The following is a 50,113-nucleotide window of genomic DNA, read 5'->3' as shown; positions in this document are numbered from 1 at the left end:
TTATCCATTATATGGATCCTCCTTTTGTCTATTAAATTGGGCTGCGAACCTTTTTTAATTATTGACAAAAGGAGTTTTTTTATATACTCACCGCTTAAGCTACTCTGAACATACCTGCAAAGCAGGTAGTATTCATTTATAAAATAAATAATAGGATGCCCTAAAAGGCACCCTATTATTTATTTTATAAACTATATATAATGTATCTCTACTCCTGAAAGCTTAATATCTCCAGTCAATATTAAAGTATTAGTATATACTTTATCTCCATATTTTTTATTTTCAACTCCACCTAAAAATGCATTTGTTCTATTTTCAACATTCCAGCTTCTTGGAATATATAACTCTAATCCAGAAAAGGATACATCCAATCTAAGAACTGCTTTATCTTCCGCCATTACTGCATTATCAAAATATATTTCAAGCCCTGAATACTTACAGCTAATATCAGCACTTACAAATTTATCAGTATTTATATACTTTGTTCCACCAGAAAAAGCCGAAGAAATTTTTATATTGCCTTCATCTTCTACTCTTATATTTTCACCTTCCTCTAAACTCCAATATGATTTCTTTTCAAAAAACTTATTTTTTTTAGGAAAGATCATTGATAACCCAATACTCCCAAAAAGAGCTGAAATTAAAACAGTCCATGGTGTAAGTGTTGTTATTCCAAGCTGTTTATCATATATTATGCAAAGAAAAGCTATTGGAAATAATATTCCTGCATAATTTAATCTAAATAAGCTATCTATAATAATAGCACCTAAAATTACTGAGAATCCTAAACTAAATGGATTAATATCAGATAAAAAACCCATCTTACCTATTACTAAACCAATTGCCCCTAAAACAAATAATATACCCCAAAATATATTTCTTTCTCTCATCTTATCTCCTCTTTTCTGATAATTTTAATTTTAACACCTTATAATAATACCTAGATACATATACCTTCTTATGTGTGTTTTTAAACTCTACTAAGCTGGAAGATGTTATATTACGAGTTATTGAATAAATATGATTAATATTTAAAATTGTAGATTTAGATACTCTAACAAAATTCTTTGGTAAAATCTCCTCTAATTCATAAAGCTTATACTTAACTTGATATAATTCGCTTAATGTATGTGCATAAATTGAACTTTCTTCAGTTTCAAAAAACAATACATCATCTATACATATATAATATTCAGTATTCTCTTTATAAAATATCATTTCCCTTTTTTCAGCAATTAGTTCCGAAATAACCTTTTGAATTCTTGTTACTTCTTCGCTTAATTCACTACATTTAATAATAACTTCACTTTCTTTAATTTGACTATCTAACTCTATCCGTATTCTCATCTTCACTCTGCCCTCCATACTCAAATTATATTCTAACCATTTTTTAATGTAAACGAACTTTAAGTAAGTGGTAAATTATTTGTCCTAAGAGGTTAACTATCATAACTTAATTAACAAAAAAGAGATAGAACTTTATTTAAAATAAATTTCTACCTCTTTTTAATTAAATAAAATAAATTACTTTGAAACTCTATAATTACTTATAACTAATTGAACCTTTTTATTTCCATTAAATTCATTAATTTCAGGCATACAAATTATATCCAAATAAAGATTATTAGATAGCCCATTAAATACTTTATTATATTCAATTTCACCTAGCTCATCTTTTATTGAATTTTCAAAACTATCTATATCACCAAAATATATTCCTTCTATATATAATCTGCCATCGCTTAACTTAAGCTTTAGCACATTTCTATTTTTACCTAGTATTTTGGCCTCTACAACTTTTAACTTTTTCATTCCAAAAGTAGGCTTAGGATTTGCTTTTCCATAAGGCTCTAATAATGATATTTGATCTATTAACTCATAATTTATTTCACTTAATAATAAGCCCATATCAATTGAAACCTTTGGAATTATATCCTCATCAGTTAATGTTGTAACATTATTTAATCTACTTCTAAATTCATCTATATTCTCATTTGGTATAGACATACCAGCTGCCATTGGATGTCCTCCAAACTTACCTAATAAATCCTTGCACTTTAATAGTTCTTCAAACATATTATACTCTTCAATAGATCTTCCTGAACCCTTAGCTCCATCATGAGCCTTTGTTAAAATAATTGTAGGAAGATTATATTTTTCTCTTACCCTACCTGCTATTATTCCAGCAATACTTTCATGAACATCTTCTAAATATACAACTAATACTTTATCCTTAGTCATATTATTTTTTTCTATTATTTCAATAGCTTGTTCTAAACCTTCTTTTGTTAGATCTTGCCTTTCTTTATTTAAATCATTTAACTTTTCTGCTAACTCTTTAGCTTCTATTTCATTATCACTTAGAAGCATTTTCAATGCCCATTCTGCTTGTTCAAGCCTACCTGAGGCATTAATACTTGGACCTATAACAAATCCTAGTGTATAAACTGTTATAGCCCTTTCTTCTAATCCTGTTTCCTTAAATAAAGCCTTTAATCCAATATTATTAGTTGAATTAATTCTTTTTAAGCCTTCTTTAACTATTATTCTGTTTTCAGAAGACAAGTCAACAACATCACAAACAGTAGCTATTGCAACATATTGAAGTAAATCATAAAGTTCTTCTTTACTTACATTGAACTCTTCATAAAGACATTCAACAAACTTATACGCTACAGTAGCTCCACAAATTTTATCAAACTTATATTCACATTCCTCCTGCTTAGGATTTAAAACAAAATCGGCATTAGGAACAATATATTTTCTCTCACCATTTTTATCAATAAAAGGAACATCGTGATGATCTGTAATTATTACCTTTAATCCTAACTCCTTAGCAAGTTTAACTTGATCTATTGCAGCTATACCATTATCACAAGTAATTATAATATCAACATTATCCTCACTAGCTTTTCTAATTATACTTTCATTTATTCCATAACCTTCTTTGATTCTATCAGGAATATGGAAACTAACATTTCCACCACATTTTTTTATAGCAGTATACAGTACATATGTGCTAATAACCCCATCTACATCGTAATCTCCTACTATAAGTATCTTTTCCCCAGCAATTATACTGCTTTTCATTAATTCAACAGCACCGGTCATTCCTAACATTTCTTTAGGATTATTAAAATCACTTATATTACCATCTAAAAATTCTTTTGCAATATCTAAATTATATATACCTCTATTAACTAATAGCTTTGCTACTACTTCGCTAACACATAAATCCTGCGCTAATTTTGCAGTATTAAACTTAACATTCCTAACCATCCATTTTTCCAAAAAATCACCTCGCCTGTTTAGTGACAAGTGATAAATGATAAGTTTTAAGTTAATGAATAAAGTCAGCTATCGCTGACTTTAATAAAAATTATATTAAAGAAACTCCCAAAGGAAGTTTCCTACTTAACTTGTCACTTATCACTTGAAACTTGTCACTTAATAATCTTCTAAATTATTAAAAAGCATTGCCTTTTTAATTTGTTCTACCTTATTAGGTGCTACATGCTTTAAAATTTCAAATGCAAATGGTATTGCAGCTGCAGGCCCTCTTCCTGTAATAATATTTCCATCAACAACTACAAGTTCCTCTTTATAATTGCATTCTACTAATTGATCCTCAAACCCTGGATAGCAAGTTACATTTTTGCCATTTACTATTCCAAGTTTACCAAAAGTTATTGGACCTGCACATATAGCAGCTACAATCTTACCTTCATCATAAAATCTCTTTACAAGCTCATTAACTTTTTCATCATCCCTTAAGTTTACTGCACCTGGCATTCCACCTGGTAATACAACAACATCATAATCATAAATTTCTTCATTTAAAACTTTATCAGCTTTTATTGTTATTGAATGAGATGTAGTTACTTCTAAACTCTTTGTTCCAATAGTGTTGCAAGTAACACCTGCTCTTCTTAAAATATCAACTGTTGTTAATGCTTCAATAGTTTCAAAACCCTCTGCTAATAAAACTGCAACCTTCACTTTTATACACTCCTTAAAATTAATTTATAGTTAAGAGTTAATAATTACAATTTATAAATTAAACTCCTTAATAAATCTATTAATTTACTAATTACTAACTCAAAAATCCTAACTATATTGTGTTTCTATTATTTCATCATCTAAATTAATAACCATAATATTAGTTCCTCGTCCAGCTCTATTTTGAACTCTAATATTACTTACTTCTATTACTTTTTTCTCTTTATTCTTTGTTACTAATGTAATATCTTTACTTATATTATCATCTACAGCTATTTCATCTACATTATTATTTACTGTATAAATTATACTTCCTGAAATTGTTTCATCATCTTCCTTCAGGCTTATTCCAGTAACTCCCGATGCAATTCTTCCCATAGCATTTACGCTTTCGCTCAGGAATCTAATTGCCATCCCTTTCTTACTTACAATAATTACTTCTCCACTATTTTCTTCTATACATACAGAAATTACTTCATCATTTTCATATTTAAATTTATATGCCTGACAAACTGAGTAACTTGTATCATACTCTTTAAGAGAGGTCTTCTTTATCATACCCTTTTTAGTAAAGAAGTACACCATCTTCTTTTCATCAAAACTCTTAACTGAATATATATCTATTATCTTTTCTTTTTTAGAATATCCATCAACTATGTTTTCTAATGCAATTTCTTCTTTTACAACATTTGAAATTAAAAATGCTGGCACTTTATACATATTTCCTTTGTCTGTAAATAATAATAATGTACTCAAAGAGTCTGTATTAACTTTTAGTCTATCATTAGATTTAGCTCTTGCAAATCCTTTCAGTTTACCTTTGGCTGTTACTCCAACAGTAAATGTAATAAATTCAAACTCATTTATATATTCTACAGTTGTAATTTCATCACTTTCAATTAGATTAAATAACTGAGTTCCCAAAATATTTCTTGGTGTATCTTCTATCTTAGGTAGTTCTAAACTAAATTTTAAACCTAATTTAGTTTTTACTTGTAAGAATTGTTTTTCTTCTTCACTATCTATTAAAATTATGTTTAATACATATTCATTTTCTTTTAATTTTAATGCTTGAATTTTGCTATAACTAGTTTGGAATTTATCTAAAGTGCTCTTCTTTATTATACCCCTATTAGTTATAAATTGAATACTTTTACTTCCATCTAATACTCCAACAGAGAATACTTCTACAATATTTTCATCATCTAAATTTAAAGTCTTAATTATAGAATCTAGTCTTTCTCCTTTTTCTTTCCATTTACCTTCTGGAATATTTATACCTTTAACTTGATACATATTACCTTTATCAGTAAATAAAAGAATATTTTCTGTAGTATTAGATTTAAATAAGAATTTAAGCTCGTCACCTTCTCTATATTCTATATCCTCAGCTTTTGCATTTGATCTTTGATAAGTTTTAACTGGAATTCTCTTTATAAAACCATCTTTAGATAAAGTAACCATAACATCTTCAACTACTATAAGTTCCTCTAAGTCAATCTTAGCCTCACTGTCATCTTCTACTATCATAGTTCTTCTTGGATTTCTAAACCTATCAGTTATTTCTTTTAATTCAGCTTTTATAACTTTTAAAAGTTCTTTTTCATTTTCTAATATTTTTCTTAATCTCTTTATAGTTTTTTCAAGTTCTGCATATTCTTTTTGGAATACCTTTATTTCAAGTCCTGTTAATCTATAAAGCATAAGTTCCAATATTGCCTCTGCTTGAATTTCTGTAAACCCAAACTTTTCAATTAAATTTATACCTGCATCCTTTTTAGATTTTGACTCCCTAATAGTTTTAATAATTTCATCTAAAACATCAATTGCTTTAATAAAACCTTCAACTATATGGAATCTTTTTTCTGCCATAGCAAGCTCTTTTATAGTTCTCTTTGTAACTATATCCTTTTGATGATTAACATAATGCATGATTATAGTCTTTAATCCCATAGTTTGTGGCTTACCACTTGCAAGTGCTACCATATTAAAACTTATATTGCATTGTAAATCTGTTTTCTTAAATAAATACTTTAATATCTTATCTGCATTATCATAATCTGCAGCTTTTTTAAGTTCAACAACAGCTCTAATACCACTTCTATCTGATTCATCTCTAATATCAGTAATTGCTTCTAAAGCTTTTTGATGTCTCTTATCACCAGTCATTTCTGATATTGTTTGAAGTATTTTTGATTTATTTCTTCTATAAGGGAATTCTGTAATTACTATTCCATATCTTCCATTTTCAAGCTTTTCTATATTAGTTTTTGCTCTTAAAGTAACCTTCCCTTCTCCTGTTTCATAAGCAGACAATAAAGAATTTTTACCTATAAGAACACCACCTGTAGGTAAATCTGGAGCCTTAATATACTCCATAAGTTCTTTAGTTGTTATTTCTGGATTATCTATATAAGCAAGTACTCCATCAGTAACTTCCTCTAAATTATGTGGTGGTATATTAGTTGCAAGCCCAACAGCAATACCAAATGTTCCATTCACTAAAAGATTTGGATATCTTGATGGCAATACCTTAGGTTCCATTTCACTATCTGAATAGTTTGGAACCATATCAACAGTATCTTTATCTATATCTCTAAGCATTTCCATAGCTATTTTTGATAATCTAGCCTCAGTATAACGCATAGCAGCTGCTCCATCACCATCCATAGAGCCAAAATTTCCATGCCCATCAAATAAAGGCTCTCTGGTTGAGAAATCTTGTGCCATAAGTACCATTGCATCATAAACTGATGAATCACCATGCGGATGGAATTTACCAAGTACATCCCCAACTATTCTTGCACTTTTATAATAAGGTCTATCAGGAAAAGCCTTTAAAAGATAAGCTCCGTAAAGTATTCTTCTATGAACTGGTTTTAAACCATCTCTTACATCTGGAAGAGCTCTATCCTTTGCAACCTCAACCGCATATGGAAGATAATTATCAGGCATAGCCTCTTCAAGAGGTATTCTTAATATATTATTATCTCTTGGAATGTCATGTCCCTTCTTAGCCATAATTTAACTCCTTTCTTTTCCTAAAACTCTGCATACTTATACATATAATTTTTTCTTGGCTCAACAACATCACCCATTAAAAGTGATACCATTTTTTCTGCCTTAGCTGCATCTTCAATAGTAACTTGGAAAAGAGTTCTAGTTTCTGGATTTAAAGTTGTATCCCAAAGTTGATCTGGATTCATTTCTCCAAGACCTTTATATCTTTGAATTAATGCTCCTTTTCCTATTTCTTTCTTTACTTTTTCTAACTCTTCATCACTATAGGCATATTTTGATACTTCTTTACCCTTTACAAGTTTATAAACTTTATATAAAGGCGGTTGTGCTAAGTAAAGATGACCATTTGCAATTAACGGTCTCATATATCTATAAATATAAGTCATCCATAAAGTTCTAATATGGAATCCATCAACATCAGCATCACTCATTATTATAATTTTATTGTATTTTAAGTCTTCTTCTTTATAATTATCTAAAGTTCCTGTTCCTATTGCTGTATTAAATATTTTAAGTTCTTCAGATGCTAGTACATTTTCAAGCTTTTGCTTTTCTGTATTCATTATTTTACCCTTTGAAGGCATTATAGTTTGGAATCTTCTATCTCTAGCTTGTTTTGCAGAACCACCGGCAGAATCTCCCTCAACTACAATAAATTCATTTACAGTATTATCTTTTAATGTACATACTGCAACTTTACCAGCAAGTGGAGCAGTTCCTTTACCTATCTTCTTCTTTTCAGCTTCATTTATTTTTTTAATTTTCTCTCTTCTTTGAGCTGCGGCAAGAGCATTATTTATAAGACTTGTAGCAACTTCTTTATTATCTTCTATCCATTCACAAAGCTTAGTATATGCTAAATCATTCATCATAGTATAAGCTTCTGAGCTTCCTAATTTCGTCTTAGTCTGACCTTCAAATACAGCATTAGTAATTTTAATTCTAACTATAGCTGTCATTCCTTCTCTTAAGTCATCGCCTTCAAACTCTTTATCTTTTTCTTTAACAAGTCCTAATTTTTTTGCCCATTCTTTAAAGGCTCTTGTCATACCAGTTTTAAATCCTGATTCATGAGTACCTGCTTCCGTAGTAGGAATATTATTAACATAACTTGCAATATATTCAGTTGTAGAGTCTGTAAATTGCATACAAACCTCTCCATACATTGAAATATTATTTATTGATCTTTCCCCTTCAAAAAAAATTGGCGTTGGATGAATAGTAGTTTTACTTTCATTTAAATAATCTATAAAATCAAGTAAACCTCTTTCAGAATAGTATTCTTTTCTAATCTCTTCATCTTTTCTTTGGTCTATAAGTTCAAGATGTATCCCTTTATTTTGGAATGCAAGCTCTTGCAATCTTTCATCTATAATATCGAATTTAAAATCTGTTGTTGAAAAAATTTCTCCATCTGGTTTAAAGGTAACTCTAGTACCAGTATCTTTTGCCTTTCCTACAATTTCTAATGCTGTAACAGCAGTTCCTGGCATATCTTTTTTTATATCTTTATCGTAAGCATATTCAAATCTTTGCTTATATATATTTCCATTTTGATGAACTTCTACTTCAAGCCATTTAGAAAGTGCATTAACTACTGCTGCTCCAACTCCATGAAGCCCTCCTGATGTTTTGTAGTTTTTATTATCGAACTTACCACCAGTGTGTAATTCAGTAAATACCATCTCTACCCCAGACTTTTTCTTAACTGGATGAATTCCTGTTGGTATTCCTCTACCATTATCTATAACAGTAACACTTTTATCTTTATTTATAATAATTGTGGCTTTATCTCCAAATCCATTAGATATTTCGTCTATTGAGTTGTCTAATATCTCCCATATACAATGATGTAATCCCTTTGTTCCTGTAGACCCTATATACATACCAGGTCTAATTCTAACTGGTTCAAGTTTTTCTAAAGATGTTAAATCAGTTACATCATATTTACTATTAACTTCATTATTCATATAAACCTCCAAAATTACAACCTATTAACATTTAAGCAATAATTTAGATATAATTATACAATTTCATAATATCAAAATCAAACTAATGTTCTTTATTAACGTTTCTTATTCTATCATACTTCTATGTTTATTTAAAATTTTATTGAAAAATCCTCTTAAAATCCTATCTTTTACGGTATTTAATTATAATATATTTTATATTAAATTAGTAACTACTTTAAAAGTTTTTCTTTTTTGCTTTATAAATATTTAATATGTATTCTCTACTTTTTAATATTAACTTATGTATATCTTATTCTCATTATTTAAATTTACAATTGATTTTATTTACAATACTTAATATTTTAATATCTATTAACAAATTAACATGGCAATTTTTTATAAAAATAAAAAATCAAATCACTTTATAATTATATAAACTATAAAGTAATTTGATTTTTATAATAAAATATCCTTATTATTTTTTAAGTCGTAACTATACTATGCCTTGAGCCATCATAGCATCAGCAACCTTCTTAAATCCAGCTATATTAGCTCCCATTAATATATTTCCTTCTTGTCCATATTCTTTTGCAGCAGCTGCTGAATTGTTATAAATATTAACCATAATATTTTTAAGCTTATTATCTACTTCTTCAAAACTCCAAGACATTCTCATACTATTTTGAGACATTTCTAAAGCTGAACAAGCAACTCCACCTGCATTTGCTGCCTTAGCTGGTCCAAATAATACTCCATTACTTTGGAAAACTTCAATAGCCTCTAATGTACTTGGCATATTTGCTCCTTCAGCAACTACCTTTGTTCCATTTTCAACTAAAATTTTTGCTGAATTTTCATCTATTTCACCTTGAGTTGCGCATGGAAGTGCTACATCACATTTTATAGTCCAAATACCTCTACAACCTTCAAAATATTTAGCAGAAGGAACATAATCTAAATATTCTTTTATTCTTCCTCTCTTAACTTCCTTAATTTCTTTTACTACTTCAAGATTAATTCCATTTTCATCATATATATATCCATTTGAATCACTTAATGCAACAACCTTAGCACCTAATTGTGTTGCTTTTTGAGTTGCATATATAGCAACATTTCCTGAACCAGAAATTACAACAGTTTTTCCTTCTAACGAAAGTCCATTATCTTTCATCATTTCGTCAGTAAAGTAAACTAATCCATACCCTGTTGCTTCAGTTCTTGTTAAGCTTCCACCATAAGCTAATCCTTTTCCAGTTAAAACACCTTGATCATTAGCATTTCTAATTTTCTTGTAATATCCATACATATATCCAATTTCTCTAGCACCAACACCAATATCCCCTGCTGGTACATCTGTATCTAAACCTATATGTTTACATAATTCAGCCATGAAACTTTGACAAAATCTCATTACTTCTCTATCAGATTTTCCCTTAGGATCAAAATCTGAACCACCTTTTCCCCCACCAATAGGTAGTCCTGTTAATGAGTTTTTAAAGATTTGTTCAAATCCTAAAAATTTAATTATGCTAGCATTTACTGTTGGATGAAATCTTAATCCTCCCTTATAAGGCCCTATAGCACTATTAAATTGCATTCTATATCCCCTATTAACTTGAACTTTTCCTTCATCATCTACCCAAGGAACTCTAAACATAATTTGTCTCTCTGGCTCTACAATTCTTTCTAATACTCCTTCTTCCATATACTCTGGATGTTTCTCAAATACCGGAATTAAAGAAATCGCAACTTCTTTTACTGCATCTAAAAATTCTTTTTCATTTCCATTTCTTTTTTCAACTTGTTCTAAAACACTTAAAACATATTCTTTTCCTGTCATAAGCTTTCCCCCTTAATCTTTATTCCTATATCTTATATTTAATTTTAGGATATGTTTTACACATAAGCATATTATTCAAATACTTTTTTATATTAACAATTTTTTATCAAGTTATTTGTTAATATACTAATCCTACTTAATATTTTAATACCATTTTGGTAAATTTTAAAGATATTTTTAAAAAATAAGAAAAAAAAGTTATGCTAAATAAATTTAACATAACCTTTCTAAAACTATTGTTTATTTATAATATTGTTTTTTTCTATTAATTCATTAATTAATAAAAATATATTTTTAGTAGAATCATTTTTATCAAAGGATTTGCAGGCTTTCTTCATGCCTTCTAACTTTTCACTATCTTTTAACAGTTCTACTATAGCTGCTCTGCAACTATTTCCATCACTAATTCTTACAGCCATATTATGTTTTAATAAGAATTCTGCATTTTCCTCCTCTTGACCTGGAATTGCATCGAAAACAGCCATTGGAATATTACATGCTAATGCTTCTGTAACAGTTAGTCCACCTGGCTTAGTAATTATTATGTCTGATGCTTGCATAAAGTTATTAATTTCATCTGTAAAGTATATAAGTTTTGTCTTTTTAGGACTACTTCCTATTACTTCTTCAAACTGATTATATAACTTTTGATTTCTTCCTGTTACTAATATTATTTGGAAGTTCAAATCTATATCTATTATATTCTCATAAACATCAAAAACATTTGATACTCCAAAGCTTCCCGCCATCATCAATACTGTTGGCAAGTTTTTATCAAGACCTAATTCTTCAATTACTAATTGCTTTTCCTTTTCTTCAAAGAACACTTCGTCCACAGGTATTCCATATGGATAAATACATCTTGAATCTACTCCTTCAGAAATCATTTTAGCAACCATATCATCATTAGCAACTATATATGCATCTACCTTATCATTTATCCAAGCCTTATGTGGAGCATAATCAGTCATTATACAAATTAATGGTATATTTATTTCTTTCTTTGACTTTAACCTTGATACCATCTCAGTGGGAAATGGATGAGTTGTTATAATAATATCTGGTTTAAACTCATCAATCAAAGGTAATAACTTATTTGCAAATATATTGTTAAGTCTAGTTACAAAATTAGCCAATTTATGTTCCTTATTAGTTAAATCATATAACTTTCCATATAATTTAGGCGTTTTGGTTGCTAAATAAACATATCCACCTGTAACTGTTTTATTTAATATTGGACTTATATACAATAAACTATCTACTATTTTAACATTTATATCTTTATTCTTTTGGGTCATATAACCCTCTATTGCTTTAGATGCCCTCATATGTCCGCCACCAGTTGATGCTGACAAAATAAGAATATTCATTTAAGCTCCCCCTAACAATATAATTTCTCTCAATAATCAATTTACTATTATATCACATAATTTTGAATATTAAATAGCAATTCTCCCTAAAAAAGAAACTACACTTACTCCACAAGTAATACCTAGAACTATTCCAAATATAACATCTGTTGGATAATGTACCTTTAAATAAATTCTTGAAAATGCAATTAATGTAGCAATAGGACTCATTATTAATCCTAACTTTCCATTCATTTGTAAAAAAACTGCCAAGGCTGCAAATGAAGATGCTGTATGCCCTGATGGAAATGAATATGTTATAGGTTTATTTATTAATAATTCATCTTCATGATTTTGAAATGGTCTATTTCTTTTAACTATGTGTTTTATTATCCCCTCACCAATTATGGTTGTTAATATTAATGCTAAAATAACACTAATGCCAATAATTCTATCTTCAACTTTTAATAACATTAAAATTGATATAATTAACCATATTACCCCTAAATTCCCCATCATTGTTATAATAGGCATTATTCTATCAAATGTTCTATTTTTACATTTTTCACTTATGTACTTTAATCCTTTATTATCTATTATTTTAAAAAATTTAATCATCCTCTCTCTCCTTTCTTATATTTTGCCCCATTTAATATTTCAAATACTTTAATATTCCCCTTCATTATACTCTTATTATATACCAAAATTCTTATATAAAGTTAACTCTTTTTTAACATTTCGCTACTATTTTTCTTAATGTTTTCTTAAGAATCTAAAAAAGAAGGAGAAATAATACGAATATTACTTCCCCTTCTTTTATTCACTTTCATTTATTTGTTTATTTATATTTTCAATAAATTTTATTTTTTTGCCTTTTATATGATAAAAATAAATAGGAACATTAGAAACAATCCCCATCAAAGTACCACATATTATATCCCACATTGTATCATGCAGGCTATTATTCTGAGATACAAATCCAAATAATTGATCTGTTGAAAATTCCCATATTTCCCATACTCCTGCGGCTGCAATAGAAAATATTATAGAAAATAACATAGGCATATATCTTTTAAATGAGTCTTCTACATTACCATTACTTACATGTAAAAAAAAGATATATCCTATAAGTCCAATAATAAGCCCTGATAATAAATGTAATATTTTATCATACATAGGGATAATTATATAAAAATCAAATACATTTCCTAAATACATTGCTCCAATAATAAAAGAATAAATCAAATAAAAACTTATTCTTGCTTTTCTTAAAAAAGTTTTTTTATAAACAAAATACATTATCCATAAAGTAACTGCCATTAAGCCTATTCTAAAAAGCTTTTCTCCACCTCTAAACATAAAATCATATATTGCTGTAATAACTAATATTACCATTGTTATTAAATTTACTCTCAATGCTTTATCCTCTAATAAACTCATTAGCATGCTCCTTTATAAATTAATATATTTTTTTATCTCTCATTACTAAAGCTGAGATAACCCCAAATACTAGTCCACCAATATGTGCCCCATTATCTATATTACTTATTGTAACTCCTATAAATATATTTATGAGTAAAACTTTAAATAAATTCACTATATAGGCTTTTCCAATTCTATTTTTATGCCTTATTCCAAAAATAATCATAGCTCCTAGAAGCCCAAATATTGCTCCTGATGCTCCTACACTTATTGAATTTGCATTAAATAAATAACTAAATACACTGCCTCCCAAAGCTGATAGTAAGTATATCGCTATATATTTAACTTTTCCATATAAGCACTCTACTTCTGATCCAATAATTTTAAGAGCATACATATTAAATGCTATATGTGATAATCCGCCATGTAAAAATGCACATGTTATTAATCTCCAAGGCTGTCCATTATTAATCAGAACATTTACTTTAGCTCCTAATTCTATAAGCGTATATGAATCAATATCGTATATATTTTTAGATAAAAAAACTGTAATTATAAAAATCAAAATATTTATACATATTAATATATATGTAACCAAGTTTTCTTTATATTTTACCTTTGGTTTATTTAATTTTTCCTTTTCAATACTATAATTTAATATAGAAACAAGTGGCTTACAGCTATCATCGCTGTAAACTACTTGTTTTTCTTTTTCTGAATAAATTAACTTATTATAATGTTGATGAATTAGTGATTCATAATTATCTCCAGTACATATAACTATATTTAAAGATATTTTTTTAGCATATGTCTTTTTTAGAAAGCTCATTGCTTCGTAATATACAAAATCACTTTCATTATTTTTACATACTATAGCAACATAAATAAAATCTTCATTCTCCATTATAGCTATCCATTTATTTTCTTTTAAAAACTCACTATAATAGTCTTTTATATAAAACCCAGCCTGCTTTGTTAGTTCACTAAATAAAATATTTTCTAATTTATTCATTTTTAAATTTCTTTCTCTAACATATCTAATAATTCATTAAATCTATCAATAGTTGCTTCTAATGGCTTAGGCGTAGTCATATCTACTCCCGCTTTCTTTAAAATCTCTATTGGATAATCACTTCCACCACTCTTTAAGAATCCAACATATTTTTCAACTGCATTAGGTTCCTTATCTAATATACTCTTAGCAAAAGCAGATGCTGCTGCATATCCAGTTGCATATTGATATACATAGAAATCACTATAGAAGTGTGGTATTCTTGACCATTCAACATCAATTTCAGGATCAACTACCATTTCTGGTCCAAAATATTTAATATTTAGCTCATGCCATTTTGCATTATAATCTTCTGCAGTTAATGGAATACCCTTTTCAAAGCTTTCATGTGTATAAAGTTCAAACTCTGCAAACATTAATTGTCTAAATACAGTAGTTCTTATTTGTTCTAATTCTTGATTTATTAAATATAATTTTTTCTTTTTATCAGTTTCTTTATTTATTAAATGATGAATTAATAGTGCTTCATTAGTAGTTGAAGCAACTTCTGCACAGAATAATGTATAACCTGCATAATAGTAACTTTGTTCTTTTCTTGAATAATAAGAATGAATTGAGTGACCCATTTCATGAACTAAAGTTGATACATCATTAAGCTCATAATTATAATTTAATAAAACATAAGGCTTAGTATCATATCCACCCCATGAATACGCTCCACCACGTTTTCCTTTATTAATATATTTATCTATCCATCCACCGTTAATTCCTTCTTGGAATATATCTAAATATTCTTTTCCTAAAGGTTGTAACCCTTCAATTGCCATTTTAACTGCATCATCAAATTCTACACTTTCTTTAGGAATTTCAATTACTGGAACATATAAATCATACATATGCATTTCATCAAGACCTAATAGTTTTTTCTTTAAGCCTACATATCTATGAAGTGATGAAAGATTATCATCTATAGTTTTTATAGCATTAGTATAAACTTCTAAAGGAATATCATTTGGTTTTAATGATGCTTCTAATGCACTATTATAATTTCTTACTCTAGCTCCAAAATTAAATACTTTTATTGAACTAGAAAGAGTTGTTGCTAATGTGTTTTCAAAGGCTTTATATTCTTTAAATAATCCTTTAAATGCTTCTTTTCTAACTTCTCTATCCTTTGATTTTATAAATGAAGAATAATTTCCTTCTGTTAATTCAACTTCTTCTCCATCTTCATCTTTAATATTTCCAAATTTCATATCAGCATTTGTCATAATATTATGTATAGATGATGGTGCATCTAAACAATCTGAAGCTGCTGCAAGTAACTCTTCCTCTTTTTTATCTAATACATGCGGTTTTTCTTTTAAGATATTTTCTAATAAGAATTTATAAGGTTCAAGACCTTTTAATTCTTCCATTTGTTTTTCTATTGTTCCATCTGGAAGAGATAAAATTTCTGGTACCACATAAGCTGTATAAGTAGCATATTCAGCCATATAAGCATCAATTTTATTCATCATTGCTTGATACTTTGTATTACTTGTATCTTCATCACATCTTAAATGTGCATAAACATAAATTTTTTCTGCTTTTCTTGATACCTTTTCATTTACTTCAAAATATTTTATTAAAGTTTCTCCATCTCCAAGCTTTCCTTCAAATTCTTTAAGTTTTGGTGCTTCTTCTTGTAATTCTTTATATTCCTTTTCCCAAACCTCATCATTAGAGTATATTTCATTAATACTCCATTTATCTTGTTCTTGTATTTCCTCTCTTTTCTTTAAAACCTTACTTTCCATAGCCCACCTTCAGCCTATCCCTATAGGCATCTCCTTTCTATTTTTATTGATATTCTTCCTCTTTACCTTCAATATCATTAAAGGCTTTTTCCATAGCTTCTTCTATTAACTCTATAGAAAGAGATAATTTTTCTTCAATGTATTCATGATCATCCTTATATTTAAAATTAATTAAAAATGTTGGGTTATATTCATCATCAACTTCTTCAATTTCAAACCCTTCATTTTCAAATAACTCCATATTAAATACATCATATATTGCAGAGTATTCCCATTCTTCAACATCTTTATTTGTATCAAATTTTATATAAACACTATCTCCTTTAACATAAAAACCTTTTATATGTTCTGCTCCTTCTGAAACTTTATAGCTTCCAAGTTCCTTTGTTACAAATCCTGTTTCATTATCTCTTTCCATTAATATTAAGCTTGAATAATCCATAGTAATATTCTCCTTTTCGTCTCATCTTTATCTGTGTTTTTTTATCCATAATCTAAAACTTATTTTATGAATTTAATTTTAGTAAACATAATTATAAAATCTTTATTATTTTGTTTAAAAATATTTATTTAAAGTTACTAAAATACAAATCCTAAAACAAAGAATGTTTTATCTTAATTATATTGTTAGTATTCCAAATATACAATATTTTCTTTACTTATTTACATAATATGGTAACATATAATTATAACTTAGATTATCTAAATTTTGATTTATATAATCTAACTTGCCTAAAACTCCAAATTTCAATTTGGTAAGTTGAAGGTATACTTTAGAGTACTCCTACAACAAAAATAATAGGAGTTTCCTTAAAGATTTCTTTGTGGAGGTTAGCATATGAGCACTGTTTCTGCTGTAAAAAAACAAAATTTAATTAAAATAAATCATAAAAAAAAGAAAATACAAAGAAATAGAAAAATTATTGTAATAGCTATTCTATTGTTAACATTATTTATTATAGGAACCTCCATAAAAAATATGTATATATCTTATAGATGTTCTAATTTTATTTATTCAGTTGATTATTATTTTACTCATTGGAAAGATAAATCTCTTAGATTAATAGAGGTAGAATCTATGTCTGTAATATCAAAAGTTGATGATACAATAGAAATTGAAGCATATGGTTTTGCCTATGAGAAACCATATAAAAAAACATATTTAATAGGAACTTTTGCAGAAGACGATAAAGGACGTTGGCATATGAAATCAGTTAAACTTAAAGATACTGATTCTACTACCGAATAATATTGTTCGTCACGTGGAAGCGAAAAAAGTTAATGTTTTCTGCTACAACTTTTCCTGATATTATAGTTAATTTGTATATTTATAATTTTAGCTATAAAAAATATATATTTAAAAATTAACAATTTGGTATATAAAATATAGCAGAAGTCGTTAACTTTTAAGGTGATAACACGGTAAATTGTATCTTTTAGCTTTAAAGCCAGTGATAAAGAAAAAAATTATATTCCTTTCTGGAGATTATATAATCATTTTTTTCGTCATCACGGCAATTCAAGCCTTAACGAACAATTTAGATATATTATGACTCTAATAAATTATCAAATTGTCTGCTTACATTCCAGGTATGATAATTATTTCCTTCCTTTGAGTGATTTTCTATAAAATCTTGTAGATCAACTTCAACTTCTGTACATTCATCTAATTCTAATTTCACAGTATCATCTTCAGTAAATTCAATTTTAGTAATTTCTCCTTGTTCTATATCTTCACTACCATAATGAAAAACTACTCCTAACTCCACTAATGTATCAAAACTTTCTATTAAACCTTCAATTTTATCTTTTATCATATCTTTCTCCTTATATTATTACCTTCAAAAATATTATATTAAAACTTGTTCCTTTTCCAATATCACTTTCTACAGTTATACTGCCACCATGTGCCTCTATTATCTTTTTACTTAATGATAATCCAATTCCTATGCTCTTAGGATTTATAGAATTTTTCCCCTTATAAAATCTTTTAAATATATTTTTAAGCTCAGATTTTTCAATTCCTTCACCATTATCACTTATTGTAATGCTAATAGACATAGGTGTTTCTTCAAGTGTAATTTTTATTTTACCATTAATATCAGTATGTTCTATAGCATTTTTTATTATATTACTTAAACTTTCAGCAATCCATTTTTTATCATGCAAATAATATCCTTCACTACTAAGGTCTAGCTCTATATCTTGCTTCTTGTCATTTGCACTTAACTTTAATGGGTCTATAGCATACCTTATACTTTTACTCAGTGGTATCATTTCTTTATTATAACTTACTGCATTACTTTCTATTCTTGCATATTTAAGTAATGTTGTTATAAGCCAATCCATTCTATCTAATTGCTCTGAAGTCATATCTATAAATTTGCTTTTTGTTTCCATATCAATACTTTCATGATTTTTTAATATATCATTATAAGCTATTAATGCTGAAAGTGGTGTTTTTAACTGATGTGATATATCATTTATTATATCTTTCAAATTAATCTTTTCAGCTTGTAGAGCTTTTAATGCATTTTCAAGTCTCTCTCCCATATGATTAAATTTATTATAAAACACATAAAAGTCTCCTTCTTCAAACTTAAGTTCCTTAGAACTAAAACGTCCCTCAACCATTTCATCTGCTCTTTCACCTAACTTTTTTATATTATTAAATATTGGTGAAATAATCTTCAAAATTAGTAATATCACTGCTATAAAAAACACTCCCCATAATAATATTATAGTTAACTTGAAATTACTATAACTATCTTTAAGAATTGGATTTTTTATTGAACTTAAATTTTCATTATAATAATATTTATCTAAAATATTATTTCCTATTGAATAATATTCATCTATATTACCTTTTGTTATTATTGGAACTATTTCATCTTCAAGCTCAGGATTATTTTCAATTATTGCACCAACTAAAGCCGTATTTTGATTAATATATTTTTTATTTATATCATTAAACCAATTATATGTTATAAAAATGAAAGCTGCTAAAAATACTAAAAAAGTTATAAAGCTAGTTATTACAATAAGTTTTACTTCCTTATTTTTAAATAACCTCATAGATTATACCTCCTTAATCTCTTTAGCCCATCTATAGCCTATTCCTCTTACTGTTTCTATGTATATAGGTTTTTTTATATCATCTTCAACCTTTTCTCTTAACCTTTTTATATAAACTGTTAATGCATTTCCATCAACAAAATTCCCATCAGTATCCCATAGTTTTTCTAATAGTAAATTTCTTTCTAATACATTTCCTTTGTTCTTTATTAAAAGTAATAATAGCTTATATTCAATAGTTGTAAGATCAATAATTTCTCCCTTTTTATAAACTTTATATTTTAGTAATTCAACAATTATATCTCCACTTATAATCTTATTACTATTTTCTTCTTTTTTAGATGCTACTCCTCTTCTCCTTAAAACTGCATTTATTCTAGAAACTAATTCTTTAACTCTTATAGGCTTAGTTATATAATCATCTCCACCCATATCTAATCCCATAACTACATTTCCCTCTTCATCACATGCAGTCATAAATATTATAGGTATTTCACTATTTTCTCTTATTTCTTTGCAACGTTCATATCCTGTTCCATCTGGTAACATTACATCTAATAGTATTATGTTAAATTCATTATTTTTATATTTTTCCCTAGCTTCACTTAAACTCTTAGCATGAACTACATCAAATCCCTCTTGTTTTAATGTATATTCCATACCTAAAGCTAATGGTAAATCATCTTCTACAAACAATATCTTTATCACTTTAAATGTCCCCCTTTTATCCTAAAATAGGAGCAGAAATTTTTTCTGCTCCTATTTTTTATTATTTTCTTTTTAAATGTACTTCAGTATCAGTAACCTCTAAAAATATTTCTAAATACATCATTTCAGAAAAACAGCACTTAAATATATCTTCTTCTACCCCTTCTCTTTTATAATAATCATGTGTATATCTATTTCTTAACCTTACAATCTTAGTTAAAAATTGAAGTAAATCATCATCAAAGAAACCGTTAATTCTTGCTTTTCTTAAAAGTTCAGTTCCTGAATATCCATCAATATAATTATCAGTCATTACTAAATAAGTTTCTGACATATCAACAACATATTCCGATAAATCTTGAAAATATCCAATTATACTTCTTCTTAAATATATTGAATTCGTATTACTATACTCTTTAATAGCACCTTGTAATAAAAGAAGTGTTTCCATGGCTACATCAAACTTTTTTTCTAATCGCTCTTTCTTATACTTATAATATGGAGTCATTTATATCACTCCTTTCCTTAATATCTCTTTTAATTAAATCTTCAAGCCACTTATTATTCCTTCTATATTTATTTACATATAATCTAAAATCAACTTCCCTTTCTTTGTCAAATACTAACTTATCATTGCTTTTTATATACTCTAAAGCTAATGGATGCTCAAAATCTTTCATGTATAAAAAGGTCAAATGTATGTTATTATAATTAAAATATTTTTGTAACCTTGGAATCAACTCATCTTCTAAGTCAAATTCAATAGAAACATCAATCTTTTTATCTAATAAAATTAATATATCTATATCACTCCTATTAACTCTCCAATATTCAGTATTATAGCTCCCTATAATAGCCATTGATATAATATTTTTATTAAATATTTTTAAATCTTTTAATAACATAATTCACCACCTTAATTTATTTATTTTATTAATATTATAAACTACTCTTAATATTTTATAAACATGTTATTACTCAATATTTCTTATAGTTTCTACTAAACTCATTTTCTTAAGCTTATTTAACGGTATTAATGAAGCTATAAGAACAACTAATAAATTAATTGTAAATCCTATTACAAATGGCTGCCAGTATATTTTTGATGAAACCGAAAAACCAAAATCTATTATTTTAATTGCGTATAATACTAGACCTACAGATAATCCTCCTCCGATTATAGATGAAAATACTCCATGAAGAATCCCCTCTAGTAATACCATATTTGTTAACTGCATTCTAGTCATTCCTATAGTTCCTAACGTTCCAAACTCCTTTTTCTTTAGAAGTATATTAAGTGAAATAGTGTTTATAACATTAACTATTCCTATTAAGCTTACCATAACAATAAAACCATAAACAAATACATTTATAACTGTCCACATTTGTTGTTGCATCTTATTATCTTCATTTAAATCATTAAAAGCTTCCCCATACTCATCTGCAATTTCATGAACTGCTTTTGATGCTTCTTCTGTTAATTCTTCATTACTCATATCACTATACCTAAACTTTATCCATTTATTTAAATACAATTCACTTGTAACTTTCTCGTAATCTGTATATCCCATTATTATTGTAAAATTATAATTATATCCTTCTTCAAATGGATTTTTATCAATAACCTTCTTAACTTTAAATTCTATACATCTATCTTCTGCTTTATCCTTTAATAAACTTTCAGTATAATTTTCATTAAGAAATTCATTAAAATTACTTACTGGTACTTTAAAGGTATCTCCTTCTTTTAAGTTAGTTATATTAATATTTTTTAATTTACCATTTTCATCATACCGACTTCTACTATTAACTAATATTACTTCATTTTCCTTTAAACCATCAGTGATACCTATTTCTTTTAATGAATTATCATCGAATCCATAAATTTCAACATTACTTAAAAATTCATCCGCATCGTAAGAAAATATCTCTTTAAACTCATCTGAAATTAAATTTAAATCCAAAGCTAAAAGTGATATTCCTGTTCTTGCTTGAATAAACTTTTCTCCTATTCCCTCAATTTTATTTAATTTCTCTTCTATTTCACTGCCATATTCACTACTTGCATAAATTTCACCATGAGTTATACTGCTTTTATTTATATAATTAAGTTCCTCTATTCTCTTGATATTTAATGTTGTAAATAATATAAACATTATTAAAGATATGCTTAGCGAAAGAATTGTAACTATAAATCTCTTAGAATTTTTTCTTATATTTTTATAGGCAATCCAACCTTCAATACCAAATATTTTTCTAATAATTTTACCATTATAATATTTTATTTTCTCATTACTTTTATTACCCTTTATTATGTTTATAGGAGATATCTTTCCAGCTTTTTTTGCTGGCCCAAAAGATGCCATAAATATTGTTATTATTCCTATTATTGTAGTAAATAATATTATACTTGGATAAAACTTAACTGATAATATTCCTTCTCCATCCCCAATCATCATTACTATCTTACTTTCTAATAATTTAACAGTAGTCCATACCCCTATAAATCCTGATGCTACTCCAAAAGGTATTGACATCAAGCATAAAACTAATGATTCTCTAATAACTAATCTCCTTACTTGACTTGGAGTTGCTCCTATACTTCTTAATATTCCAAATTCAGTCATTCTCTCTGTCACAGAAATATTTATTGCATTATAAATTAAAAATATAGTGACAACTACAATTATTCCTATCACAAATATAACTGCTCCATTAATTGCAGTATTAATTCCTGTATACCCTGTTTGTCCACGCAATGATAATAGTTCATTATGGATATAAATTTTCTCTTGATTTACCTTTAAGTTATTTGCTTTACTTATAGCTATATCTATTTTATTTTTTCTATCTTTAACTGTAAATCTAATATCATAACTTTTATTATTTTTTATTTCATCTAAACAAGTTACTGCATAAAAATATTTCCCATTTGTGCTAACGCTCTCTTTTGAAAATCCAACAATAGTATACTCTTTAAAGTTATTAGTCTTTACCTCTTTACCATCTTTATAAGTTATTTCTTCAACCTTAATCTTATCGTTTATACTTAATCCTAAATATTCTTTAGCATGACTATCTATAATTAACTCCGAACTTTCCGTAGGCAATCTTCCTTCTGTTAATTCATGATTAAATATTTCATTTAAAGCAGTCTCATCATCACTCTCAATATGAACTTCAATATCCTCATATCCATCTATCTTATAAGATCCACTACCTTCAATTGTACTAACTCCAACTTTATCTAAATCAACATCATTTCTTAATATAGAAATTACCCTCTCATCAACATCAAAGAAAAGAAATTCATAATCTCCATTTCCTTTAATAGCTCTATCATACATAAAATCCCTAAAACTTAAACCTAAAAATCCAACTCCACTAATAAGAGATAATGAAAGTATAATTCCTATAATAGTAAATAAACTTCTCTTCTTATTTTTCTTTAAATATTTTAAAGTAATATCACTATAACTTCTCATTATTTAATCACCTCATCAGTAGTGATTTGACCATCTTCAATAGTAATAACTCTATCTGCAGATTTTGCTATATTAATATCATGTGTAATTAAAATTAATGTTTGATTATACTTTTTAGCACAGTATTTCAAAAGTTCTAATACTTCCTTTGAATTTTTAGAATCAAGATTTCCTGTTGGTTCATCTGCTAAAATAATTGATGGCTTATTAGCTAAGGCTCTTCCTATAGAAACTCTTTGCTGTTGTCCTCCTGATAACTCTGATGGATGATGATTTCTTCTTTCTTCTAATCCTAATAATTTTAAAAGCTCATTCATATAATTTTTATCTATCTTTCCATTATCTAAAAGTACAGGCATTTCAATATTTTCTTCTGCAGTTAAAACAGGTATTAAGTTAAAAAATTGAAATACAAATCCCAACTTTCTTCTTCTCAAAATTGCTAATTCTTTTTCCTTTAATTTATAAATACTTTCCCCTTTTATTATTACTTCTCCAGAAGTTGGTTTATCTACCCCACCAAGTAAATGCAATAATGTACTTTTCCCAGATCCAGATGGTCCAACTATTGCTACAAATTCACCTTGTTCTATATTTAAATCTATATTTTTTAAAGCCGTAACTTCAGCTTCTCCACTACCATATACTTTGCTTAAATTCTTTACTTCTATAAGTGACATAATTGTAATCTCCCCTTCATTTTCTATTATAACTATAGTATAAAATTTGAATATTACATTACTATAAATTCAATTATTACAATTTATTAATATTAGGCATAATAAAAGTGAAGTAAACCTACCTTATCTACCTCACTCATATAACTTATGCTAATTTATACTTACCATCATTTTCATTATCCCATTCTAATTCACATATAGACTTTCCTTCAACATATATTTGATGCCATAAACAAAACATAAATACTGTCCAAACCTTTCGTGAATTATCTTTTTCACCTTGAATATGCTCATCTAATAAATTAATCACATATTTTTTATTTATTAATTCATCTACATCTGCATTATTAATAATTTCTCTAACATATTTCCCTAAATCACTCTTTAGCCATACTCTTATAGGTGTTGGAAATCCAAGCTTTTTCTTTTCTTTCATATAAGGTGGAACTATATCTTTAAATGATTCTCTTAATAAAACTTTTGTATTGCTTTTATTTACCTTTTGGGATAATGTTAAACCTTCAGCACACTTTAAAACTTCTTTATCTAAAAATGGTACTCTTACCTCCAAAGAATGTGACATAGACATTTTATCAGCTTTTAATAAAATATCTCCTTCTAACCAAGTATTCATATCTATGTATTGCATAGTTGTAACATTATCGTAATTATTCTTATCACATTCTTCATATAAACTAGATAAAATATTGCTACAAGTATTATTTTCATCATAATCATGTATTATGTTTTTTACCTCTTCATCGCTAAATATTTTAGCATTCCCTATGTATCTATCCTTTAACTTAGTAGTACCTCTTAATAAATAGCTTTTTCCCTTTATATCTGGAAGTAATTTAGCTATCTTATTAACCTTACCTTTTACCCCTTCCGGTAAATATGAAAATGGTTTAAGACTATAATATTCCTTATAAATGTTATATCCCCCAAATAATTCATCTGCTCCTTCTCCAGATAAGACTACTTTTACATGTTTTCTAGCTTCCTCTGATAATAAATAAATACCAACACAAGATGGATCTGCCAATGGATCATCCATATAATAAGCTACACTTGGAAGAGCTTTTATATACTCCTGTTCAGATACATTTACTGATATATTTTCTATTCCTAAATATTCTGCTGTTTTCTTTGCAAAGTTTAATTCATTATAACCTTCAACATCAAACCCAATAGAAAAAGACTTAATTTTAGGATTAATTTTTGCCGCTAATGCTGTAGTAATAGTAGAATCTATTCCTCCAGAAAGAAAAGTTCCAACTTCAACATTTGCTATCATATGATGTTTTACAGAATCATTTATAATATCATAAACATTTTTTTCTCTTACATCTTTATTACTAAATTTATATTTATGATATCTCTTAAATTCTATGTTACCATTTTTTATTGTAAAATATGTTCCATTTGGAACCTCTTTAATTTCATTAACAATGGTATTATAGTTAGGTGTATATTGAAATGATAAATAATTTTGTAATGCACTCTTATCCACACTTACTTTACCAACTAACTTTACCAAAGACTTATATTCAGATGAAAAAGCTATAAATTCATCATTATTTATATAATATAAAGGCTTTATTCCAAAATGATCTCTAGCACCAAATACTATATCTTTTACTTCATCATATATAATAAATGCAAACATACCTCTTAACTTATCTAAACATTTTTCTTCATAATTAATATAAGATGTTAAAAGAACTTCAGTATCTGAATTAGTAGTAAATTCATTACTTTTATTTAACTCTGCTCTTAACTCATTATGATTATATATCTCACCATTAAATATAATAGTTCTATTTTCTTTTTTAAATGGCTGATTTCCACATTCTAAATCTATTATACTTAGTCTATTAAATCCAAATGCGATATTATCTTTTATAAAGTATCCTGTATCATCTGGTCCTCTATGAATTATCTTTTCTGTTAATTGTCTTATAAGTAGTTCATCAGCTTTTTTATTTTTATAATATATAGATATATGACCACACATCTTATAACCCCCTAAATCTTTTAAAATTTTGAATTGTTTTTTTAGTAATTAAAATATATTTCTTTATTTATTCTTTACATATTTTTTACTTATTTTTCACATTCTCCATTATATCATAAAAAAAATTTATTTATCTAACCTTAGTTATTTTTAATGTTATTTTAAGAAAACATTAAAATAAAACCTTTAATATAAAAAAGTGAAGCAATTTTAAATTACTTCACCTTTTTATTATTTAAATTTTACTGATTTATAAATATAAATAACCATACTTCCAATTAATATACTTAAAGCTATATATAAAAATATTATTGATATGCTTTTACCGTTATTCATTGATGTAGCTATACTAATTTGAATAAATAAAACTAAAGTCAATATTTCAACATTCATAATTTTAATAAATGTTGATGCCATTGAATATTGTATATCTTTATTTTTATCATTTATTTCAATACAATAATTACAAACTTCAGGATACTTAGATAATATAGCAAGTCCTATATAAATTATTATTGCTATAGGTAATAATATAAATAGTGTATTTTTAGAACCATAGGAATCAATTTCACCCTTAAAATTAAAATGAGTTGGTACTATATCAGGCGCCTTTATCCAATATATACAAGTAATAACAATTAAAGCTACAACTAAAACTACACCTATTATATCTAAGTATTTGTTTATTTTTACATATTTCCCTTCATTCCCCCACTTATCCATTATTACTCACCCCTTAAATATTATAATTACTATTATACTCCTTATTTTTAAATAAAAATCTAATATTACATTAAATTACAAATGATATTTTTCTTAACCTGCTTACTTTAATAATAATAATAATAATAATAAAACTATAAAACACTTCCTTCTTGCAACATCATTTTAAAATCCTCCCAAGCTACAAACTTTCCTCCCATACTTTCTAAATGATTAGTATGCATTTGACAATCTAAAAATAAATCTCCTTCCTCTTCAAGTCTTTTGCAAATACTTATTAAAGCTACCTTAGATGCATTTGGTTCTGTAGAAAACATACTTTCACCAAAAAAACATCTTCCTATATTAACTCCATAAAGTCCACCTACAAGCTTATTATCTTTATACACTTCAACACTTGACGCAAAGCCTTTATTAAATAAATTTATATAAGCTTGCTTCATATCATCAGTAATCCATGTACCTTCTTTATTTTCCCTAAGCTCTTTGCACTTACTTATTACACCTTCAAAATCATTATTAAAAGTAACTTTAAATTCACCTTTATTAAAAACTCTTTTCATTGACTTTGATATTTTTACTTCTTTCGGCTTTATAATAAATCTAAGCTTTGGGCACCACCATAATATTGGCTCATCATCACTATACCAAGGAAATATTCCATTACAATAAGCCAACAAAAGTCTTTCCCATCTTAAATCTCCCCCTATAGCCAACAAGCCATCCTCTTCTGATAACTCTGGCTTTGGAAACATTATTTCATCTGTTAGTTGATATATAGGCATAATTTCATCCCTTTCATCAAATATTTAATACTCTTAAATTATCACAATACTAAAATCTATGGAAGATTAAATTAAAATGAAGTCACACCTAATTTACTAATAGTAATTAGAAGCGACTTCATTTTGGTTTTAATTTCTATAAAAAATATTTATTCATAAGTAAATGCGAGTTCACCTTTTCCTAAAATAGCTGTAGTATGTTCTGATATTGGTTTTGTTAACATTATTTCAACCTTAGGTGAATCTTTAGTAAACTCTACATAATACTTTAAAGATCTACTATCATTTTCTATAATCATCAAAATCATAGGCTCGTTAGGAGTTTCTAATTTTAAAGTCATCTTGCTCCCAGAACTTTGAGAAAAGTGGTATATACCCTCTTTATAAATATCAGCCTTTGGTGGTTGATTTTTATAGCTTATAACACTAGCATCTACTCTTGTTGTTGATGTTATTAAAAACATAATAACTATAATTGCAACACTTAATTTTTTTATCATTAGTTTTCAAATCCCTTCTATAAAAAATTTAACTATATACTTAAAGCTATTTATATTCTTCCTTTCTGACCTTAAATATATTCTTTATTATAAAAAGGAGTAATAAGTACATTCATTACTTTGACCTATACTTATCACTTAAATTTATTTTAAACTGCCTTTAATTTACTCTTTTCATCATTTTTATTGTTTCTTTTATTTATAATATAATCCACAATAATCGCTATGGCTCCATCTCCAGTAACATTAGTTGCAGTTCCAAAACTATCTTGTGCTGCATGTAATGCAATCATAATCGACTTTTCCATTGCTCCAAATCCAAGCATTGATTCAAGTAGCCCCAAAGCAGCCATAATACCTCCTCCTGGTACTCCTGGTGCTGCAATCATTGTAACTCCTAACATAAATATAAATGGCATTATCATTCCAAAAGTAGGAGTTTGTCCATTCATATACATGACCGCCATAGAAGTAAGAACTAAAGTAATAGTGTCACCTGCTAAATGTATAGTTGCTCCTAGGGGTACAACGAAATCTAAAACTTCCTCATTAACTTGATTCTTTTTAACACATTGAAGTGTTACTGGAATTGTTGCTGCTGAAGATTGAGTTCCTAAGGCAGTCATGTATGCTGGAAGCATATTTTTTATTAACTTAAAAGGATTTTCTCCTTTAATAGCACCTGCAATACAATATTGCAGAGCTATATATAATAATTGTAGTGAAAATAATATTATATATACTATTCCAAAAGACTTTAATGTATTAAATATTTCACCACTATAGCTTAACTTTGAAAAAATACATCCAATATAAATTGGAACTAATGGTATCAATACCTTAGTAACAATCATTAAAACAATTGAACTAAATTCATCTACTACTTTTAACATTGCACTATTTTTAATTTTTGATAAACCTATACCAAGTATAAATGCTAATACTAATGCAGACATTACTCCCATTATTGCTGGTATTTCTATATTAAAATATGGCTCTATAGATTTTCCTGCTTCACTCAATGAAAGTTTACTCTTTATTAAGTTAGGTAATATCCCAACACCAACTAAATATGCTGCAAATCCAGACACTAATGTAGAAATATATGCTATTATCGTAGTTATTATAAGACCTTTTCCTGATTTACTTCCTAATGATGCTATTCCAGGAACTATAAACCCAATGATAATTAAAGGAATTACAAATGATAAGAAGTTCCCAAATAAGTCACTAAAGGTCACTAGTATTTTTATTGGAAATTGAATATTATTTGCCCCACACAATAATCCAATTCCAATTCCTAATACTAAACATAATAATATTCTTGTAATTAAAGATAGTTTTTTCATTAAATCCCCCCTTGTTGTCCTTTGTTGAAAAACATCTGTACCTCTATTAAATTCACTATAACTAATTTTTTTATGATTGTCAAATTAATTTGAAAAAAAATTTATATTAATGATAATTTACCACTACTATAAATTTATTAATTTTCGTTACTATATATTAGTAACTAACTTTTTTAAAAGAAAATCATTTTTATTGAAAAAACAATTAATGTTATGCCACCAAAAAAACTGGCATATTTTGATATAAATCCTATCTTTCTTATATATCTACATAAATAAAATGTAGCTGTACATAATATCAAAGTTATAAATCCAACAATAGAACAATCCCCTATCATAATTAAAGCATTACTTATGTAATTAAATCCTGTAAAGCCTACAACAAAAGCATCAATACTAACGGATATTCCAAGTATTAATACCATTCCTTTCTTCAATAATAAGGTTTCATCCTCTTCACTACCTTCAAATCCCTCCTTTATCATTAATATACCTACTATAGATATAGCAACACCTCCAACTATATTAGGAATAGCTGTTACATATTTTTCAAATAAATGTCCTCCTATTCCCCCTAAAAGAAAGAACAAAAACTGAAATATTGCAAAAGAAATTATAAAAGCTATTTTATTCTTACGTATAACCTTAGGATTTACTCCAATACTTACAGTTACTCCAACAGCATCCATGGCTAAAGCAATTCCAACTATAATTAAATCTTTTAAATTCATAACTCCCCCCACATTTACATTATTTATATAATTTTATTATTAATTTTATCAACCTATGATTCATATTGTAAATTTTATTTTTTACATCTTTTATTTAATACTATTTTGTTGTATAGTATATATTGTATTTGAAAATAAAAGAAATAGTATATCACATTAATATCTATCTTCTAGGAATTAATGTATATTTTAAACTTATAAATTTTAATTAATTTGAACTTTAAAGGAGAGTATTTTAATGGCAAATTGTATCATAGCACAATCTGGAGGTCCTACAGCAGTTATAAATTCAAGCGTTGTTGGATTAGTTGAAGCAAATAACACTTTAGGAGCTTTTGACAAAGTTTATGCAGGTTTAAATGGAATTGAAGGAATTTTAAATGGTAATATAATAGAACTTTCATCATTTTCTCAAGATGACATAAACAGATTTAGATATACACCTTCATCAGGTTTAGGTTCTTGTAGATATAAAATGAAAAAACTTGAAGAATCAACCGAAGAATATGATAAGCTACTTGAAATCTTAAAAGCTAATGATATTAAAGCTTTCTTTTATGTTGGTGGTAATGACTCTATGGACACTACAGCTAAACTAAGTTCTTATGCAAAAGAAACTGGAATAGATGTTAAGTTTATTGGTATACCTAAAACTATCGATAATGATTTAATGTACACTGATCATACACCTGGTTTTGGTAGTGCCGCTAAATTCATTGCAACAAGTGTACTTGAAACTTACCTTGATTCGTCTGTATACATAAACAATGGAATATTCATTTTAGAAACTATGGGGCGTGATACTGGATGGTTAGCTGCATCTGCTGCATTAGCGAAATTAAATGGAAAACAAGTAGCAGATTTTATTTATTTACCTGAAGCCGCCTTTGATGTAGATAAATTTTTATGTGATGTAAAAAATAAATTTGAAGAACAAAATCAAGTTTACATAGTTGTTTCTGAAGGAATAAGAACTGCTGAAGGAAAATTTGTTGCAGAAGCCCATGCTCAAGCTCACGATAAATTTGGTCATGCTCAATTAGGCGGTGTTGGTGCTTACTTAAAGAATTTAATAATCTCTTCTGGTATAACTAGTAGAGTTAAATCTTTAGAACTTGGAGTTCTTCAAAGATGTGCTATGCATTGTGCTTCTAATATAGATTTAGAAGAAGCTTATGAAGTTGGATATGAAGCTTTAAAGCAAGCTAACCTTGGTAAATCTGGTTATATGATTGCAATAAAAAGAGAAAATAATGTACCTTATAAATCTTCTTATTTCTTAATCGAAGCTGATAAGATTGCTAATAACGTTAAATACTTCCCAACTGAATGGATAAATGAATCTGGAAATAACTTAAAAGAAGAAGCCTTAGAATATTTAGCTCCTTTAGTTTCTGAAATTCCAGATATAATTTCAGCTACACCAATGCCATCATTTAAAGTTTTCAATAAATAGAATGATATTGCGCACCACATGGAATCGAAAAAATGAAATATTTATTTTCCGGTAATCGTGAAATTTTCACCTAGAATTTATATGATTTGTGCTATAAATTATTTCTTAATGTGATACGCATAAAATTGTATCTTTTAGCTTAGAAGCAAGTGATAAAGAAAAATTAATGATATTATTGGAAGGAATATTGTAATTAAGTTTTAGAATTTAATTATTTTTGTAGGAAAAGGAGCGTTAAGAAGCTGAGGGAACAAAGTGACTTTCGAAGCTTTAGCCCTTTTTCCGGAGAAAATAATATAAATTCTTAACGCAAATTACACAATTCCTGGAGATAATATCATTAATTTTCGTCATCACGGCATTCAAGCTATAACCAACAATTTAGTATTTAGCGTAGCGTCTACAAATATATTCGATTGTATCTAAAAATATATTTGCTTCTTTTTTGCTATTATATGCTCCTAAGCTTATTCTAACTAATCCTGGAGTTCCAACTTCACTCATATATCTTTGTAAATCACTATCTGATATTCCAAGAACTCTCCTTGTATATGGGTGCGCACAAAATCCTCCTTCTCTAACCCCTATTCCTCTTATATTGGCAAGTGCTTCTCCAACCTCTTCATAAGTCATTCCATCAATATTAAATACTAAAATTCCTAATCTATCTTTTATATTATCATTATCACCATACAAAATTATTTTTTCAAATTGCTTTAACTCTTTAATTAAATATGAAAGTAATTCTTTCTCATTACTTTCAATAGTTTCAAATCCTATTTTATCCATTTCTCTAAGAGCTTCAGCTATTGCTACAGCTCCAAAAAGATTAGGTGTTCCTGCTTCATTTCTCTCTGGTGTATCTAACCATAGTTGACGATCATCAAGTACAATTTGAACAGTTCCCCCTCCCTTTGAAGCTGGTTCTTTTTCATTAAATATTTCTCTTAAACCAATAATAACTCCACTTCCAAAAGGTGCATATACTTTATGACCAGAGAACACCAAAAAATCTATATTTTCATTAATATCTTCTTGTGTCATAGATATTTTTTTATGTGGAATTAATTGAGCACCATCAACAATTATTTTAGCTCCATATTTATGAGCAGCTCTTGCTATTCTTCTTATATCATTTACATAACCAGTAACATTTGATGCTCCTGTTATAGTAACATATTTAACTCTTTCTTGGTACTTCTCTAATAACAACTCTATTTCTTCTACTATAACTCTTCCATCCTTATCTACCTCAACATGTTTTAAATTACACTTATTTCTCCAAGGTAAATCATTTGAATGATGTTCCATTCTAGTAGTAATAACTATATCATCCTTATCTTCAATTAAAATATTAGATAATTTATTTAATCCATCAGTAGTATTACCAACAAAAATTGCTGTATATATATCTTCAGGTGCATTAAAATACTCTAATATATATTTTCTAGAATTTTCATATAAATCACTACAATATTGAGATTTTTTACCATCACCTCTTGCAATTGATCCATAATACTCACTAGTTTCTAATATGATTTTCATAACTTTTTTAAAAGGCGGAGTGGTAGCTGCATTATCAAAATTTATAGGAATTAATCTTCCTTTTCCATCTACATTAACCTTTTTATCCAACCCTATAAATAGTTTTCTTAAATTATCTATATTTTCCTTATGCATAATAATCCCCTCCACTATAATATATTCCTTGCTTTATCTATTGTGATTATTTAATCATAATAGATTATTCAACTTGTAATATACCTCTCATTATAGTCATATTCTATAAAGTAACATATGTGTTTAAAATACATATATTATTAATAAATTATTACTTGGAGGGTATTAATGAGTTCAGAAAAAAGTAATATTGAAAAATATAATAATACCGATGATGATTTAAATTTTATTCCTTTAAAAATTGACTCATCTTTAGCACCTAATAGTACAAAGTTCCCATTGCAATTTAATGTAGATGCAGTTTCTGTAACTAAAACTTCGGGAACTATATCGTTAGGTTTTCCAAATTTAAATATTAACCCAACACCATTGCCATTGACTACAAACCCAATAACTGAATTAGCTCCACTTACACCTTATCCTAAGAATATACCAACTTTGGATTCAAATACATCTTTAAATGGGAATATTAATAGTACAACTAATAGTAATGATTACAACAATAACTACAATAATAATGAAAACTATATGAATTCTAATAATTATAATAATATTAATTTAGAATATCCAAGTGAACAAGATGACAACTTTCTTCATTCATATAACGAAACAAAAGTTAATGAAAGATATTCAGATGATTCTGTTAATATACTTGATATTTTAAGAAATTTTGATATATCAGTAGACTTTTCTTCAGATGAATTTAGAAAAAATAATTGTACTGAAGATGAAGTTGATGAATTATTTGCATTAATAGAAAAAGATAGCCCAGGAATATTAGCTACTATGAAAACCTATAGAATTCCCTATCCTATTGCTAAGTTATTAATAAAAAAAATAATACAAATTTCTCTTGATAACTGTAAAAGGTAGGTGATTTATATGGAACAATTTTCAAAATCACTTCCTCGAGTTGAGACTAGTGTGAGAATTCTTCATGCTGTTCCTAATGCCCCAAATGTTGATGTTTATCTAAACGGCTCTCTTTTAACAAGTAATTTGGCCTTTGGAAAAATATCTAAATATAGTGTTTTTTCACCTGGTGAATACGAGTTTCAACTATTTCCAACTGGAACTTATGATAAACCACTATTAAGTCAAACTATTCAATTAATAGCCAATGCTAATTATACAGTTTCAATAGTTACACTATCTAATGATTTATATCTATTTAGATTAAAAGATGCTAATATTACTGCAAGTAAATCTCAAGCATCTTTAAGATTTATTAATTTAACTTCAAATGCCCCTTTGCTTAGTTTAGCCTTGCCTAATGGAGTTACTCTATTTAACCAAGCAGAATATTTAGAAACTACAGGATATTATCCATTATCAGCTGGAATTTATAATTTTGAGGTTCTTTTGGGTTCTTCTCAGGTTACTACAAAATTTATAAAAAATATTACATTAGATGGTGGTAGATTCTATACTATTTATATTATAGGACTATTTAACGATAAACCACCTCTTGGATATCTCTTTGTTGATGATGCAATCTAAAAAAAGGAGTTGTTGAAAAACATCTCCTTTTTAATTTGATATAGATTTACTATAATAGTATAATTATAAGGAAAACTTCGTCTAACTGGAGGAAATTATGATAATACTAAGTTGTAAAGATATATGTAAAAGTTACGGAATTCGCGATGTCCTTAAAGATATTACATTTTCAATAAATGATGGTGATAAGGTTGGAATTATTGGTGCTAATGGTGAAGGTAAATCAACCCTTTTTAAAATAATAACTAAAGAAATATCTCAAGACTCAGGTGAAATATTTATAGATAAAAATAAAACTTTAGGATATTTATCACAAAATTTAGCATTAGGCTCTGATAAAAATATTTATGAAGAAGCTCTTTCTGTATTTCATGAGCTCCTAAATATTGAAGAAAGGCTTTCATCTTTAGAAATAAAAATGAGTGAACCTTACGATGAAAATAATGCTTCATATCATGACAAGCTCATAAAAGATTATACTACTCTTCAAGATATATATTCACATAAAGGTGGTTATGTATATAAAGGTGAGATATCAAGAGTATTAAAGGGGCTTGGCTTTACTGAGGATGATTTTTATAAATCTATAAATACTTTAAGTGGTGGACAAAAAACAAGAGTTGCATTATGTAAATTATTACTACGTAAGCCGGATATTATTTTACTTGATGAACCTACTAACCACTTAGATTTAGAAGCAATTAGTTGGTTAGAAGATTATATGAAAAACTATAAAGGAACTGTTTTAGTAATATCTCATGATAGATTCTTCTTAGATTCAGTAACAACTAGTACTTTTGAAGTTATTGGCGGAAAAGTTGAATGCTATAATGTTCCTTATTCTAAATTTATAGACCTTAGAAAAAAGAATTATGAAGCAAAGCTTAAAGCTTATAATCTTCAACAAGCTGAAATTAAAAGACAGGAAGCAATTATTGAAAGATTCCGTTCTTTTAATCGAGAAAAAAGTATAAGAGCTGCTGAAAGTAGAGAAAAAGCCTTAGATAAAATGGAAAGAATTGAAGCTCCAACCCATGAAAAGGAAGGTTCTAAGATAAAGTTTGAAGCTTCCATAAAAAGTGGATATGATGTTTTACATATAGAAGATATGAATAAATCTTATGGTGAAAAAACATTATTCACAAATTTAAATATTGATTTAAAACGTGGTGAGAAAGTTGCTTTAATTGGTGAAAATGGTAGAGGAAAAACTACGCTTTTCAAAATAATAATGGATAAAGTAGAAGCTGATAAAGGTGTTAAAGTATTAGGTACTAACGTAAATGTTGGATATTATGATCAGGAACAATCAGATTTAAATTTAGATAAAACAATATTAGATGAAGTTTGGGATGAGTTTCCTAATTTAACAACCTCTAAGCTTAGAAGTTATCTAGCTTCTTTCTTATTTACTGGTGATGATGTATTTAAAGTTATAAATACTCTAAGTGGTGGTGAGAAATGTAGAATAAATTTATTGAAGCTTATGCTTTCTAAATCTAATTTACTTCTACTAGATGAACCTACTAATCACCTTGATATTATCTCTAGAGAAGCTTTAGAAGATGCTATATTAGAATATGATGGAACCTTAATGGTTATATCTCATGATAGATACTTCTTAAATAAAGTAATTGGACGTATACTTGAACTTAAAGAAGAAGGTGTTTCTGAGTACCTTGGTAATTATAGTTACTATCAAGAAAAGAAACTTAATCCTACACGTTTTGAAGATTATGAAGAATTAGCTAATGGAAAAACTAAAACTCAGCTTAAAGATGAAAAGAAGAAAAAGCGTGAGGCAGAAAAAGAGGCTAAAACTCTTCAAACTAAAATTAAAAACCTTGAAAAAACAATTGCTGAAAAAGAAGATGAATTAACAAACTTACAAGAACAACTTTGTTTAGAATCTGTTTACTCTAATCCTTCTGAAAGTCAAAGAGTTAATGGTGAAATTAAAAAACTAGAAGATACTATTTCTCAACTTTATGAAGAATGGGAAAGCTTAGTTTAATTAATGACTAAATAAAAAGTCAGTCCTAGACTGACTTTTTCATATTAACATTTTCCTATACAGTTTCTGCTACATTTTGATTAACTGTATCTTTACTAAAGGTATTTACTACAGCTTTTCTTAACATGTCAACTGGAATAATTGTAATTGCCATAAGAATTACAACTAACCAATGATTAATAGAGATTGGTGTACAACTAAACATTTCTCCACCAATAATTGTTAATATTACTTGAACCACTATTATTATTCCCATTACTTTTAAGAAACTCATATTTTCATTTATATGTTCAAATATATTAGCATTTTCACTTCTTACATTAAATCCATTAAACACTGCACAAAGTACAAACATTGAGAAATATGCTGTCATATGCTCTTCTGTATTATTAAACATTTCTACAAAATATGGAGCTTTCAAGAATATAAAGCTTAATATAGTTACCCATGCCCCTGCAAAAACAATTTGATTCATCATCTTACCAGAAACTATACTTTGAGTTCTTGATTTAGGCTTTTCAAGCATATATTTCTTAAGTGCTGGTTCAGAACCTAAAGCTAATGCTCCAAGACCATCCATAACTAAGTTAATCCAAAGTATATGAGTAATTTTTAACGGCTCTTCAATTCCAAAGAATGGTGCAATAGCACATACAGCAACGGCTCCAACATTTATAGTTAATTGGAATTTTATAAACTTTAAAATATTATTATAAATTGTTCTACCATATAAAATAGCATTTTCAATTGATTTAAAGTTATCATCTAATATTACTATTGAACCTGCCTCTTTAGCTACATCTGTACCACTACCCATTGCAAAACCAACATCAGCTCTCTTTAATGCAGGAGCATCATTAACACCATCACCAGTCATACCACATACAAGATTTAACTCTTGAGCAAGTCTTACCATTCTTGATTTATCTGTTGGTAATGCTCTAGCTATTACCCTTAAATTAGGTATAATAGCCTTTACTTCTTCATCAGACATTTTGTTTAATTCTTCTGAAGTTAATGCAACATCTTTATCTGATTTTAATAACCCAGCTTCTTTTGCAATTGCAACTGCTGTTTCTTTTCTATCACCAGTTATCATTACAACTTGAACACCTGCATTTTGAACTTCCTCAATAGCTTGTTTAGCTTCCATTCTTACATCATCACGAATTCCAACAAATCCAACAATAACCAAATCATCTGGAAGAGTATCCTCTACTAGTCCACTTTCACTGTAAGCAAATGATAAAACTCTCATAGCTCTTACAGCTAATTCATCTATCTTATTGTTAATTTTATTTTTATTTATCTCAACTACATTTCCGTTTTCATCTAACATTTTTGTAGCTTTTGCAAGTAATCTTTCTGGAGCACCCTTATATACTGTTTTTCCACCTAATTGACTTGCTGAATATTTATTAGCTGAATTAAATCCTTGTGATTTTTCAACAACTATACCTGTTAATTTTGACATCTCTTGTTGTGTTAAGAAATTAAGTAATGCCTTATCAGTAGCATTTCCTCCAACAACTTTACCATTTGCATCAAACATTGCTCCTGTATTTTTACCAATACAAAGATTCATCATTTCTTTTACTTTAGAACCATCTTTATAAGTATCTTTTAAATTACCATCAAAAAATTCTACAACTTCTAATTCACCTTTAGTAATTGTACCTGTTTTATCTGAGAATAATATATTTAATGAACCTGCTGTTTCAATACCAATTGGCTTTCTAACAAGTACATTATTTTGTAACATCTTAGAAGTATTTCTCATAAGAACAATCGCAATCATAAGAGGTAACCCCTCCGGAACTGCCATAACAACAATAACAACAGCTAACATAACTGCTTCTAATACATCTTTAAATATTAATACACCACCATTTGAAAAGTAGTCAGCAAAACCACCAGCTACTATTACCTTATGTCCTAATAATGCTAATGCAATAACAACTGAACCAATATATCCAAACATAGAAATTTGCTCTGCAAGCTTAGTAAGTTTAACCTTTAACGGACTTGCTACTTCATCATCAGCCATATCTGCAGCCATAGCACCCATCATAGTTTTCATACCAACTTTAGTAACTTCCATAACCCCTTCACCATTGAATACTACTGCACCTCTAAATAAAGAGTGAGCATCAACAAAGGTATCTCCAGTCACATCTGCTGTCATAGCACTTTCTTTATATGCTTTAGAATCTTCTACTGCAAATTTTTTACACTCTTCTGCTTCACCATTAAGAGCTGAATTATCTACTCTTAAATCCCCTTGATACAAATATCCATCAGCTGGAATTTTATCTCCACTTTGAAGTATTACCATATCTCCAACAACAAGTTCATTTACTTCAATTTCAATAACCTTACCATCTCTATATACTTTGCATACTTCCTTTTTAGTTGAGTCTTTTAACTTTCTATACTCATTATCACTTGCAATTTCTGTCTTAGCTGAAATCCCTGTTACTAATAATACAGATATTGCTATACCAATTAACTCTCCAAATTCAGCATATCCCATAAATGCCATTATTGCCATAATTGCTGCAATTGCTAACAATAATTTAATCATTGGATCATCAAATGCACCCTTAAATTTGTCCCAAAACGTTTCCGGCTCTGCTTCATGGATTACATTATCCCCATAGAGCTTTCTACTTTCATCTACTTGCTTTTTATTAAGCCCTTTAATCATTCCACTCTCTCCTTAAATAAAATTTACATATTTTAATATAATAATCAATATATATTATATTATCATTTATTTTAACATTTTGAAAATATTACAATGTTAAATTTTTTAAAAAATATACATGCAAAAGTAACTTTATCTTTTGCATGTACCTCTTTTAACTATTGATATAAAGCTAATACTCCATTTAAATCAGCAATTTTTCCTTCTCCAATAGCTTTAAATTGCCATTCTGATCCACTCCTATTAAGTTCTGCAAATATTACAGATGTAGCAGTTGATCCATTTTCCTTTAAATTAAATCTACATAACTCTTTTCCATTTTGATCTAAGTCAACTAATCTAACATATGAATTGTTTATCATTCCAAAAGTTTGTCTCTTAGCCATTGCTTCGTGAATTGTAACAACAAAGACTATTTTTGCTATGCTTGAATCAATTTTATCTAGTTCTATGTTTATAGTTTCATCATCGCCTGCTCCAGCTCCAGTTCTATTATCACCAGCTAAAGCAATTCCTTGACCTGATCTATTATTAAAGAATATTACATTTGAAACAGTATTAAACTTATTATTAGCATCTAATAAAAATGCTGCTATGTCTAAATCAAAATCTGAACCATTATTTGAAATATCCCATCCTGCACCAAGCATTACTCTTTTTAATCCTGGATTTCTCTTTGTTAAATCTAAAATATCATTTTTATTTAAGTTTAAAATCCCACCAGCTGGTGTGCTATTATTTGTATTCCCTGTTAAATTTCCAAATCCTGAACCTAAATTAATTCCCATAATTAATTCCTCCTCTATTTATACATATCTGCTAAAGATTTAACTGTAGCTTTTAATAATTCTCCCTTAGCTTTAAATTGCCAATTTCCATTTGCTCTTTGTAATTCAGCAAAAAGTAATGCTGTATTATCTCCTCCATCTTCTGATAGATTATATCTACAAATTTCCTTATTACCTTTATCTTCATTTAATATTCTAATATAAGCATTCTTTATCTTAGAAAAAGTTTGTTTTCTTGATACTGCATCATAAATATTAAGAGCGAATATAACTTTTTCACATTGAACTGGTAATTTATCTAAATCTACTGATATTTTTTCATCATCTCCATCACCAGCACCTGTTCTATTATCGCCATGTAAGTATATTCCATCACCTTTTAAATTTCCGAAGTATATTACACCTCTATTTATTAATTTATCATTACTATCTAATAATAATGCTATTAAATCTAAATCACAATCTGGTCCTATATTAAAGAAACCTTTCTTAGCAACATCCCAGCCAGCACCTAACATAACATGCCTTAATCCTGGTTCTGCCTTTGTTAAATCTAAAATATCATTTTTTTTCAAGTTTAAAACTCCAACCATATTTTTTACCCTCCAAATCTCATATTCCTTACATATATAATCCTAAAATTCCATTTAAATCAGCAATCTTTCCTTCTCCAATTGCTTTAAATTGCCATTCTCCACTTACTTTATATAATTCTGCAAAAATTACTGAAGTAACTGTTGAACCATTTTCTTTTAAATTGAATCTACAAATTTCTTTTTCATTATGCTCTTCATCTAAAATTCTAACATAAGAATTTTCTACCATTCCAAAGGTTTGTCTTTTTGCTTGAGCTTCATGTATAGTAACAACAAAAACTATTTTTTGAACATGTGATGAAATTGATTCTAAATCTAATCTTATTCTTTCGTCATCACCATCTCCAACCCCAGTTCTATTATCACCTTCTAGATAAATCCCTTGTCCTTGCATATTGTTAAAGAATATCACGTCATCAGGTATATTTTGAACCTTTCCATTTATATTTAATAAAAATGCTGCTATGTCTAAATCAAAATCTTGCCCTATACTCGCTACATCCCATCCAGCTCCTAAGATAACTTTCTTTAATCCTGGATTCTTCTTTGTTAGATTTAAAACATCATTCTTTTTTAAATTTAATGCATTTACTCCATTATCATTTGCATTAGAACGCATATTGTTCATCATTGAACCTAAGTTAATTCCCATTTTTATACCTCCTAATTCTAAACACCGCTTTAAAACGCTATTGAAAATTATTTTATGTGATAAATTATACCACTTAATAAATTTATTTTCAACTCTTTTCGAAGTATATTTTATTAGTTTTTCTATTTATTTTAATTGTTCCCATTTTTATTCACTATCCTTAATTATTTTAAAAATGAGCTATATTCTTTTTCATAGAGTGTTTAATTTGTTCGAGTTTAGCTGAATTCTCTACTCTTTGTGCTCTATTTGCTTCTTGAATTGCTTTAGTATCCTCAATTCCTTTCATTATTGTTTCAAAAGATTTCTCTAATGTAGAAATCGCTACTGAACTTCCTGATGCCATTCTTGCAATCTCTACTGACTGTCTAGCTGTATTTTGGGCATTTCTCATAATAAGCTCATTAGTCTTATCATCTAACTGCTTAATTGATTTAGCTTGAATTTCTTGTCTTTTTAATATAACAGCTTGTGCTAAGCACTGCTTAAATATTGGCAATGTAACTATAAATGATGAATTTATTTTTCTCATTAGATTAAAATTAGACATTTGTATAGTTTGAATCATAGGTGCTGCTTGAATTGCAACATTTTCTGCAATTTGAAGATCATATACACGTTGTGATAACATTTCCTTACTTATTTCAAGTTTTTGAGTTAACATATGCTTTTCTTCTTCATTCATTGCAGTATTCATTGATATTTGCTGTATATATAAATCTATTTCTTCTAATGCTAATTCTCCTGCAACAATATACTTTTCTAATAATTGATAATAATGAAGATTGGCATCATATAATTTCTTTAAATTAGCATTTGATTCTCTAATATCATTTTCATATTTCTTTAATAATACATATACCTTCTCTACTTCATAACCCATAGTATCGTATTTTTGAAATAATTTAGCTACACTATTACCTACACCTTTTATAATTTTGGAGAACATAGATTGCTTTTCTACGCCTTCAAGTTCTTTAACATCAAATTTATCCATTATTTTAGTTAAGTTTACTAGCATTTCACTAGCTTCTTCTGACTTTACAGCCTTCATTGATTTTAATAATTCATCAGAAACCTTAGATATATTTTCACTTGCTTTTTGTCCAAACATAACTATAGAGTTAGGATTTTGAATTTCTACTTCATTAGTAAGATCTTGAACTTCTTTCATTCCTCTTAATCTTTGTTTATATTCTGATATAGTTGCCATATCAAAGTTATCATTTGGAATTTGTGCATTGTTATCTTGATACATCCCCATTTGACCTTGGTAATTCATTTGTTGGTTTGGATACATTCCTGCTTGCCCCTGATATCCCATTTGTTGATTTTGATATCCCATTTGCTGATTTTCATATATATCTTCATTAAATGTTTGTCCAAACATATTATTATCATTATTATTCATATGTAATTCTCCCCTCTCACCTTCTTAAAAATCTTGAAAAAACACCTTGTTTTAAATTCATTAAATTATTATATTTTGAATCATACTTCATAACATCTAACCTAAAATCATTTAATGCAGTAGCCTTTATTACATTATTAATATTAAATAAACCTGATGGATTAAATATAACTATATCAATACCTATAGTATGAAGATATCCTAAAAGGATTTGCATAGATTCAGGCATGGTATTTTCATCTTCAAGATAAATTACTATTTTAGGAATAGCTGCTGTAAAGTCAAAATTATCTATTAACCTAACAATACTTTCATTTAATCCTAAAACTAATACTAATAATCTTAATATTTCTTCTTTATTAAATGTTCTATTAAATAATTCAGTACTACTTATTGTTTCATTAAACTTTTTTAATAAAAAATTTTGCACATCTTCACTATATTTTGAAAATCTATATATAGGTAACTTTTTAACTTCATCTATATCAAAAGAACCATCACTTAGTTGACAAAACATAAGCTGATACATATCATCTGTAAATTGCACATCTTCAGAAAAATATCTTCCATTGAAAACTAATGTATTTGGTGATGATGTACAATATTTAACTAGTTTTTGATACTCAAATTCATCATTATATATTCCATCTATCTTTTTAAAGAAACATGGAACTTGAACAGTACTTCCTTCAACTTTAAATCCACTTCTCAATTTACATGGCTCATTCCAATAAATATAAATATCTTCTAATATTGTGTCTAATAAAACACTTTTGGTATATCCTTTTCTAAACTGCCAAGGCTTAAACATTCCAGTATTTGAAAAAAGTTGTTCTTCTATATCTCTTTGAATTTGCTTAGTAACAGTTTCAAAATTATCAATTATTTTTCCACTATTAGCTCTTTCCTTAAAAGACTCAACACTTAAAATTTCCATACTTTTTATACATTCACTTAAACCTGCATCTTCAATTTCATTCCATAACTCTTCTTTTAATGGATTAATATAAATAACATCAAATCCCATTTTATAGAGCATAATTAGAAAATATATTTCATGTCTTTGAATATTACCATAATAAACACACTTTGGATTAATACTATCATCATATTTTATATCTTTAGCATAGGTATAAGTCCAAACAATTAATTTAGTTATAAAATTATTTCTCACATTATCATTAAAAAAATTTTCCTTACTACAAGCAATTGGTATAACATATTCTAACGCACTTAAAAACTTAAAATTCACTTCAAAATCATCAAATATAGTTATATCTTGTGCAGTCATTTTATAAACATCCATTGAAGAAAGTTCATTAAAAATATACTGAATTAACTCCATTTCACCGCTTAATGGAATAGAATTATCAAATATAATACATTTATCTTTTTCTTCTACAAACTTACTTTCAATTGTCTTAATGCAATCATTATATTTAGAACTATCATCTACACCTATAAATCTATAAAAATATGGCTTAAACTTATTATATGTATCTTCTCTTTCGTAGATAGCCCTAAACATATAATTTGTTATATTTTTTAAACCTACAGCCATTTTACAAATAAACCCCTTACTTTTTTAAAATAGACCTTACATCTAAATTTTAACCTATTTAATACTTTCCTTTCAACATTTTCCTTGCTTTAGCACATTAATTTTACCTTTTATCCAATAATTTCTTCTATATAATCTAAAATCTCTTCTGTAGCATGTATTTTGCTTTTTTCTGTTATTATAGCTTTTTCATATTTGAAAGAACTATGCTTAGGTAAAATTGTTATTCCTCTACTAGTGAATTCTCTATCAACCTCTGTATCACCAGATGTAATTAATTTCTTTATATTAAATCTTTCAATAATATAATCCACTGCATATACCTTATTTATTCTATTATGAATAATAAATATTTTAGCTTCTATTTTTAAAACATTAATACTTTTATCAAAGCTATTACTTATTATATTGTAAAATTTATCTGCTTCATTTGAATCTACGCACTTTACAGTAATATAAAAATCTTCAATATTTCTTACTTCTATAATCCCTATAAGTTCCTTATATTCTTCTTTTAAATTTTCAAGATATTTAATATTTTTATCTAATTCATTTTTATCACATAGAGATTTCATTTGCTTGTCCCAAACTTCATCAAGTTTTCCATTAATATAAATTTGAGCTCCATTTGTACATATTATAATTTTCGGATTATAACTTCTTATAAAATCAACTCTTAATGTTTGATTGATATTTCTCATAGTACATGGTATAAAAATAAACTCTTCTCTTTTTAATAACTCCTGTAACTTCTCATAAGCATAATCAGTCATATATGTTATTTCCTTATAACCAAGCTTTTCAACGCATCTATAACCGCTATGTTTAGAATGTATTATTGTTCTATCTAAATCAGTAATAAAAAATATCTTCTCCATTTATCTTTCATTAATTATTGAAATACAATTATAGTCACTATCTTTATATTCAATAACTTTTACTCCTTTTTCCTCTGCTAACTTAAGTATATGCTCTACATTTTTATCATTTTTATTTTTAACTAATACGATTCTAGGATCTCTTCTTAATAAAACTCTAGCTGACTCTCCTACACTTAACTTAATATTATTTATATTATTAACATCATATAATTCTCTTATCTTATTAACAACCTTAATTGAATACTCTTTATCTTCAATTTCTAAAGTCAAATCCTCATAACCAATACTTATATTCTTAAATTCATTACTTATTTCATCAATAAAATATTGTGAATAATCTTCATTACTTAAATAATATAGAGTCTTGGCTCCATGAAAATCATCCTTACCAATGTACCTTTCATTATGAATTGTTCTACTTATCAATCCACTTACTGTTGAATTTAAACAACATGTAGCTATTCCAAAGTCCTCTCTTGTACCACATACTTTACATAACTTTGCCGGATCTGAAATAACAGCTAATGAACTATCTATATTAGCTTTATTTTCATTATTAAAAATATCTACAGATTTATTTAATTCTTTTGTTATAGAGCCTTTCCCAGTCCATCCATCAACAAACTGTATATTTGCCTCCTTATGTTCACTTAAAATATATTTTAATGCATTAGAATCTATTCCCTTACCTCTTATAATAGATATACTATAGTGTGGTATATCTACTTTATATTTAAACTTCAAATATCTTTTAATTAGTATTCCATAAGGGGTTCCTGCTCTAGCTAAAGAAACAATTACTAGCTCATTACCTTTTTTCCTATATATTATTTCCGCTATCTTTGCAACATAATATGCAATTACCTTCTTATCCCTATTTAAAATATTAAGAAATATATTTTTAATATCTTCACTTGGTATACTTTCTTTTGAAATAATCTCCGAATAATTTACTCCACTTCTTATCAACTCTTCTTTTTCTTCTATTGTAATTTCCTTTATTTTATCAGTTAAATCCTTAAGTAAAAATATACAATCTTCTTTATAACTATGTTTGACTAAATTTATATTCTCCACAATCTCTAAACCCTTACTATAATAATATTGTTTGTTAATTTAATATTTAAATCATCTTCTGTTATCAAAATTACCTTATCATACTTTTTTTCAATTTCACTTTTATTATAAAAATAATACTTTACTCCTTTATGATAAAATACATGTTTTTCTTTTATAGGGTAACCATCAACATCTTCACAATAAATTGGACTTCTTGTAGTACTCTTAAAATAAACATCTCCCTTTATATAAGATGCTATTCTACAAGGAATATATATATTTTCTCCATGTCCTAATACTAGTATTTTTTCATTACATCCAATTAAACCTTGAAGTCTATTAGCTATATATTTACACTTACTTTCTAATGCTTCTATTTCACTAAATTCAACTCCAAACCTTCCTGTATGTAACAAATAACTTTCAACTTCTTTTTCATAGCTTGTCTTTAAGTCAACTCTATCTAAAACATTATAATTTAAAACATCAGCAGTATCATTTATTACTTCATCATTAGTATCTATATAGGTAGTTATATCCCTTACTTTTATATCTCCTGATATTAAGGATAAAACTTCTACATTAATATTTTCTTCATTAACTAAATAATCATATGCCTTTCTATGCTCTTCATTTCTCCAATCTAAAATGCTTAATATAATGAATTTTTTTGCATTAGTAACCTTTTTTAATTCTTTTATTATATTTATCATGGATTTACCAGTTGTTATCTCATCATCTACTAAAATTATTTTTTCTGAATTAACAAGCTTGTCCTTATCTAATGGAAAACATTTATGTGTTGTTGCATGGGAATGCTCTTCCTCAAATTTAAAAATAGATTTTAACTCTGTTATACATTCCCTAGTAGTAGTGATATAATAACAATTTTTAATATATGATGCTACAGCCATTCCTAACCCTGTTGCTGTTTCAGCAAATCCTATTACACATATTTTTTCATTATTTTTATAGCTTTTTTCTTCTTTATCAAAAATTAATCTAGCTAACTTCAAGCCTATTTCTTTACATACCTTCGGCTTAGCTTCAATATGTTTTCCTAATACCTTACTTATAAATAAAAAATTTCTTTTATTATTGTTAATTCTTTTTCCCATTATTATTAAGTCATTTAAATTTAAATTATATTTATTTTCTCTTATATTAATATCTACACTCATAGTCCAATCCTCTTTAATATCCTTTTTATAATACTTCTATAGATTTACTACTAAAATTATCTTCCTTATATAAATCCTCATTTGATACTCCTTCTTTTAACACCCCAAAGATTTCAGCTCTACTCATAACTTTCTTAGCCCAATTAAAGTGTGGTTTTACCTCATTCATCTTATTTCCACCGTAACCCTTAAATACTCCTCCATCTTTATGAGAATCAATTATAACCTTAGCATCTATATATTCCTCATAAGTAACTGTATATAATGAATTTACATATTTAATTTGACTTGGATGAATTATTGTTTTACCACAAAACCCATTTTCTTTATCACTTTTTATTTCATTTATCAATCCACAAACTTCTCTAGATTTTATATCTTCAGAAAAATATTCCCAAACTGGTGCTGAAATAACATAGTCCTGTCCATCTCTTAAAAACATATTTATAATATCAATTAAACAATCACAGACTACTCTTATATTGTAAATACTTGAATCAATACTTCTCCTCAATCCAAATTTAGAAGAAAAATCAGTACCCCCAACTCTAATATTTAAAATAATATCTGAATAATCATCTATTACTTCTTTTATATTAATTAATTCTTGGATCCTAGTTTCTTTATAAATAATCCCCTCACTTTCTAAAATAGGCATAGCATATAGAACTTCATTATACTTTTCTGAAAGCTCCTTTGTGTATTCAAGATAAGCTATTGAATTTTCAGTTGCAAACTTCGGAAAAATAAATCCAGTAATATATTTAAAATGATCAGCTTTTAATTTTGAAGTGAATCTAAGAAATTGATTATAATTTCTCACTCTAAAAAAAATAAGGGGAATATTATTTATAACATCTATATTCTCAATATAATTTGCTAAATCATCCAGCATTTTAACTACATTGTTCTCAGCATCCTCAACCTCACTATTCCTAGTTGCATCCTCAAAACAAATAGAAATTGTACCTAACTCATTAAAATCTCCATTAATTATCTTTTCATAAAAATTTTTTTCTCCATTCATATATAAATTAGCGCCTACTGCATATTTTAATATATCCTTATTAGAATTCTTATTAAACTCTATTGGTTCTTTATAGAATAGATCTTTTTTATATTCATTTAAATATCTCAATTGTTAATACTCCTTTATAATACCTATTAATTACTTTTGTGATAGTTAATTCCTATATAATTATAACAAAATAATTATATAAATATTAAACTACATAAAAATTAACTATCTCAAAATTAAAAAATATAATTTTGAGATAGTTATAATCCTATATTTTCACTAAAATTTCATTTATATCTTGGCTAACTCTAAGTCTTTCTGAGTATACCCAATCCACATCAAACTTTAAGTTAAATATCTTAGAGAAAGAATAATACATATTAATTTTTTGATAATAAATTTCTAAATCATCAAGGTTTCCTGTAAAACATGTAGGCTTTGTTATTTCATCTAACTTAGCAACAAAAATTTCATCTACATACTCTAAAAATTTGTTCATAAGCTCATCACTTGCAACATCAAAAGGAACTTTTAATAGATCCCATTGATATTCTTCTTTAAGCTTATATCTCTTTATTTTCTCCAATATTAATAGATATTCACTTATATCCATCTTTGTATAGTAGTCTATCTTTGATTCTCTAGTTTTCCATAGCACTAATTTTTCATTCAGCGGTAAACTTTTTATAGTTAAAATTGCTTCTGATGGACCTATTACTGCCTGCTTTATAATCTCATCCTTTACTTCTAACTTTCTACTAATAAAATTGTGAGTATCTGAAACTCCAGCAACATACCCTGTATCGTATATTCCTTTTCTACCTGCTCTTCCCGCAATCTGTTTAACTTCTTGAGATGTTAATTCTCGTACCTCTTCCCCATCAAACTTTCTTATAGCCATAAATATTATTCTTCTTATAGGCAGATTAACACCCATTCCAATAGCATCTGTTGTTACCAAAACTTTATTTTCTTTATTTATAAATTGTTCATATTGCATCTTTCTAACTTCTGGTGGTAAATCGCCGTAAATAATACTAGTTTTTATATTTTTATTTGAATAATCTTGTGCTATTTCTAATACTCTCTTTTTCGAAAATACTACAATAGCATCTCCTTCTTGAACATCATTATAACTAAAATTTTTAGTTTCAACTATTAA

43 protein-coding genes (1 of these 43 running past the window's edge) are annotated in these 50,113 nt (G+C 27.3%); 5 read left to right on the top strand and 38 right to left on the bottom strand.

What is annotated here, in order from left to right; all coding sequences use genetic code 11:
* Positions 1-191: 191 nt before the first annotated feature.
* From Q0Y03_RS05255 to Q0Y03_RS05195, 13 genes are all read right to left on the bottom strand, one after another.
* Complete coding sequence (locus tag Q0Y03_RS05255; protein ID WP_297712793.1) at positions 192-890, bottom strand: hypothetical protein; 699 nt, start codon at positions 888-890, stop codon at positions 192-194.
* A 1-nt stretch (position 891) separates the two neighbouring features.
* Complete coding sequence (locus Q0Y03_RS05250; protein WP_297712792.1) at positions 892-1,347, bottom strand: LytTR family DNA-binding domain-containing protein; 456 nt, start codon at positions 1,345-1,347, stop codon at positions 892-894.
* Between the two features lie 177 nt (positions 1,348-1,524).
* Entirely contained in the window at positions 1,525-3,279 is a 1,755-nt protein-coding gene (recJ, locus tag Q0Y03_RS05245) for a single-stranded-DNA-specific exonuclease RecJ (protein ID WP_297712795.1), read from the bottom strand.
* 168 nt (positions 3,280-3,447) lie between these two features.
* The gene (locus tag Q0Y03_RS05240) at positions 3,448-3,999 is read right to left on the bottom strand and encodes a DJ-1 family glyoxalase III (RefSeq protein ID WP_297712791.1); all 552 of its coding nucleotides are present in this window, start codon (positions 3,997-3,999) and stop codon (positions 3,448-3,450) included.
* Between the two features lie 108 nt (positions 4,000-4,107).
* Positions 4,108-7,020, bottom strand: a complete 2,913-nt coding sequence (locus Q0Y03_RS05235) for a DNA topoisomerase IV subunit A (protein ID WP_297712790.1) — start codon at positions 7,018-7,020, stop codon at positions 4,108-4,110.
* A 20-nt stretch (positions 7,021-7,040) separates the two neighbouring features.
* Positions 7,041-8,990: a DNA topoisomerase IV subunit B gene (locus tag Q0Y03_RS05230; protein ID WP_297712789.1), complete on the bottom strand. Its 1,950-nt coding sequence runs from the start codon at positions 8,988-8,990 to the stop codon at positions 7,041-7,043.
* Between the two features lie 475 nt (positions 8,991-9,465).
* Entirely contained in the window at positions 9,466-10,812 is a 1,347-nt protein-coding gene (gdhA, locus tag Q0Y03_RS05225; protein ID WP_297712788.1) for an NADP-specific glutamate dehydrogenase, read from the bottom strand.
* Between the two features lie 233 nt (positions 10,813-11,045).
* Positions 11,046-12,182, bottom strand: a complete 1,137-nt coding sequence (locus Q0Y03_RS05220; protein ID WP_297712787.1) for a glycosyltransferase — start codon at positions 12,180-12,182, stop codon at positions 11,046-11,048.
* Between the two features lie 69 nt (positions 12,183-12,251).
* Positions 12,252-12,779, bottom strand: a complete 528-nt coding sequence (locus Q0Y03_RS05215) for a phosphatase PAP2 family protein (RefSeq protein WP_297712786.1) — start codon at positions 12,777-12,779, stop codon at positions 12,252-12,254.
* Between the two features lie 198 nt (positions 12,780-12,977).
* Positions 12,978-13,601, bottom strand: coding sequence for a hypothetical protein (locus Q0Y03_RS05210; RefSeq protein WP_297712785.1), 624 nt, complete (start codon positions 13,599-13,601; stop codon positions 12,978-12,980).
* A 19-nt stretch (positions 13,602-13,620) separates the two neighbouring features.
* On the bottom strand, positions 13,621-14,595 hold the full coding sequence (locus Q0Y03_RS05205; protein ID WP_297712783.1) for a rhomboid family intramembrane serine protease: 975 nt from the start codon (positions 14,593-14,595) through the stop codon (positions 13,621-13,623).
* Between the two features lie 2 nt (positions 14,596-14,597).
* Complete coding sequence (gene pepF, locus Q0Y03_RS05200; protein WP_297712782.1) at positions 14,598-16,394, bottom strand: oligoendopeptidase F; 1,797 nt, start codon at positions 16,392-16,394, stop codon at positions 14,598-14,600.
* Between the two features lie 43 nt (positions 16,395-16,437).
* Complete coding sequence (locus tag Q0Y03_RS05195) at positions 16,438-16,836, bottom strand: DUF6762 family protein (RefSeq protein WP_297712781.1); 399 nt, start codon at positions 16,834-16,836, stop codon at positions 16,438-16,440.
* Positions 16,837-17,232: 396 nt separating this feature from the next.
* Between Q0Y03_RS05195 and Q0Y03_RS05190 the strand changes: the two genes are divergently transcribed.
* Positions 17,233-17,643 (top strand): hypothetical protein, encoded by a 411-nt coding sequence (locus Q0Y03_RS05190; RefSeq protein WP_297712780.1) that lies wholly within the window; start codon positions 17,233-17,235, stop codon positions 17,641-17,643.
* 298 nt (positions 17,644-17,941) lie between these two features.
* Here Q0Y03_RS05190 and Q0Y03_RS05185 read toward each other — a convergent pair whose 3' ends face one another.
* The 13 genes from Q0Y03_RS05185 to Q0Y03_RS05125 form a co-directional block, all read right to left on the bottom strand.
* Positions 17,942-18,211 (bottom strand): hypothetical protein, encoded by a 270-nt coding sequence (locus tag Q0Y03_RS05185; RefSeq protein WP_297712779.1) that lies wholly within the window; start codon positions 18,209-18,211, stop codon positions 17,942-17,944.
* 10 nt (positions 18,212-18,221) lie between these two features.
* Positions 18,222-19,469: a HAMP domain-containing sensor histidine kinase gene (locus Q0Y03_RS05180; protein WP_297712777.1), complete on the bottom strand. Its 1,248-nt coding sequence runs from the start codon at positions 19,467-19,469 to the stop codon at positions 18,222-18,224.
* 3 nt (positions 19,470-19,472) lie between these two features.
* On the bottom strand, positions 19,473-20,177 hold the full coding sequence (locus Q0Y03_RS05175) for a response regulator transcription factor (RefSeq protein WP_297712776.1): 705 nt from the start codon (positions 20,175-20,177) through the stop codon (positions 19,473-19,475).
* 61 nt (positions 20,178-20,238) lie between these two features.
* Positions 20,239-20,685 (bottom strand): hypothetical protein, encoded by a 447-nt coding sequence (locus Q0Y03_RS05170; protein ID WP_297712775.1) that lies wholly within the window; start codon positions 20,683-20,685, stop codon positions 20,239-20,241.
* Positions 20,669-21,082 carry a nucleotidyltransferase domain-containing protein gene (locus tag Q0Y03_RS05165; RefSeq protein ID WP_297712774.1) on the bottom strand — a complete coding sequence of 138 codons (414 nt, stop codon included), beginning with the start codon at positions 21,080-21,082 and terminating at the stop codon, positions 20,669-20,671. Before Q0Y03_RS05165 ends, Q0Y03_RS05170 begins: the two co-directional genes overlap by 17 nt.
* Before the next feature lie 69 nt (positions 21,083-21,151).
* The gene (locus Q0Y03_RS05160; protein ID WP_297712773.1) at positions 21,152-23,662 is read right to left on the bottom strand and encodes an ABC transporter permease; all 2,511 of its coding nucleotides are present in this window, start codon (positions 23,660-23,662) and stop codon (positions 21,152-21,154) included.
* Positions 23,662-24,342, bottom strand: coding sequence for an ABC transporter ATP-binding protein (locus Q0Y03_RS05155; RefSeq protein WP_297712772.1), 681 nt, complete (start codon positions 24,340-24,342; stop codon positions 23,662-23,664). Before Q0Y03_RS05155 ends, Q0Y03_RS05160 begins: the two co-directional genes overlap by 1 nt.
* A gap of 145 nt (positions 24,343-24,487) precedes the next feature.
* On the bottom strand, positions 24,488-26,359 hold the full coding sequence (gene asnB, locus Q0Y03_RS05150) for an asparagine synthase (glutamine-hydrolyzing) (protein WP_297712771.1): 1,872 nt from the start codon (positions 26,357-26,359) through the stop codon (positions 24,488-24,490).
* Between the two features lie 231 nt (positions 26,360-26,590).
* The gene (locus Q0Y03_RS05145) at positions 26,591-27,082 is read right to left on the bottom strand and encodes a DUF1648 domain-containing protein (protein WP_297712770.1); all 492 of its coding nucleotides are present in this window, start codon (positions 27,080-27,082) and stop codon (positions 26,591-26,593) included.
* A 134-nt stretch (positions 27,083-27,216) separates the two neighbouring features.
* Positions 27,217-27,867 carry a leucyl/phenylalanyl-tRNA--protein transferase gene (aat, locus tag Q0Y03_RS05140; RefSeq protein ID WP_297712769.1) on the bottom strand — a complete coding sequence of 217 codons (651 nt, stop codon included), beginning with the start codon at positions 27,865-27,867 and terminating at the stop codon, positions 27,217-27,219.
* A 149-nt stretch (positions 27,868-28,016) separates the two neighbouring features.
* A complete protein-coding gene (locus Q0Y03_RS05135) occupies positions 28,017-28,367 on the bottom strand; it encodes a hypothetical protein (RefSeq protein ID WP_297712768.1) in 351 nt (116 codons plus the stop codon).
* 149 nt (positions 28,368-28,516) lie between these two features.
* The gene (locus Q0Y03_RS05130) at positions 28,517-29,716 is read right to left on the bottom strand and encodes a dicarboxylate/amino acid:cation symporter (protein WP_297712767.1); all 1,200 of its coding nucleotides are present in this window, start codon (positions 29,714-29,716) and stop codon (positions 28,517-28,519) included.
* A 173-nt stretch (positions 29,717-29,889) separates the two neighbouring features.
* Complete coding sequence (locus Q0Y03_RS05125) at positions 29,890-30,447, bottom strand: manganese efflux pump (RefSeq protein WP_297712766.1); 558 nt, start codon at positions 30,445-30,447, stop codon at positions 29,890-29,892.
* A gap of 238 nt (positions 30,448-30,685) precedes the next feature.
* Here Q0Y03_RS05125 and Q0Y03_RS05120 point away from each other — a divergent pair, with 238 nt between their 5' ends.
* Positions 30,686-31,903 (top strand): 6-phosphofructokinase, encoded by a 1,218-nt coding sequence (locus tag Q0Y03_RS05120; RefSeq protein WP_297712765.1) that lies wholly within the window; start codon positions 30,686-30,688, stop codon positions 31,901-31,903.
* A gap of 381 nt (positions 31,904-32,284) precedes the next feature.
* Here Q0Y03_RS05120 and Q0Y03_RS05115 read toward each other — a convergent pair whose 3' ends face one another.
* Complete coding sequence (locus Q0Y03_RS05115; RefSeq protein WP_297712764.1) at positions 32,285-33,583, bottom strand: aminotransferase class V-fold PLP-dependent enzyme; 1,299 nt, start codon at positions 33,581-33,583, stop codon at positions 32,285-32,287.
* 168 nt (positions 33,584-33,751) lie between these two features.
* Between Q0Y03_RS05115 and Q0Y03_RS05110 the strand changes: the two genes are divergently transcribed.
* The 3 genes from Q0Y03_RS05110 to abc-f all read left to right on the top strand — a co-directional run bounded on the left by Q0Y03_RS05110 (position 33,752) and on the right by abc-f (position 37,097).
* Positions 33,752-34,456, top strand: coding sequence for a hypothetical protein (locus Q0Y03_RS05110; RefSeq protein WP_297712763.1), 705 nt, complete (start codon positions 33,752-33,754; stop codon positions 34,454-34,456).
* Positions 34,457-34,465: 9 nt separating this feature from the next.
* A complete protein-coding gene (locus tag Q0Y03_RS05105; protein ID WP_297712762.1) occupies positions 34,466-35,083 on the top strand; it encodes a DUF4397 domain-containing protein in 618 nt (205 codons plus the stop codon).
* Positions 35,084-35,180: 97 nt separating this feature from the next.
* A complete protein-coding gene (gene abc-f, locus Q0Y03_RS05100) occupies positions 35,181-37,097 on the top strand; it encodes a ribosomal protection-like ABC-F family protein (RefSeq protein WP_297712761.1) in 1,917 nt (638 codons plus the stop codon).
* Between the two features lie 55 nt (positions 37,098-37,152).
* On the opposite strand, the gene Q0Y03_RS05095 is transcribed toward abc-f, so the two are convergent.
* The 11 genes from Q0Y03_RS05095 to Q0Y03_RS05045 form a co-directional block, all read right to left on the bottom strand.
* The gene (locus tag Q0Y03_RS05095) at positions 37,153-39,804 is read right to left on the bottom strand and encodes a calcium-translocating P-type ATPase, PMCA-type (protein ID WP_297712760.1); all 2,652 of its coding nucleotides are present in this window, start codon (positions 39,802-39,804) and stop codon (positions 37,153-37,155) included.
* 158 nt (positions 39,805-39,962) lie between these two features.
* Positions 39,963-40,592, bottom strand: a complete 630-nt coding sequence (locus tag Q0Y03_RS05090; protein WP_297712758.1) for a TerD family protein — start codon at positions 40,590-40,592, stop codon at positions 39,963-39,965.
* A 14-nt stretch (positions 40,593-40,606) separates the two neighbouring features.
* Positions 40,607-41,185 carry a TerD family protein gene (locus tag Q0Y03_RS05085; protein WP_297712757.1) on the bottom strand — a complete coding sequence of 193 codons (579 nt, stop codon included), beginning with the start codon at positions 41,183-41,185 and terminating at the stop codon, positions 40,607-40,609.
* 28 nt (positions 41,186-41,213) lie between these two features.
* On the bottom strand, positions 41,214-41,840 hold the full coding sequence (locus Q0Y03_RS05080; protein WP_297712756.1) for a TerD family protein: 627 nt from the start codon (positions 41,838-41,840) through the stop codon (positions 41,214-41,216).
* A 169-nt stretch (positions 41,841-42,009) separates the two neighbouring features.
* The gene (locus Q0Y03_RS05075; RefSeq protein WP_297712755.1) at positions 42,010-43,251 is read right to left on the bottom strand and encodes a toxic anion resistance protein; all 1,242 of its coding nucleotides are present in this window, start codon (positions 43,249-43,251) and stop codon (positions 42,010-42,012) included.
* A gap of 16 nt (positions 43,252-43,267) precedes the next feature.
* Complete coding sequence (locus tag Q0Y03_RS05070; protein ID WP_297712754.1) at positions 43,268-44,812, bottom strand: YceG family protein; 1,545 nt, start codon at positions 44,810-44,812, stop codon at positions 43,268-43,270.
* 110 nt (positions 44,813-44,922) lie between these two features.
* Positions 44,923-45,690 (bottom strand): haloacid dehalogenase, encoded by a 768-nt coding sequence (locus Q0Y03_RS05065; protein ID WP_297712753.1) that lies wholly within the window; start codon positions 45,688-45,690, stop codon positions 44,923-44,925.
* Entirely contained in the window at positions 45,691-46,770 is a 1,080-nt protein-coding gene (locus Q0Y03_RS05060; RefSeq protein ID WP_297712752.1) for a cysteine protease StiP domain-containing protein, read from the bottom strand.
* A 5-nt stretch (positions 46,771-46,775) separates the two neighbouring features.
* Positions 46,776-47,933, bottom strand: a complete 1,158-nt coding sequence (locus Q0Y03_RS05055) for a phosphoribosyltransferase domain-containing protein (RefSeq protein ID WP_297712751.1) — start codon at positions 47,931-47,933, stop codon at positions 46,776-46,778.
* Between the two features lie 25 nt (positions 47,934-47,958).
* The gene (locus tag Q0Y03_RS05050) at positions 47,959-49,071 is read right to left on the bottom strand and encodes an HpcH/HpaI aldolase/citrate lyase family protein (RefSeq protein ID WP_297712750.1); all 1,113 of its coding nucleotides are present in this window, start codon (positions 49,069-49,071) and stop codon (positions 47,959-47,961) included.
* A 148-nt stretch (positions 49,072-49,219) separates the two neighbouring features.
* Positions 49,220-50,113 carry the 3' portion of a helicase-related protein gene (locus tag Q0Y03_RS05045; RefSeq protein WP_297712749.1) on the bottom strand. 864 nt of this gene lie beyond the right edge of the window, so 894 of the gene's 1,758 nt are visible here — the last part of the coding sequence; the start codon falls outside the window, past its right edge; the stop codon is at positions 49,220-49,222.

This window comes from Clostridium sp. (assembly GCF_026168755.1).
Taxonomy (GTDB): domain Bacteria; phylum Bacillota; class Clostridia; order Clostridiales; family Clostridiaceae; genus Clostridium.
This window is presented reverse-complemented; position numbering and strand designations above follow the sequence as displayed.

Excerpts from the sequence above, each read along its gene's own strand:
- Q0Y03_RS05255 (WP_297712793.1), bottom strand. The coding sequence starts at position 890 with ATGAGAGAAAGAAATATATTTTGGGGTATATTATTTGTTTTAGGGGCA.
- Q0Y03_RS05250 (WP_297712792.1), bottom strand. The coding sequence starts at position 1,347 with ATGAGAATACGGATAGAGTTAGATAGTCAAATTAAAGAAAGTGAAGTT.
- recJ (WP_297712795.1), bottom strand. The coding sequence starts at position 3,279 with ATGGTTAGGAATGTTAAGTTTAATACTGCAAAATTAGCGCAGGATTTA.
- Q0Y03_RS05235 (WP_297712790.1), bottom strand. The coding sequence starts at position 7,020 with ATGGCTAAGAAGGGACATGACATTCCAAGAGATAATAATATATTAAGA.
- Q0Y03_RS05230 (WP_297712789.1), bottom strand. The coding sequence starts at position 8,990 with ATGAATAATGAAGTTAATAGTAAATATGATGTAACTGATTTAACATCT.
- gdhA (WP_297712788.1), bottom strand. The coding sequence starts at position 10,812 with ATGACAGGAAAAGAATATGTTTTAAGTGTTTTAGAACAAGTTGAAAAA.
- Q0Y03_RS05220 (WP_297712787.1), bottom strand. The coding sequence starts at position 12,182 with ATGAATATTCTTATTTTGTCAGCATCAACTGGTGGCGGACATATGAGG.
- Q0Y03_RS05215 (WP_297712786.1), bottom strand. The coding sequence starts at position 12,779 with ATGATTAAATTTTTTAAAATAATAGATAATAAAGGATTAAAGTACATA.
- Q0Y03_RS05210 (WP_297712785.1), bottom strand. The coding sequence starts at position 13,601 with ATGAGTTTATTAGAGGATAAAGCATTGAGAGTAAATTTAATAACAATG.
- Q0Y03_RS05205 (WP_297712783.1), bottom strand. The coding sequence starts at position 14,595 with ATGAATAAATTAGAAAATATTTTATTTAGTGAACTAACAAAGCAGGCT.
- pepF (WP_297712782.1), bottom strand. The coding sequence starts at position 16,394 with ATGGAAAGTAAGGTTTTAAAGAAAAGAGAGGAAATACAAGAACAAGAT.
- Q0Y03_RS05195 (WP_297712781.1), bottom strand. The coding sequence starts at position 16,836 with ATGGATTATTCAAGCTTAATATTAATGGAAAGAGATAATGAAACAGGA.
- Q0Y03_RS05190 (WP_297712780.1), top strand. The coding sequence starts at position 17,233 with ATGAGCACTGTTTCTGCTGTAAAAAAACAAAATTTAATTAAAATAAAT.
- Q0Y03_RS05185 (WP_297712779.1), bottom strand. The coding sequence starts at position 18,211 with ATGATAAAAGATAAAATTGAAGGTTTAATAGAAAGTTTTGATACATTA.
- Q0Y03_RS05180 (WP_297712777.1), bottom strand. The coding sequence starts at position 19,469 with ATGAGGTTATTTAAAAATAAGGAAGTAAAACTTATTGTAATAACTAGC.
- Q0Y03_RS05170 (WP_297712775.1), bottom strand. The coding sequence starts at position 20,685 with ATGACTCCATATTATAAGTATAAGAAAGAGCGATTAGAAAAAAAGTTT.
- Q0Y03_RS05165 (WP_297712774.1), bottom strand. The coding sequence starts at position 21,082 with ATGTTATTAAAAGATTTAAAAATATTTAATAAAAATATTATATCAATG.
- Q0Y03_RS05160 (WP_297712773.1), bottom strand. The coding sequence starts at position 23,662 with ATGAGAAGTTATAGTGATATTACTTTAAAATATTTAAAGAAAAATAAG.
- Q0Y03_RS05155 (WP_297712772.1), bottom strand. The coding sequence starts at position 24,342 with ATGTCACTTATAGAAGTAAAGAATTTAAGCAAAGTATATGGTAGTGGA.
- asnB (WP_297712771.1), bottom strand. The coding sequence starts at position 26,359 with ATGTGTGGTCATATATCTATATATTATAAAAATAAAAAAGCTGATGAA.
- Q0Y03_RS05145 (WP_297712770.1), bottom strand. The coding sequence starts at position 27,082 with ATGGATAAGTGGGGGAATGAAGGGAAATATGTAAAAATAAACAAATAC.
- aat (WP_297712769.1), bottom strand. The coding sequence starts at position 27,867 with ATGCCTATATATCAACTAACAGATGAAATAATGTTTCCAAAGCCAGAG.
- Q0Y03_RS05135 (WP_297712768.1), bottom strand. The coding sequence starts at position 28,367 with ATGATAAAAAAATTAAGTGTTGCAATTATAGTTATTATGTTTTTAATA.
- Q0Y03_RS05130 (WP_297712767.1), bottom strand. The coding sequence starts at position 29,716 with ATGAAAAAACTATCTTTAATTACAAGAATATTATTATGTTTAGTATTA.
- Q0Y03_RS05125 (WP_297712766.1), bottom strand. The coding sequence starts at position 30,447 with ATGAATTTAAAAGATTTAATTATAGTTGGAATTGCTTTAGCCATGGAT.
- Q0Y03_RS05120 (WP_297712765.1), top strand. The coding sequence starts at position 30,686 with ATGGCAAATTGTATCATAGCACAATCTGGAGGTCCTACAGCAGTTATA.
- Q0Y03_RS05115 (WP_297712764.1), bottom strand. The coding sequence starts at position 33,583 with ATGCATAAGGAAAATATAGATAATTTAAGAAAACTATTTATAGGGTTG.
- Q0Y03_RS05110 (WP_297712763.1), top strand. The coding sequence starts at position 33,752 with ATGAGTTCAGAAAAAAGTAATATTGAAAAATATAATAATACCGATGAT.
- Q0Y03_RS05105 (WP_297712762.1), top strand. The coding sequence starts at position 34,466 with ATGGAACAATTTTCAAAATCACTTCCTCGAGTTGAGACTAGTGTGAGA.
- abc-f (WP_297712761.1), top strand. The coding sequence starts at position 35,181 with ATGATAATACTAAGTTGTAAAGATATATGTAAAAGTTACGGAATTCGC.
- Q0Y03_RS05095 (WP_297712760.1), bottom strand. The coding sequence starts at position 39,804 with ATGATTAAAGGGCTTAATAAAAAGCAAGTAGATGAAAGTAGAAAGCTC.
- Q0Y03_RS05090 (WP_297712758.1), bottom strand. The coding sequence starts at position 40,592 with ATGGGAATTAATTTAGGTTCAGGATTTGGAAATTTAACAGGGAATACA.
- Q0Y03_RS05085 (WP_297712757.1), bottom strand. The coding sequence starts at position 41,185 with ATGGTTGGAGTTTTAAACTTGAAAAAAAATGATATTTTAGATTTAACA.
- Q0Y03_RS05080 (WP_297712756.1), bottom strand. The coding sequence starts at position 41,840 with ATGGGAATTAACTTAGGTTCAATGATGAACAATATGCGTTCTAATGCA.
- Q0Y03_RS05075 (WP_297712755.1), bottom strand. The coding sequence starts at position 43,251 with ATGAATAATAATGATAATAATATGTTTGGACAAACATTTAATGAAGAT.
- Q0Y03_RS05070 (WP_297712754.1), bottom strand. The coding sequence starts at position 44,812 with ATGGCTGTAGGTTTAAAAAATATAACAAATTATATGTTTAGGGCTATC.
- Q0Y03_RS05065 (WP_297712753.1), bottom strand. The coding sequence starts at position 45,690 with ATGGAGAAGATATTTTTTATTACTGATTTAGATAGAACAATAATACAT.
- Q0Y03_RS05055 (WP_297712751.1), bottom strand. The coding sequence starts at position 47,933 with ATGAGTGTAGATATTAATATAAGAGAAAATAAATATAATTTAAATTTA.